The 57,671-nt window shown below is 34.6% G+C and carries 55 protein-coding genes and 1 pseudogene (2 of these 56 running past the window's edge); 11 read left to right on the forward strand and 45 right to left on the reverse strand.

Annotated features, from left to right (window positions below; translation table 11 throughout):
* The 5 genes from A3GU_RS0104840 to treP all read right to left on the reverse strand — a co-directional run.
* Positions 1–805, reverse strand: the 5' portion of a protein-coding gene (locus tag A3GU_RS0104840) for a PTS ascorbate transporter subunit IIC (protein ID WP_018366420.1). The gene continues 539 nt to the left of window position 1, outside the view; 805 of the gene's 1,344 nt are visible here — the first part of the coding sequence; the start codon lies at positions 803–805; its stop codon lies off the left edge, out of view.
* 12 nt (positions 806–817) lie between these two features.
* Entirely contained in the window at positions 818–1,105 is a 288-nt protein-coding gene (locus tag A3GU_RS0104845) for a PTS sugar transporter subunit IIB (RefSeq protein ID WP_018366421.1), read from the reverse strand.
* A gap of 1 nt (position 1,106) precedes the next feature.
* Positions 1,107–3,146, reverse strand: coding sequence for a BglG family transcription antiterminator (locus A3GU_RS0104850; protein ID WP_018366422.1), 2,040 nt, complete (start codon positions 3,144–3,146; stop codon positions 1,107–1,109).
* Positions 3,147–3,321: 175 nt separating this feature from the next.
* Positions 3,322–4,950, reverse strand: a complete 1,629-nt coding sequence (treC, locus tag A3GU_RS0104855; RefSeq protein WP_018366423.1) for an alpha,alpha-phosphotrehalase — start codon at positions 4,948–4,950, stop codon at positions 3,322–3,324.
* A 68-nt stretch (positions 4,951–5,018) separates the two neighbouring features.
* A complete protein-coding gene (treP, locus tag A3GU_RS0104860; RefSeq protein ID WP_018366424.1) occupies positions 5,019–7,058 on the reverse strand; it encodes a PTS system trehalose-specific EIIBC component in 2,040 nt (679 codons plus the stop codon).
* A gap of 215 nt (positions 7,059–7,273) precedes the next feature.
* Between treP and treR the strand changes: the two genes are divergently transcribed.
* Positions 7,274–7,987, forward strand: coding sequence for a trehalose operon repressor (treR, locus tag A3GU_RS0104865; protein WP_018366425.1), 714 nt, complete (start codon positions 7,274–7,276; stop codon positions 7,985–7,987).
* Between the two features lie 48 nt (positions 7,988–8,035).
* On the opposite strand, the gene A3GU_RS0104870 is transcribed toward treR, so the two are convergent.
* The 4 genes from A3GU_RS0104870 to nrdF are packed head-to-tail and all read right to left on the reverse strand — an operon-like array spanning position 8,036 to position 12,029.
* Entirely contained in the window at positions 8,036–8,425 is a 390-nt protein-coding gene (locus tag A3GU_RS0104870; RefSeq protein WP_018366426.1) for a pyridoxamine 5'-phosphate oxidase family protein, read from the reverse strand.
* A 13-nt stretch (positions 8,426–8,438) separates the two neighbouring features.
* Positions 8,439–10,604, reverse strand: coding sequence for a class 1b ribonucleoside-diphosphate reductase subunit alpha (gene nrdE / locus A3GU_RS0104875; protein WP_018366427.1), 2,166 nt, complete (start codon positions 10,602–10,604; stop codon positions 8,439–8,441).
* Positions 10,604–11,035, reverse strand: a complete 432-nt coding sequence (nrdI, locus tag A3GU_RS0104880; protein WP_018366428.1) for a class Ib ribonucleoside-diphosphate reductase assembly flavoprotein NrdI — start codon at positions 11,033–11,035, stop codon at positions 10,604–10,606. The genes nrdE and nrdI overlap by 1 nt, the downstream gene beginning before the upstream one ends.
* Positions 11,016–12,029 carry a class 1b ribonucleoside-diphosphate reductase subunit beta gene (nrdF, locus tag A3GU_RS0104885; RefSeq protein WP_018366429.1) on the reverse strand — a complete coding sequence of 338 codons (1,014 nt, stop codon included), beginning with the start codon at positions 12,027–12,029 and terminating at the stop codon, positions 11,016–11,018. The genes nrdI and nrdF overlap by 20 nt, the downstream gene beginning before the upstream one ends.
* Positions 12,030–12,553: 524 nt before the next feature.
* On the opposite strand from nrdF, the gene A3GU_RS0104890 reads away from it, so the two are divergent.
* Complete coding sequence (locus A3GU_RS0104890; RefSeq protein WP_018366430.1) at positions 12,554–13,414, forward strand: VOC family protein; 861 nt, start codon at positions 12,554–12,556, stop codon at positions 13,412–13,414.
* Between the two features lie 42 nt (positions 13,415–13,456).
* The gene (gene yaaA, locus A3GU_RS0104895) at positions 13,457–14,188 is read left to right on the forward strand and encodes a peroxide stress protein YaaA (RefSeq protein ID WP_018366431.1); all 732 of its coding nucleotides are present in this window, start codon (positions 13,457–13,459) and stop codon (positions 14,186–14,188) included.
* Positions 14,189–14,302: 114 nt separating this feature from the next.
* On the opposite strand, the gene nrdG is transcribed toward yaaA, so the two are convergent.
* The 22 genes and pseudogenes from nrdG to argR all read right to left on the reverse strand — a co-directional run bounded on the left by nrdG (position 14,303) and on the right by argR (position 37,067).
* Positions 14,303–14,917: an anaerobic ribonucleoside-triphosphate reductase activating protein gene (nrdG, locus tag A3GU_RS0104900; RefSeq protein ID WP_018366432.1), complete on the reverse strand. Its 615-nt coding sequence runs from the start codon at positions 14,915–14,917 to the stop codon at positions 14,303–14,305.
* Positions 14,918–14,936: 19 nt separating this feature from the next.
* Positions 14,937–15,431 (reverse strand): GNAT family N-acetyltransferase, encoded by a 495-nt coding sequence (locus tag A3GU_RS0104905; protein ID WP_018366433.1) that lies wholly within the window; start codon positions 15,429–15,431, stop codon positions 14,937–14,939.
* Positions 15,432–15,440: 9 nt separating this feature from the next.
* Positions 15,441–16,382 (reverse strand): annotated as a pseudogene (locus tag A3GU_RS09575) (Gfo/Idh/MocA family protein).
* A 23-nt stretch (positions 16,383–16,405) separates the two neighbouring features.
* The gene (locus A3GU_RS10305; RefSeq protein ID WP_018366435.1) at positions 16,406–16,549 is read right to left on the reverse strand and encodes a hypothetical protein; all 144 of its coding nucleotides are present in this window, start codon (positions 16,547–16,549) and stop codon (positions 16,406–16,408) included.
* Positions 16,550–16,653: 104 nt separating this feature from the next.
* Complete coding sequence (gene nrdD / locus A3GU_RS0104925; protein WP_018366436.1) at positions 16,654–18,849, reverse strand: anaerobic ribonucleoside-triphosphate reductase; 2,196 nt, start codon at positions 18,847–18,849, stop codon at positions 16,654–16,656.
* A 99-nt stretch (positions 18,850–18,948) separates the two neighbouring features.
* Positions 18,949–20,511, reverse strand: a complete 1,563-nt coding sequence (locus A3GU_RS0104930) for a hypothetical protein (RefSeq protein WP_018366437.1) — start codon at positions 20,509–20,511, stop codon at positions 18,949–18,951.
* 161 nt (positions 20,512–20,672) lie between these two features.
* Complete coding sequence (locus A3GU_RS0104935) at positions 20,673–20,978, reverse strand: DUF1292 domain-containing protein (protein WP_018366438.1); 306 nt, start codon at positions 20,976–20,978, stop codon at positions 20,673–20,675.
* A 9-nt stretch (positions 20,979–20,987) separates the two neighbouring features.
* On the reverse strand, positions 20,988–21,407 hold the full coding sequence (gene ruvX, locus A3GU_RS0104940; protein WP_040805417.1) for a Holliday junction resolvase RuvX: 420 nt from the start codon (positions 21,405–21,407) through the stop codon (positions 20,988–20,990).
* Positions 21,404–21,673, reverse strand: a complete 270-nt coding sequence (locus A3GU_RS0104945) for an IreB family regulatory phosphoprotein (protein WP_018366440.1) — start codon at positions 21,671–21,673, stop codon at positions 21,404–21,406. The genes ruvX and A3GU_RS0104945 overlap by 4 nt, the downstream gene beginning before the upstream one ends.
* Positions 21,674–21,787: 114 nt before the next feature.
* Positions 21,788–22,186 (reverse strand): transcriptional regulator Spx, encoded by a 399-nt coding sequence (spx, locus tag A3GU_RS0104950; RefSeq protein ID WP_018366441.1) that lies wholly within the window; start codon positions 22,184–22,186, stop codon positions 21,788–21,790.
* Between the two features lie 481 nt (positions 22,187–22,667).
* Complete coding sequence (gene recA, locus A3GU_RS0104955) at positions 22,668–23,810, reverse strand: recombinase RecA (protein ID WP_018366442.1); 1,143 nt, start codon at positions 23,808–23,810, stop codon at positions 22,668–22,670.
* A gap of 93 nt (positions 23,811–23,903) precedes the next feature.
* Positions 23,904–25,175 carry a competence/damage-inducible protein A gene (locus tag A3GU_RS0104960; protein ID WP_018366443.1) on the reverse strand — a complete coding sequence of 424 codons (1,272 nt, stop codon included), beginning with the start codon at positions 25,173–25,175 and terminating at the stop codon, positions 23,904–23,906.
* Positions 25,176–25,869: 694 nt separating this feature from the next.
* Positions 25,870–26,121 (reverse strand): hypothetical protein, encoded by a 252-nt coding sequence (locus A3GU_RS10210; protein WP_026216451.1) that lies wholly within the window; start codon positions 26,119–26,121, stop codon positions 25,870–25,872.
* 205 nt (positions 26,122–26,326) lie between these two features.
* Positions 26,327–27,463 carry a hypothetical protein gene (locus tag A3GU_RS0104970; RefSeq protein WP_018366445.1) on the reverse strand — a complete coding sequence of 379 codons (1,137 nt, stop codon included), beginning with the start codon at positions 27,461–27,463 and terminating at the stop codon, positions 26,327–26,329.
* The gene (locus tag A3GU_RS0104975; RefSeq protein WP_018366446.1) at positions 27,405–28,136 is read right to left on the reverse strand and encodes an ATP-binding cassette domain-containing protein; all 732 of its coding nucleotides are present in this window, start codon (positions 28,134–28,136) and stop codon (positions 27,405–27,407) included. The genes A3GU_RS0104970 and A3GU_RS0104975 overlap by 59 nt, the downstream gene beginning before the upstream one ends.
* 474 nt (positions 28,137–28,610) lie before the next feature.
* Positions 28,611–29,162 (reverse strand): DNA-3-methyladenine glycosylase I, encoded by a 552-nt coding sequence (locus A3GU_RS0104985; RefSeq protein ID WP_018366448.1) that lies wholly within the window; start codon positions 29,160–29,162, stop codon positions 28,611–28,613.
* A 7-nt stretch (positions 29,163–29,169) separates the two neighbouring features.
* Positions 29,170–29,763 carry a Holliday junction branch migration protein RuvA gene (gene ruvA, locus A3GU_RS0104990; protein ID WP_018366449.1) on the reverse strand — a complete coding sequence of 198 codons (594 nt, stop codon included), beginning with the start codon at positions 29,761–29,763 and terminating at the stop codon, positions 29,170–29,172.
* 1 nt (position 29,764) lies between these two features.
* Positions 29,765–30,982 (reverse strand): MFS transporter, encoded by a 1,218-nt coding sequence (locus A3GU_RS0104995; RefSeq protein WP_018366450.1) that lies wholly within the window; start codon positions 30,980–30,982, stop codon positions 29,765–29,767.
* Positions 30,983–30,992: 10 nt separating this feature from the next.
* Positions 30,993–32,966 (reverse strand): DNA mismatch repair endonuclease MutL, encoded by a 1,974-nt coding sequence (mutL, locus tag A3GU_RS0105000; RefSeq protein ID WP_018366451.1) that lies wholly within the window; start codon positions 32,964–32,966, stop codon positions 30,993–30,995.
* A gap of 778 nt (positions 32,967–33,744) precedes the next feature.
* Entirely contained in the window at positions 33,745–36,294 is a 2,550-nt protein-coding gene (mutS, locus tag A3GU_RS0105005; RefSeq protein ID WP_018366452.1) for a DNA mismatch repair protein MutS, read from the reverse strand.
* On the reverse strand, positions 36,281–36,658 hold the full coding sequence (locus A3GU_RS0105010) for a YlbF family regulator (protein ID WP_342661866.1): 378 nt from the start codon (positions 36,656–36,658) through the stop codon (positions 36,281–36,283). The genes mutS and A3GU_RS0105010 overlap by 14 nt, the downstream gene beginning before the upstream one ends.
* A complete protein-coding gene (gene argR / locus A3GU_RS0105015; RefSeq protein WP_018366454.1) occupies positions 36,621–37,067 on the reverse strand; it encodes an arginine repressor in 447 nt (148 codons plus the stop codon). The genes A3GU_RS0105010 and argR overlap by 38 nt, the downstream gene beginning before the upstream one ends.
* Positions 37,068–37,356: 289 nt before the next feature.
* On the opposite strand from argR, the gene argS reads away from it, so the two are divergent.
* Positions 37,357–39,045 (forward strand): arginine--tRNA ligase, encoded by a 1,689-nt coding sequence (gene argS / locus A3GU_RS0105020; RefSeq protein WP_018366455.1) that lies wholly within the window; start codon positions 37,357–37,359, stop codon positions 39,043–39,045.
* 79 nt (positions 39,046–39,124) lie between these two features.
* On the opposite strand, the gene A3GU_RS0105025 is transcribed toward argS, so the two are convergent.
* The 5 genes from A3GU_RS0105025 to hisS form a co-directional block, all read right to left on the reverse strand.
* Complete coding sequence (locus A3GU_RS0105025; RefSeq protein ID WP_018366456.1) at positions 39,125–40,006, reverse strand: YitT family protein; 882 nt, start codon at positions 40,004–40,006, stop codon at positions 39,125–39,127.
* A 50-nt stretch (positions 40,007–40,056) separates the two neighbouring features.
* On the reverse strand, positions 40,057–40,938 hold the full coding sequence (locus tag A3GU_RS0105030; protein WP_018366457.1) for a YitT family protein: 882 nt from the start codon (positions 40,936–40,938) through the stop codon (positions 40,057–40,059).
* An 18-nt stretch (positions 40,939–40,956) separates the two neighbouring features.
* Positions 40,957–41,898: a YitT family protein gene (locus A3GU_RS0105035; RefSeq protein WP_018366458.1), complete on the reverse strand. Its 942-nt coding sequence runs from the start codon at positions 41,896–41,898 to the stop codon at positions 40,957–40,959.
* Positions 41,891–43,639, reverse strand: a complete 1,749-nt coding sequence (gene aspS / locus A3GU_RS0105040) for an aspartate--tRNA ligase (RefSeq protein WP_018366459.1) — start codon at positions 43,637–43,639, stop codon at positions 41,891–41,893. The genes A3GU_RS0105035 and aspS overlap by 8 nt, the downstream gene beginning before the upstream one ends.
* A gap of 175 nt (positions 43,640–43,814) precedes the next feature.
* The gene (gene hisS, locus A3GU_RS0105045; protein WP_018366460.1) at positions 43,815–45,092 is read right to left on the reverse strand and encodes a histidine--tRNA ligase; all 1,278 of its coding nucleotides are present in this window, start codon (positions 45,090–45,092) and stop codon (positions 43,815–43,817) included.
* Between the two features lie 352 nt (positions 45,093–45,444).
* On the opposite strand from hisS, the gene rpmF reads away from it, so the two are divergent.
* Both rpmF and rpmG read left to right on the forward strand, forming a co-directional pair.
* Positions 45,445–45,627 carry a 50S ribosomal protein L32 gene (gene rpmF / locus A3GU_RS0105050; RefSeq protein WP_000290414.1) on the forward strand — a complete coding sequence of 61 codons (183 nt, stop codon included), beginning with the start codon at positions 45,445–45,447 and terminating at the stop codon, positions 45,625–45,627.
* Positions 45,628–45,642: 15 nt separating this feature from the next.
* Positions 45,643–45,792 (forward strand): 50S ribosomal protein L33, encoded by a 150-nt coding sequence (gene rpmG / locus A3GU_RS0105055; protein WP_002982147.1) that lies wholly within the window; start codon positions 45,643–45,645, stop codon positions 45,790–45,792.
* 251 nt (positions 45,793–46,043) lie between these two features.
* Here the strand turns inward: rpmG and A3GU_RS0105060 are convergent, their stop codons facing one another.
* The gene (locus A3GU_RS0105060; RefSeq protein WP_018366461.1) at positions 46,044–46,631 is read right to left on the reverse strand and encodes a helix-turn-helix domain-containing protein; all 588 of its coding nucleotides are present in this window, start codon (positions 46,629–46,631) and stop codon (positions 46,044–46,046) included.
* A gap of 208 nt (positions 46,632–46,839) precedes the next feature.
* On the opposite strand from A3GU_RS0105060, the gene A3GU_RS0105065 reads away from it, so the two are divergent.
* Positions 46,840–47,682 carry a DUF368 domain-containing protein gene (locus tag A3GU_RS0105065; RefSeq protein WP_018366462.1) on the forward strand — a complete coding sequence of 281 codons (843 nt, stop codon included), beginning with the start codon at positions 46,840–46,842 and terminating at the stop codon, positions 47,680–47,682.
* 72 nt (positions 47,683–47,754) lie between these two features.
* Here A3GU_RS0105065 and A3GU_RS0105075 read toward each other — a convergent pair whose 3' ends face one another.
* On the reverse strand, positions 47,755–48,378 hold the full coding sequence (locus A3GU_RS0105075) for an NUDIX hydrolase (protein ID WP_018366464.1): 624 nt from the start codon (positions 48,376–48,378) through the stop codon (positions 47,755–47,757).
* Between the two features lie 180 nt (positions 48,379–48,558).
* On the opposite strand from A3GU_RS0105075, the gene A3GU_RS0105080 reads away from it, so the two are divergent.
* From A3GU_RS0105080 to A3GU_RS0105090, 3 genes are read left to right on the forward strand one after another with little or no spacing between them, the layout of a single operon-like run.
* Positions 48,559–48,885, forward strand: coding sequence for a PadR family transcriptional regulator (locus A3GU_RS0105080; RefSeq protein WP_018366465.1), 327 nt, complete (start codon positions 48,559–48,561; stop codon positions 48,883–48,885).
* Complete coding sequence (locus A3GU_RS0105085) at positions 48,872–49,456, forward strand: DUF1700 domain-containing protein (RefSeq protein ID WP_018366466.1); 585 nt, start codon at positions 48,872–48,874, stop codon at positions 49,454–49,456. The genes A3GU_RS0105080 and A3GU_RS0105085 overlap by 14 nt, the downstream gene beginning before the upstream one ends.
* The gene (locus A3GU_RS0105090) at positions 49,453–50,361 is read left to right on the forward strand and encodes a DUF4097 family beta strand repeat-containing protein (protein WP_018366467.1); all 909 of its coding nucleotides are present in this window, start codon (positions 49,453–49,455) and stop codon (positions 50,359–50,361) included. Before A3GU_RS0105085 ends, A3GU_RS0105090 begins: the two co-directional genes overlap by 4 nt.
* Positions 50,362–50,406: 45 nt before the next feature.
* Here the strand turns inward: A3GU_RS0105090 and A3GU_RS0105095 are convergent, their stop codons facing one another.
* Together A3GU_RS0105095 and A3GU_RS0105100 are read right to left on the reverse strand one after the other, a co-directional pair.
* Positions 50,407–50,763 carry a DUF1304 domain-containing protein gene (locus A3GU_RS0105095; protein ID WP_018366468.1) on the reverse strand — a complete coding sequence of 119 codons (357 nt, stop codon included), beginning with the start codon at positions 50,761–50,763 and terminating at the stop codon, positions 50,407–50,409.
* Positions 50,764–50,778: 15 nt separating this feature from the next.
* The gene (locus tag A3GU_RS0105100) at positions 50,779–53,055 is read right to left on the reverse strand and encodes a YhgE/Pip domain-containing protein (protein ID WP_018366469.1); all 2,277 of its coding nucleotides are present in this window, start codon (positions 53,053–53,055) and stop codon (positions 50,779–50,781) included.
* Between the two features lie 132 nt (positions 53,056–53,187).
* Here A3GU_RS0105100 and A3GU_RS0105105 point away from each other — a divergent pair, with 132 nt between their 5' ends.
* The gene (locus A3GU_RS0105105) at positions 53,188–53,727 is read left to right on the forward strand and encodes a TetR/AcrR family transcriptional regulator (protein WP_018366470.1); all 540 of its coding nucleotides are present in this window, start codon (positions 53,188–53,190) and stop codon (positions 53,725–53,727) included.
* Positions 53,728–53,855: 128 nt separating this feature from the next.
* Here A3GU_RS0105105 and rpsD read toward each other — a convergent pair whose 3' ends face one another.
* The 5 genes from rpsD to A3GU_RS0105130 form a co-directional block, all read right to left on the reverse strand.
* Entirely contained in the window at positions 53,856–54,467 is a 612-nt protein-coding gene (gene rpsD, locus A3GU_RS0105110) for a 30S ribosomal protein S4 (RefSeq protein ID WP_018366471.1), read from the reverse strand.
* 307 nt (positions 54,468–54,774) lie between these two features.
* Positions 54,775–55,053 (reverse strand): Veg family protein, encoded by a 279-nt coding sequence (locus tag A3GU_RS0105115; RefSeq protein ID WP_018366472.1) that lies wholly within the window; start codon positions 55,051–55,053, stop codon positions 54,775–54,777.
* 11 nt (positions 55,054–55,064) lie between these two features.
* Positions 55,065–56,441 carry a replicative DNA helicase gene (gene dnaB, locus A3GU_RS0105120; RefSeq protein WP_211205191.1) on the reverse strand — a complete coding sequence of 459 codons (1,377 nt, stop codon included), beginning with the start codon at positions 56,439–56,441 and terminating at the stop codon, positions 55,065–55,067.
* 17 nt (positions 56,442–56,458) lie between these two features.
* Positions 56,459–56,911 (reverse strand): 50S ribosomal protein L9, encoded by a 453-nt coding sequence (gene rplI / locus A3GU_RS0105125; RefSeq protein WP_026216452.1) that lies wholly within the window; start codon positions 56,909–56,911, stop codon positions 56,459–56,461.
* Positions 56,911–57,671: the final stretch of a DHH family phosphoesterase gene (locus A3GU_RS0105130; protein ID WP_018366475.1), read on the reverse strand. 1,213 nt of this gene lie beyond the right edge of the window; the window shows 761 of its 1,974 coding nt (coding positions 1,214–1,974); the start codon falls outside the window, past its right edge; it ends in the stop codon at positions 56,911–56,913. The genes rplI and A3GU_RS0105130 overlap by 1 nt, the downstream gene beginning before the upstream one ends.

The raw sequence follows: 57,671 nt of genomic DNA on the forward strand, positions 1-57,671 counted from the left end.
CAAATACTCCCGCAGCAAACTGACCTGCTAGCTGTAGCGCATAGACAAGCCCATGTGTTCCATTACTGAGTTCCTTAGAAATGTAAGCAGGGCCAGCAAAAATAGCCACTATTAAATAAATGATAGCCATAGAAATAGTGATACTCACAGTACTATCACGTAAGAAAGATAAACTCTTTGGAAAATTAATATCCTCTGTTGACTGTGACTCATCTCCAACAAGACCACCAACAAAACCGCTAACAAAATACCCCAAAGAACTAAAATGCCCCAAGGCAACCTTATCATTTCCCGTTAATTGGATCATGTATTTTTGAACAAAAGCAGGCGATACACTCATGATCATCCCCAGAGCAAGCCCTCCAAATAAAATTAGAGAAAGTGAGGTAAAACCTGAAATAGACATAATAACTGCTATCATACAAGCCATATAAAGCGTATGATGTCCAGTTAAGAAAATATATTTAAACTTGGTAAACCGAGCAATTAAAATATTAAAAATCATTCCTGAAAACATGATTAGGGCAGTAGCTGAGCCATATTTAGTTAAGGCTAAGGCTACAATAGCTTCGTTATTGGGAACGACCCCTGATAGATGAAAAGCATGTTCAAACATGGTTCCAAAAGGTTTGAGAGAGCTCTGAACAATACCTGCACCACCTGAGACCACTAAAAAGCCTACAAAGGTTTTAATACCCCCTTTAACAATCTCTGGCAGGGCTTTTTTTTGCAGTAACAAGCCAATAATTGCAATTAAAGCAACCAGTATAGCTGGTGTACTGGCAATATCCACTAAAAATTTCATGATTTATCCCTCCTAGATGAGTCCTTTTTCCTGACAAATGCTAGTCACTAATGCTCCTAGTTCATCCATATCAATAATACTATTTAAGATCCGAACATCCCCCAAGTGACCCGCTGAATCTTCCAAATCTCGACCAACGATCCAGATATCTGCTGCATTAGGGTCGGCACCACCCAAATCATAATGCTCTACCTCAACATCTGTTACACCTAGATCTTTCAAAATAGATTCAATGTTCATTTGAACCATAAAGCTAGAACCCAATCCTGAACCACATGCTGTACCAATTCTTAACTTCATATTATGCCTCCTGTTTTATAATTTCTTTAATATCCTGATATGAGCGGGATTTAAGCAAGCAAGAAACTTTTCCTTTATCCCGTAAAATAGTTGTCAAATGAGATAAGGCTTTTAAATGCGTCTCATTATCAATAGCTGCAATACAAATAAGTAAATAAATTTCTTGTTTAGGATCATCAAGTAGGTAAATAGGTTTTTCTAAAACTAACATAGACATGCCCACTTCTAAAACCCCATCTTCTGGTCTTGCATGGGGAATGGCAATACCTTTTCCTAAATTAATAAAAGGACCAAATTCTTCTACCTTTTTAATCATTGCTTCTGGGTAATTTTCTGTTATCTGACCATTTTTCAAAAGTGGTTGAGCTGCCAAACGAATGGCCTGTTTCCAATCCAAATCTTGTGAGCTCGTCTGATAAGTAGCTTCTCTAATGAGTTCTTGTAACACGGGACGTACATCCTTTCTATTAAAATCTTGCCTTAAAAATTTTTTAAGGGCAAACTGTAGTTCTTTTTCTTGCGTAATAGTGGCATACTGACTAATAATTTTTAGTAATTGCTCCATTTCTAAATCATTAGCAATATCTGGAAAATCATGACTAACTAATTGAAAGAGCTGATAAGTTTGCTCATCAGTCATAAGCATGGGGACTAGATAAACAGGCTTTTGAGCATCAATATGAATAGTGGAAAAAATCAAATCATAGGAATGACTAGCTATTTCCCCAAGTTGATCTACTCGGGAAATTCCTTGAAAAGCTATTTTAGGGAATAAAACCCTTAGATTTTCTTTAATAATTAAGGAAGAACTAACCCCATTAGGACAAATAATAACTGCCCGGTAAGTTTTTTCTCTTTCTTGCTTACTCTTTTTTAAGTAACCACCAAAATGAAGAACAAAATAAGCTATCTCACAGTCTGGAATCTCTTTTCCTAAAGCATCAGCTAAAGGCTGAAGGGATTGTTTGACTAAGGCAAAAAGGTCCTGATAGTTTTCCTTAATACGATTTGTATAATCATTTTCATTTGTAATCCCATACTTCATCCGATAGTAGGCAGGAATGAGATGTCTTTTTAAATCTGAAATTAAATCCTCCTCTTGCTTAAAATTTAAAAGGGAAATATCTTGCATTTTAGTAATAATCTTTAAAGTCATTTCCTGAAAAAATGAATTATTAAGCGAGCCTTCGCCTTCAAAACAGGCAGCTAACAAAAGGGAAAAATAATCAAAATCCTTCTTTTCAAGTCTTAAATAACTAGCTAATTGCCTAAGAATATCTTGACTAATTACCTTGCTTAGTGCAGCTAACTGTTCTGAAAGAGGAAAATCGTCAGTTTCTACATGTTCTACAGGCCTTAAATAGCGACAATGTACAAGGATTAAACTATACAAACATTCCTGCAAGCGATCTAAAATTGGCGACATCTTAAAAGCCTGATAGTAGTCTCTAGCCTTTTGGGCACACTGTTCATAAGAAACAGGGTATTTCCAAGAAGCTAAAATATAATTTAAAGCCCAGTCACCTATTGGAGATTGTAATAGGGTAGCTATCATTTCATAGGCAAGTTGATGCTTATCAATTTCTCTGCCAACTAAGCGATAACCTACTGAGCGAGTATATTCTAGCTTGACATGAAAGGTTGCCATCTTTTTCCTTAATTCTTTAATGTCTGATAGACTTGTATTCTTACTTACCTTTAGGAAATCTTGATAATGATGGTTAGACACAAACTCTCTACGGCAAAAGGTATAGAGGTAAATCAGGTTAATTCTCTCACTTTGTGTTAGATAGACCTGGCCTGCATTTAAAAGTTCAAAAATCTTGTCCGACTCCCTTTGCACCTCCATTGGAACCGAATAGCCTTTTTCACCTAAGAGCAGTTGGGGATAATGCTTGTCTGCTAAAAAAAGATTCAGATTAGCTAAATGTTCCTTAACTTCTTTTAAGGAAAATTTAGTTTTAACAGTCAATTCATATAAGGAAATTTCTTGATAGGTCATCAAAGTGACAAATACAACTATTGCTTTATTGTCAATCATCACTGGTCCTTTCTAAAATCCATTTTATCGAAAACGTTTACAATAAACTAGACCCATTTTAGCACAATCTCTCTTGTCAAAAGACAAACTCTAATTGGGCTCAACAATAACAATAAAAACCACCCTAAAGCTGGCTTATTAAGCTCAGTTCTTAGGTGGTTATTCTTACTTATTCTTATGGCTTACTTAAAATAGCCAAGGTCTGATAGGCTTTCAAATCTACTTTATCACCCATTTTTTCTATCTCATAATTACTGATTAAAACTTGTCCTCCCTGATAAGAAGTTGGTATATCAAGGGTAAGTGTTTGGGCGTAAAAGTTATTGAGAACAAGTAATTTTTGACCCTCAAAATGACGTTCAAAGGCATAAACAGACTGACTATCTCTTAAATAAGCTTTATAATCTCCCTCAGCAATAATAGGCCATTCTTTTCGTAGCTTAATTAGTTTCTGATAAAAGGGAAAGATTTTTCCATTTTTTTCTGTTTCAACATTAATTTCCCTGTAGCTTTTAGCAACTTTTAACCAGGGTTCCCCTTTTGAAAAACCAGCATTTTGACTGGCATCCCACTGCATGGGAACTCGTGAATTATCGCGGGATTTGGCTTTGACAATGCCGAAAGCCTGCTCGGGCGTTTTACCTTCTTCAAGTAAGCTATGATAGGCATTCCAACTTTCAACGTCGACATAATCTGACATTGTGTCATATTCCGGATCAAGCATGCCAATTTCCTCTCCCATATAGATGTAAGGAGTACCACGAGACAGATGAATTGAAGCTGCTAACATAGTAGCTCCTTCATTTCGAAAATGTTCGACATCTATAAAACGATTCAAGACACGAGGTTGATCATGGTTATTATAAAAGAGAGCATTCCAACCATTACCTTGACTTATCCCTTCTCCCCAAGCATGAAAAAGATCTCGTAAAGTAGGGAAATCAAAATCCATAAGAGTCCATTTTTGGCCATCCTTGTAGTCCACCTTCAAATGATGAAAGTTAAAGGCCATGGCAAGTTCCTCACGCTCTGGAGCTGTGTAGAGAATGCAATTTTCAATAGTGGTAGCTGACATTTCCCCAACTGTCATAAAGGAGTCGTCTTGGCCAAAGCTAGCATTGTTCAGCATCTTAAGATAATCATGGGTAATTGGCTTGTCTGTATAAGCAGGTTTTCCATCATTTATTGGACAGTCCTGTAACTGTTCATCTTTACCAATTAAGTTAATCACATCAAAACGAAAGCCCTTGACCCCCTTATCACGCCAAAAATTAACCACTTTAAAAAGTTCTTTTCTAACATTTGGATTTCGCCAGTTTAAATCGGCTTGGGAGACATCAAATAAATGAAGATAATACTTACCACTATCTCCAAAGGGTGCCCAGGCACTGCCTCCAAATTTCGACTGCCAATCTGTCGGTTGGTCTCGCAAAATAAAGAAGTCCTGATAATACTTATCTCCTGCTAGAGCCTTTTGAAACCATTCATGGTCTGTTGAGCAATGATTCAATACCATATCCAACATAAACTCAATACCATTAGCCTGTCCACAAGCAATTAGGTCTTCAAAATCAGCCATTGTTCCAAAGACTGGATTAACAGCTGTATAATCTGTAATATCATAGCCATTGTCTCTTTGGGGACTAGGATAAAAAGGATTCAACCAGACCATATCAACTCCAAGCTCCTTCAAATAAGGGATTTTTTCAATAATTCCAGCTAAATCACCAATCCCATTTCCACTGGTGTCTTTATAGGACTTGGGGTAAATCTGGTAAACAACCTTACCTTTATCAATCGCCATTTTTTCTCCTTTGAAATAGCTTCAGGAACTGATATCAGTTCCTGATTTTTATTATAATCACCATTACTTTATTTCTTGCTTACTAGCATGAGGGGCTCTGTTTGAGTAACTGAACATGGTAATACATGCTTTAAAATATTCATTTCAAAATGATCTTGACTAGTGATGACAAGAGGGATTTCTGTTGAATAGCCTGCTTGTTGGAGAGCAGACATATCAAAGGAAATCAGCTTATCACCGACCTTAACCCAGTCACCCTGCTTGACATGTGCTACAAAGCCTTCACCTTTTAAGTTAACAGTATCCATACCGATATGCATTAGAATTTCAAGCCCTTGGGCTGTAGCTAGTCCAATAGCATGTTTAGTTGGAAATAGAACTGTTACCTGACCATCAACTGGGGATACCAGTTCTCCTTGGCTTGGTTGAATTAAAAGGCCTGGTCCCATAATCCCTTGGGCAAAAACAGGGTCTTTAGCCTGACTCAACTCCTTAACTTCTCCTGTAAGTGGACTCTTTAATTCAAGAACTTTATCTTTTAGATCAAGAGGTGTTTGTGTTAGATCTTGTTCTAAAGAAGCTTGACTTTCCTCTACCATTTGAGCCATAATAGCTTCATCTTCTGTCTTGGTCATGATATGTGACTTGCGGAAAAAGAAGGTTAAGGCCATTGGCACAAGAATAGCCACTGCCATACAAAGAATGAATGGAAGCATGTATTTAACATTAATTGCCATTATTCCTGGCAGGCCTCCTACACCAATTGAGTTTGCCTGAACATTAAAAGTTGTGGCTAAAAGCCCCGCACAGGATGAACCAATCATACCTGCTACAAAAGGATAAACATACTTAAGATTAACACCAAAGAGTGCTGGCTCTGTCACCCCAAGATAGGCTGAAATCGCTGCTGGAAGTGATACTTCAGCTTGACCCTTATTTTTGCGATTCATCAGGTAATAAGCAAAGACTGATGACCCTTGGGCAATATTAGATAAGGCAATCATTGGCCAAAGCCCAGTTGTATGACTTGCTGTATCAGCCATTAATTGCGTATCAATGGCATTTGTCATATGATGAAGCCCAGTAATAACCAATGGGGCATAGAGTGCTCCAAAAATAGCGCCAAATAACCATTTAACAGGACCAGTTAAACCAGCTAATACGACAAAGGAAATACCTTTACCAATTGTCCAACCTAAAGGTCCCAAAATAGTATGAGCTAAAATTAAGGCTGGAATAAGTGATAAGAAAGGAACAAAAATCATAGAAATAACTTCTGGGATACGCTTACGCCAAAATATTTCTAAATAAGCAAGGGACAGACCAGCTAATAGTGCCGGAATAACCTGTGCTTGATAACCAATACGATTAATGGTAAAGAAGCCAAAATCCCAAACCCAGCTTTTAGCAATCTCAGAAGCTGGTGTACTAGCAACAGCATAAGCATTTAAAAGCTGTGGCGAAACCAGACAAATCCCTAAAACAATACCCAAAATCTGAGTTGTTCCCATCTTTCGTGTTACCGACCAAGTAATTCCTACTGGTAAGAAATGGAAGATAGCTTCACCTGGTAACCATAAGAAATCATTTATCCCATTCCAAAATGGAGATACATTAACAATGGTATTCCAAACAGGTTGGCCTGCAGCATCAAAAACCAGTTTTCCTCTTTCTACTTGCTGCCCTAGAAATTCCAGGGGGATACCTGAGAGGATATTGCGAAAACCTAAAATTAATCCCCCAACAATAATAGCTGGAATGATGGGCGTAAAAATTTCCGCTAACATTGTCATTACACGTTGAAGAGGGTTTTGATTGGACTTGGCTGCTGATTTAGCTGCTTCCTTAGAAACTCCTTCTAATCCTGAAACAGCTGTAAAATCATTATAAAAAAGAGACACATCATTACCAATGATGACTTGAAATTGCCCAGCATTGGTGAAAGTCCCCTTAACTGCTGGGATTTTTTCAATCTCATTTACCTGAGCCTGGTCCTTATCATCCAAAACAAAACGCATACGTGTCGCACAATGGGTGACAGCCTTCACGTTATCCTTACCGCCAATAGCCTGTAAAAGACTCCTAGCATCCTTTTCAAATTTTCCCATGTCATCATCCTCTGGATTCTTTTCTTGCTGGCTGGCTTATCAAAAAGCAATAGCTTTATTCTTTAAATTCTTTTGATAGAATCTAATGTTTAGTTAAATTGTAATCGATTACAAACTTGTAGGCAAGTTGTTTGGCTAAATAATAGAAAATTTCCCTATAATATGCTATCTTGTATGTTAAAAAGAAAACAAGTTAGAAAGAATTCTATTTCTCTATGAAAAAATATGAAAAAATCTTTAGGGACCTTGAAAAGAAAATTTCTAAAGAAGATTATAAAACTGGTGATTTCCTACCCACTGAAATGGAACTATGTAAAGAATACCAAGTTAGCCGTGACACCATTCGCAAGGCCTTAGACTTACTAACAAAGGCTGGACTTATCAAGAAAAAGCAAGGTCTCGGAAGTCAAGTTATCAAACACCAGCAGATACTCTTTCCGGTTTCAGAATTAACCAGCTACCAAGAGTTAGTCACTTATTTTAATATGGATTCTAAAACCAATGTGATTGCTATTGATAAGCTCTTGGTTGATGAGACTATCGCCCAATTAACAAGCTTTCCTCTTAATACTATTGTCTGGCGCATTACTAGGCAAAGACTTGTTGATAGAATAGCCTCTGTACTTGACATTGACTATCTGAGCAAAAAAATTGTTCCTAATATGAGTAGGGAAATTGCTGAAAAATCCTTATATGCTTATTTAGAGCAGGACTTAAAGCTAGAAATTGATTATGCCTTAAAAGAAATCACCATTGACCAGATTACTGATAAGGATAAAATCCTCCTAGACTTGGGCTCAGACCAACATGTTGTATCTGTCAAATCAAAAGTTTATCTCTCAAATAAGCAACAATTCCAATTTACAGAGAGCCGCCATAAACTTGAAAAATTTAAATTTGTAGATTTTGCACGTCGCCAAACAAAATAAAGCTTAGAAAGTCTCCTTTCTAAGCTTTTATAATATGAATTAACTGACTTATTTTATTTCTTTACCAGCATTGGCACCTGATTGTAAATTAAATATCTTTTCAATATGAATAATACCAACAGCCTTAGGAATTCCCATTTTCCCTTCTGCCCAAGCCTTAGCTTCTTCATACATAGGTCCTGTTTTTTGGAGTTCTGCTTTTCCAACAAAACGGTAGCCCTTAAGCTGTTCACGATCAACAAAAGCAACTTCTATTTTTCCGTTAGCTTCAATATTTTCTTGTGTCTGTCCACCGGTATTTTCATTAAAAATTAAGGTTTCATCATCATAAAGCCTCATTGAACGTTTGGGACCAATATTAGGATTTCCTGAATGGTCAACAGTAGCCACCATAGCTAGTTGCTTCTCAATAAGTGATTTCATTTCTTCTGTTAACATAATTGTTTCCTCCTTAAATCATACAAGACTGACAGCTATCTAGGTCTTCTTGATATAAAAGCATTTCATCTTGATCATAAGTTTCACTGCCAGATAAAATTTCTTGACGCACACGAACATAATAAATAGAGGCGCACTTTTTCTTAAAGGCCTGAATATAAGCTCTATTTAAGTCCCGTGTAGTAGCTGACTCGGTCATAAAGAGTGTCATAGATATAGCTTGGTCAACATGCTTTTGAGCACTGGCTACAATATTAATAATAGGATCAGGACCTAACTCATATGCCCCTTTAAGATAGTAATCATAGTTATCATTATCAATGTTATAAGCAGGGACATAGACACGGCCTAGAGAACCTTCTTTTCGAACCTCAACAGGTGACACCACAGGCTGTAAACTAGGTGTACACGACGAAAGATAAGAAATCGACCCTGTCGGAGCAACTGCCAGTAGATGTGAATTAGCCAAACCATTTTCTCGAATCATTTCGACTAACTGCTTCCAGTCCTCTTGACTTGGTAAATAAAAATTATAGTGGGCTAAGAGTTCTTTTACCTTTTCTGTTTTTACCTCATGCTTAGCTTCAGTATATTTTTTAAAGTAAGAACCGTCAGCATAATCCGACTGGGCAAAACCAGCAAAGCTTCCCTGAGACTTAGCCAACTGACATGACGCTTTAAAGGCATGATAAGCCAAACTATAAAAGAAAGAGTCTGTAAAATCTAGGGCCTCTTTTGAATCATAAAAAATCTGATGAGTAGCCAAGAAACCATGCAAATTCATAGCTCCCAAACCAATAGCATGATTAGCATTATTGCCATATTCAACCGACGGAGCACAGCTTAAATCTGAACTACGCGATACCCTATCCAAAGCTCTCACACTATGTTCCACTAATTTATCAAAATCTTTACCAGCCTCCATAGCCTTAGCAATATTGAGCGACCCCAGATTACATGAGATATCTTGACCTAATTCCGTAAAAGATAAGTCCTCTTTAAAATAACTCGGGGTACTAAATTGCGCAATTTCTGAACAAAGGTTAGACATAATAATCCTACCCTGACGATGATGAGGGTTTTTATTATTAACCGTATCTTCAAAGAGCATATAAGGATAACCTGATTCAAATTGTAATTCAGCAACAGTTTGGAAAAATTGTCTCGCACTAATAAAGGTTTTCTTAACATTTGGATTAGCAAGTAAGTTGTCATACTCTTGACTAATGGAAATATCTGACATAGCCTTGCCATATTCGCGTTCAATATCATAAGGAGAAAAGAGGGCCATCTCCTTATTTTCCCTAGCCAACTCAAAAGTAATATCTGGAATGACTAAACCTAGAGCCAAAGACTTAATCCGTATCTTTTCATCTGCATTTTCACGCTTAGTATCTAAAAAAGTCATTACCTCTGGATGATGAGCATGAAGATAAACAGCACCCGCACCTTGTCTTTGCCCTAATTGATTAGCATAAGAAAAAGCATCCTCTAAAAGCTTCATGACAGGAACAATACCCGTCGCTTGGTTTTTGATTCCCTTAATTGGAGCACCAAACTCACGTAGATTAGTCAATGCTAGGGCAAGGCCGCCGCCACGTTTTGACAACTGTAAGCTAGTGCTTATCCCCCGGGAAATTGATTCCATATTATCTTCTACACGTAATAAATAGCAAGAAATATATTCCCCACGACGTGCCTTCCCAGCATTTAAAAAAGTAGGCGTTGCCGGCTGAAAACGTTGGTTTAGCATATCATCAAGCAAAGCCATGGCTAAATCCTCATCACCAGCTGCTAAAAAGAGAGCATTCATAACCACCCTATCCTCAAAATGTTCTAGGATTTTTTCATGGTCATCTGTTTTGAGAGCATAAGCATTATAAAATTTCAAAGCTCCCATAAAGCTCTGAAAAGGCTTTTTATCCCTTGCTGCCTTAGCAAAAATATTACTAATAAACTCTAAATCATAAGCCTCTAATAGCTTAGAATCATAGTAATTTTCTCTGACCAAGTAATCCAATTTTTCCTTTAGGGAATTAAAATTTAAGGTATTAGGATAAATTTCTTCCTCCAAATAAGCTGAAATTGCTTGTTTATCAGCATCAAAGTGATATTTACCATTATCATCCTTAAAACGTGTTAAAGCGTTATAGGAACGATAGTTCTTTTTTTGTGTCATTAATCCTTCCTTTCTTCGGGGCAAATTAAAAATTCTTTAACCCGTTTGACATCTTCTTTTGTCCCTAACAATTCAAACTGATGCAGCATAGGCACACCTAATTTTTCTGCAATAATAGGGCCTGCAAGAGCATAGGTATCTCCAAAATTTGTATTTCCTGTCCCAATAACCCCACAACAGAACTTTCTATTGTCTGGATCATTTAAGAACTGAATGACTTGCTTTGGGACAGCACCTTGTCGCTTACCACCACCACCTGCATAAGTAGGTACAATTAAGATATAAGCTTCCTTTGCCTTAATACTTGTTCCATCCATAGGGATACGCTGACTAGAGCAAGCTAATTTTTCAACAAAACGATGGGTATTATTAGATTTAGACGAAAAATAAACCACACAGCGACACATCGCTTTAAAATTCCCAGTCTTCATCCTCAGTTTCCTCCCTTATTCCCATCACATAGGATGAACCATTGCCAGAAAAGAAATCATGATTTTCATCTGCACGTGCTGACAATTGCGCAAAAATTTCTGGAGAAACACGTGTTTCTTCTTCAGTAAAGGGTGAATCATAACCAAGATTTTGTAAAAATTTTCCAGCATTGTAAAGACTAAAACAAATAGCCTCCTCAGCAAGATCAAAACCTTCATAAAGTTCATAGAGATATTCTTTTTCTAACTCAATGAGGTCATACAACAAGTCAAAAACAAAAGTCTTCATCTGCTCCTGTTTTTCAGGACTTAGCTGGGCTAACTTTTGCTGATACTTATAACCACTATAGTAATTATGGATAACCTTATCGCGTAAGATTAACCTAATAATATCTGATGTATTAGGCAATAAACCTCTAGCAGCAAGGTAAAATGGTAAATAAAAACCACCATACAGTAGAAAACCTGGCATCATAGCAGCTGCTATCTTTGATTTTAAAGGATCATCCCCTTGATAATATGGAATAAGCTTTTCTGCCCTAGCCTGTAAACTAGGTGTAGATATTACCCACTCATGAGCTTCTTCAATCTGTTGACTATTACATAAAGTCGAAAAGATACTGCCATAAGATCTGGCATGAACAGCTACCATGAAGGCAAAGTTAGTATAGATAACCTGTTCATGATCTGTTTGAGAATGTTGTATCTGAGCTACATCCCCAACAGTTGCTTGAACAGTATCTAAGAGAGTTAAACCTGTAAAGGTCCTTGTTATTAATGCTTGCCACTTATCATCCAGACTTTTCCAAGAGGCCAAATCATTTGATAAGGCAATCTTCTCAGGTAACCAAAAATTCTGGGTCACTCTATTCCATACTTCTAAATCTTTTTCATCATTTAATTTGTTCCAGTTCACAGAACGCATGGGAAGGGCTTGACCAGTTAAAGCAAAGTCTAAAGGTGACTGAGACCTATCATAATATTGTGATGACATTTTCACTCCTCTAATAATAAGATGCTAAGCATCTATTTGAATTTTTGACCAATAAAAAAACAATCCAAGCAAGAACTGATGTCAAGCACCAGCTCTTCTTGAAAAGTATTTTTATAATGTTATTCTTGACACAAAAAGAAGTCTTTCTCTGCCAACTGTGTTATTGTAAGCAAGCTTACTTTCTCCGTGATTCTGTTCTTCTTAAACAGGCTTGAATAAATATTAACACAAAATGTAGTGGTATTCAATTATTTTTGGCACAAAATATAGTGTTTAAACTAATTGTAAAGAAAGTAAAAATTAAAAAATTAAGCGTACTTAATTTTTTACGATTATAAAAGCTTTCATAACAGGCTTCTTTTACAATTTCTAAAAGAGAAGATCTTTACTCTTTCAGTAAATTAGGCTACAAGTTATTTAAAACTCATCTAAAAACAAATTTTCTAAAAATTAAGAAACACTCTACTAGCAAATAGCTACCTAAACTTATATAATAAATTAATTAATACTAATTGGAGATAAATATGATCTATGATTACAACTCAGAAATAAGATTAGGGAAGGTTTCCCTCTATGTTAATCACCTACAAACCATGACTGAATTTTACACAAATATTATTGGATTCAGTATTTTAAGCCAAGATAGTCAAAAAACGGAACTAACCATTGATGGCAAAGATGTCTTGCTGGAATTATTACAAACTGAGCAAGCCAAGGAAAAGACCTATGGTTTATACCATACTGCTATTCTAGTTCCCGATAAGAATTATCTGGGCTTAGCCCTTGAACACCTCCTTCGTTCTCAAACCCAAGTAGAAGGTGCGGCAGACCATGGTTACAGTGAAGCTATTTACCTCAGCGACCCTGAAGGAAATGGCATCGAAATTTACTATGATAAAGACACAAGCTTCTGGGATATCCGTCCAGATGGACAAATTATTGGTGTAACAGACCCAATGGATGCAAAAAGCATGCTGGATAACCTAACTAGCATTCCAGAAACCTTTAAACTTGCCCAAGGAACAAAAATTGGCCATGTTCACCTTAGTGTAAAAGATGCCCTAGCCTCCTCCAAACTTTATCAAAAAGTTTTTTCAATGCGAAATAAAATGACCATTTCAACTGCTAGTTGGATTTCTTCTGGCGATTATCACCATCACTTGGCCTTTAACAATTGGGATGGCCCTCGTTTAGCAAAACATGAACAAGGCATCCCTGGACTCAATTATATTACAATTGAATATTCTAATCCGTCTGCCTTTACTAGTAGCTTAAAAAATGCCAGCGACAATGGGATGACCCTGCTTGATCATCAAGATAAGAGTTTTACTGTACTTGATAATGATGGTATTCAGACTAAAGTGATTCTTACGAAAAGTAACTAGCCTTTCCTTGACAGGAAGGCTTTTACTTTCTACAATATCTATATGTTAACTTTTTTAATTCCAACAGCAAAGGAAATGAAGCTTCCAGATAGTTCATTTCCCGCTCAATTTCCCCCAAACAGTCAACCTATACTTGACGAATTAGCTAAACTTTCTGAAGAGCAGCTAACTTATGCCTACAAAATTAATACAAAAGCCAGTCAAAAAGAAGCTGAAAGAATCCAAGCTATTTACCAAAAAAAGGCTAAAACCTATCCTGCTTATTTACTCTTTAATGGCCTCATGTATCGTAACATTAAAAGAAATCACCTTAGTGCTCAAGAAGAACACTATCTCTTAAAGCATGTCTATATTACTTCTTCCTTATACGGTATTATACCGATGGACTATCCCATTTCTGAACATCGCCTTGATTTTCAGACAAAAGTCAAAATAAGAGGCAAATCTTTAAAAAATTTCTGGCGCCCCCATTATGATGCCTTTATTAAAAAAGACATGACAATTATCTCACTTCTATCCAGTGAATTTGAAGATGTTTTCTCTAAGGATAGGAAAAAATTGTGGATAAGTATCACCTTTCTAGAGGAAAAAGATGGTCAGCTCAAAGGGCATTCAACAATTTCTAAAAAAGCCAGAGGCTACTTTTTAAGTGCCTGTATGGAAAGGAATTGCCAGACTCTCAAAGAACTCACAAAGCTTGATTTTAAAGGCTTTTCCTACTGCCAAAAACTCTCAAGTAAAGAGAAATATGTCTATATAAAAAAAGAGGTCTAGAGCCTCTTTTTCTTATTCTATCCACACATTTAAAACTTATACACAATCTGTGGATAAGTTTGAGGATAAGAGGAGGAAAAGTCCTTCTATCCTTGTCATAAAAGCTTTTTAAGTCTAGGTCAGTTTATTACGGTTAACCTGTTCAAATGTCTGATCACCATCATTTAGCTTATCCCAAATAATAACCTTACCAGCTTGCAAAGACTTTTGCACATCAATAATTCTTTGATTAGATGAGCCTCTAAACTGAAGCATGAGATTTTTTTTACTAATATCAAAACGACCATCCACTAAAATATCAATTAGAGCTAGCATCTCTAATTTGTCTTCTGATTCAAGCATCATTTCTTCCCAAGTATAGCCTGTCCATGACCAAATATCTTTTTGAGGCAGTTCTTTCCTTATTCTCTTAATTAAAGGAATCAAAATACCTGTATTTAAAAAGGGTTCTCCACCAAGTAAGGTTAACCCTTGGACATAGGGTTTAGCTAAATCAGACATGATTTGCTCTTCTAAGTCTTGAGTATAGGGGATACCCGCTTTAAAAGACCAGGTGGCAGCATTATAGCAACCTTTGCAGTGAAACATACAACCTGATACATACAGAGAATTTCTAACTCCTTCCCCATCAACAAAATTAAAGGCCTTGTAGTCGATAATCCTACCTTGACTCAATTCCTCTGATTTCCATTCTTTAGGTTTGGGAGAATTCCAACATTTTTCTTCCATTCTAGTCTATAACCTTTCTTTACCTAATAAAATAGCGTTCTGTTTCTCCTTGAATATCTTCTAATATCCCACCATTTGCTAAGATAACCGATCGGCTAGCCTCATTATGTACCTTACAGGTAAGTAAAACTGTTTGAATATTCTTAGTCCTAGCTTCTTTTAATCCTGCTGCTAACATTTTCTTAGCAAAGCCTCTTCCCCTTTTTGAAGGACGTACAGAATAACCAATATGGCCTCCTTCTTTTTGTAAGGAAGCATTCAAAGCAAGCCTTAAATTAAGAAACCCAATAGCTCTGTCTCTAGCATCAAAGGCTACAAATTGTATGGATGGGACAAAATTCTCAGGAATTTGAAGGCCAGCTTCCATAAGTCTATTAGTTTCTAACCATTCCTCATAGAGAAAATTATCTGGGGACCAAAAGCCACCATCATGAAGAGATTGCATGTCTTGAAATTCTTGCATCATTTCCATAACAGTCTTTTTATCTGCTCTAGTAGGTCTTCTTAACTGCATAATTCCTCCTTAATCAGCTAGATCTATTTGTAAATCTCCATATGGCTTAGAAGACTGACATATCTGATGACAAAGCCAGTGACTAAGGAGACTAGTTCCATCCTTGACAGGGTTGACATTAGGCTTTACAGCCTCTAAAAAAGCATCAATTATAGACTCAAAGCCCCTTTTATACAGGCTTGTATCCCAAACAGAAAATTCATGAAGACTAGACTGACTCCCTTGCTAAACAGTCATTTTATCAAGGTTTTCCAAAGAAATAGTATTATCTGGGGTTTGAATTTCCATCACTTCTCGTCGACTTCCTGACTGAAGATTCATAGAAGCTATCACCAATGATGATGAGCTTGCTAGATTGACAATAAGTTGACGCAAGAGCCCATCTTTGTCTAAACGGTAGTGGAAATTAGCTCTAAGAGGCTTGTCATCTAGTAAAAAAAGAGCTGTATCTAAAGGGTGCATGAAGAACTCAAATACTTTAAACCTTAGTTGACCAGATCTATTGCTATCATTTTTACTTACATGAACTTGACACTTATTTGACACATTTGACATTTCCTTTACACCAGGAGCAAACCTTCTATTAAAACCAGCCATCAAAAATGTCTGATGAAGCTTAGCTATCTTATAAAGTTCTTGAGTCGTTTGAAAGTCTTCTATTAAGAGGTTTATCCATATAAACTGGAATTCCTCGCTTCAAGAAGCTTTTAGCTATATCAAAATGAACACTGGTTGCTAAATGGATAAAGACACCATCTAACTTGACCTTGTTTAGTTCTTCCATACTAGTATAAGAAAAAGAGTTGCCAAATAAAGAAAAGAGTCTACTTCTTTCAAAACAGTCTGATTTCGCGTAAACAAATGCCATTCTACCTCTTTTAGCTGTCTCATATATGGTAAATAAGCTTTTTGGCAAATATTACCAATTCCTACAATCCCAATTTTTAACATTTGTTAGCCACCTTCAAAGAAACTTATTTAGACTTTTTGGTCTTCTGTAAAAACTGCGCCTTTAATTCTTGAACACGCACTTTTTTGTCTGCTTTTTTATTAGTATTTTTCTCATGAAATTTCTCTACTTGCTGCATTCCTTTATAATCTAGTTGATATTTTCCCATTATTATTCTCTTTCTTTTTATATAGTAAAAGATTGCTTGCCTTAAGCAATCTTTTAAAAGGATACCATAGTTATGATGATTATCTAAAATGTTAAGTTTATGAATTAAATACCAGGATATTTGATGGTTGATCCATTCATATGTTTGACACGCGCAGCAATTTCCTTGTGTCGTCCATTAACCATAGGACGAGCTTGGGGATTCCCTAAATAACCACAAGTTCTTTTAACCACATCAACTGTTTTAGGATCACTATTGCCACAATTTGGACATGTAAAACCACGTTCAGTTGGTTTAAAATCACCTTCAAATTGACATTCGTAACATTTATCAATTGGAGTATTAGTTCCTAGATAGCCTACACGATCATAAGCATAATCCCAAACAGCCTCTAACGCTTTTGGATTTTGTTGTAAAACAGGGTATTCACAGTAATGAATGAAGCCTCCTGATGCTCCTGACTCTGGATAGATTTTTTCAAAATCTAGTTTCTCAAAAGGTGTTGGATTTTTTCGGACATCATAGTGGAAAGAATTAGTGTAATATTCCTTATCAGTAATATTTTCTACTACACCAAATTTCTCTGTATCCAAGCGACAAAAGCGATCAGTCAAGCTTTCTGACGGAGTAGAATATACTGAGAAATGATAGCCATATTCATTTGACCAGTCTTCACAAGCATTTTTCATAGCCTTAACAATAGCTACTGTAAAATCTTTTGCTTCTGGTGTTTTTTCCCATTCACCACCATAAAATACCGAAGCAACTTCATATAAACCAATATAGCCTAATGAAATGGTTGCACGTCTGTTTTTAAAGAGCTCATCGACATTGCCACTTTTTTCAAGACGTTTTCCAAAAGCGCCATATTGATAAAGGATTGGAGCATTGGCTGGACTTGCTTCTTTAACTCTTTCTACACGATAAACCAAGGCATCCTTACCTATAGAAAGCTTCTCAGTAAATAATTCCCAGAATTTATCCATATCACCATTTGATTCCATTGCGATACGAGGTAAATTTAAGGTTACAACACCTAAGTTCATACGACCAGAATTCACTTCAAGCCCCTGTTCATCCTTCCAGCCCTGTAAAAATGAACGACAGCCCATTGGAGCCTTAAATGAACCCGTTAATTCGATAATTTTATCATAAGACAGCATATCAGGATACATACGCTTGGTAGCACATTCTAAGGCTAATTGTTTAATATCGTAGTTAGGTGAATCTTCTTCTAGATTAAGGCCTCGCTTCAAGGTGAAGATTAATTTAGGAAAAATAGCCGTACGATGTTCACTTCCTAAACCTTTAATTCTGATTTGTAAAATAGCTTTTTGAATTTCACGTTCAAACCAAGATGTTCCTAGACCAAAACCTAAAGATGTAAAAGGTGTTTGTCCATTAGAGGTAAAAAGAGTATTAATCTCATATTCCAAGGATTGCATAGCATCATAGATATCTTTTTGAGTTTTCTCATAGGCATATTCTTCTTGTTTTTCCTCAACAACCCATTTTTTAGCGTCAGCCATATGTTTTTTATAATTTAGCTCTGCGTATGGAGCCAAAAACTCATCAATACGATCTGCTGTACAGCCTCCATACTGACTGGAGGCAACATTAGCGATAATTTGAGAAATTTGAGCAGTTGCTGTTTGAATAGATTTGGGACTTTCTACTTCAGCATTACCTATTTTAAAGCCATTCGAAAGCATTCCCTTAAAATCAATCAGACAACAGTTGGTCATTGGAGTATAGGGGCTATAATCCAAATCATGGTAATGAATATCTCCCTTTTGATGGGCATTAGCAACATGAGGAGGTAACATTTTTAAACCAATAGATTTTCCAACAATTCCTGCTGTTAAATCTCGCTGAGTATTAAAGACATCACTATCTTTATTTGCATTTTCATTAACAACTGACTGATCCTTGTTCAATAACTTATCAATAGAAAAATTGATATCCGTTGCCTGGGAGCGAGAAAAGTCACGCTGAGTACGATAGTTGATGTATTCTTTAGCAATAGCATATTCATTTGCTGCTAACAACTCATGTTCTACAATATTTTGAATCTCATAAATTTTGATATTAGTGGGGAAACGGTCACAGATTTCAGCAATGACACGTTCTGATATAGCTTCTAACTTTGCCTCAACCAATGGGGAGATCCTAGTGACTTCAACACTTGCCTTCAACAAGGCACTATAGATTTTTGTTGTGTCAAAGTTGACCATGCGTCCATCACGTTTTATTACTTTGATATCTGGCTGAACCATTATTTTTTCATTTTCGAGTGTCATCTTTACATTTCTCCTTACTGGACTATTATATCACTCGTTTTAAAAAAATCAATATCTTGTGTCAAGTTTTTTGCTCAAACACAAGATATTGATTTTTTATTATTTTTTTCTGTAAATTCGGAAGCTTGAGACGTCAATACTTCGAACAGGTTTATATTTTTTTCTAATGATCTTTTTAATTCTATCAGGTAATTTTTGGGTAGTATTAAGGACAATAAAATCTGCCTGATCCTGTAAAAGTTCATCCTCTAGTATTTTTTTATGACTATTTTTCTTAAAATTAACTGAAGGAGATGCTATTTGTGAAGCAACCTTTTTTTGGCTTTCTAAATAAATTTGCGAAGAAGTATCCCACACATAAATCTGCTGTGAATTCTTAACATTCTTAGCAAGATAAGAAGCCACTTGATGGCGACTTTGATGTAAATTGTGATTAGCAAGATAGGTGCGTCCTGACATTACAAGCGATACTATCAAGACTATCAAGGGAAGATAGCAATGTTTTGCAAAGTAAATCTTGACAATAGACCAAGTTCCTTTACTATGTTTAACTCCTCGGCGATGACTATTTGTCTGTAAACGCCTATCGTATTCCTTTCCTATTGGAATAGAGGTTAAAACAAGACCAAAAGGTAGGACATATAAAAGGACAGAAGTCGCATAATCCTGAGAAAAGATAGCAAGCACTGCATAAATACAAATCAGAGCAGAAAGAAGCCACTTGATAAAATGATCACTAGTTTCTCTATGATTTTTAAAATAATTAACCATTCCTGTTAACAATCCTAATCCAAAAACGAATGCTAATTGAACTAGAAAGGAAACAATAAGCGGTAAATCTCCAACTCTAAAATAAGAAAATTGATAACTTACTGCTTGAGATAAATAAGGACCCAAAATCTGAAGATTTAAGACAAAATAACCAGCTGTATAAAAGACTAATAACATGCCAAAAATAGCAGCTAGTAACTGATAACCCCCCCTAGCAAAATGCCTTTCTTTAATATTAAAAACAATAATAGCCACTATTGCCAAGGCCCAAAAAATAAGAGTTCTGGGTTCAACAAGCATAGATAAAGCTCCTGCAAAACCAAAGAGTACAAAAGCCTCATCTTTTACAAGATTAGCAAAATACTTTGTTAAAAACCATAAGGAAATTAAAACAAAAGGCAAGACAAATTGAAGGGGGTAGAGTCCTCCAAAACCAATTATAAGTATCATCAAATAAAATAGCAGACTAAAGGCAGATGCCACTTTTTGATGACCTGTAAAGTAATTTATTAATTTATAGAAATATAGACCTGATAAATAAAAGCAAATTCCCTCAATAAGAACTAACCACCAGCTGGTGCCCAAATAAAAACTTAATGCAATTAAGAAGAAATAGACCATACCCCCACTAGTAAAAACATCACTATAAGGAATCTGTCCCTTTGTAAGCATCATCCCGATATATAAATTCTGCGATTGCAAACCATTTGCGGCATCTAGAAAAAGAGGATTTGCAACACTAAAAAAGCTTGTAATTAAACTGAGAATAAGAATATGAATTTTATTTAAATGTGGAACTCTTGTTTCATATTTTGTGGTGTGTACAGTTGGTTCATCATCTATTTGTTGAACTTTATATCGACTTACAACTTCAGTATTTGTTTGACTCACTTGATATTCTCCTTGAAATGTCATACACCCAGTATATCATTTAACGCCTCAAAAAACTATATGAAAACAAATCAAAAAACAAGATGAGCCTCTAGCAGAATTCTTGCCAATTATAAGAAGAATGCTTATTAAATAAAAAAAATAGCCTGTGGCTATTCTCTTTATTCTTCATCCAAGAAACTGTTAAAGACTTCTTCAATCATATCCCATTCCGCATCTGAATCTTCGGGAATTGGTTGAAGATCTCCTTCAGTACCATCTTCATTTTCTGTAAATGAATAAGCTTGGATTTCAATTTCGCCTAATTCATCTTCTTCAGAACCAGCTGGAACTAAAAGAACATAGTTTTTTCCAAACTCTTCTTTTCCATCAATTGTAAGCAAAATTTCAAATAATGTTTCATTTCCTTGTTCATCAACTAGGGTAATTACTTCATGCGCGTGGTCATGTTCATGATTATGTGTCATGCTGTCTCCTTAATAGGTTTTATCTAAATAATTTTGTAAAATTAACTGAGCAGCTAATTTATCAATGACTTTTTTACGTTTTCCACGACTAATATCTGCTTGCTCAATGAGCATTCTCTCAGCTTCAACAGTCGTTAAGCGTTCATCTTGGTAAATAACAGGGATATTGAATATTTTCTCAATTTTTTCACCATAGTCTTTACTAGCTTCTACCCGTGGTCCACTGGTATTATTCATATTTTTAGGTAAACCAACGACAAATTTATCAACTTTATAATGTTCTACTAATTGTCTTAGTCTACCAAAACCAAAATCTTTCTTTTCTTCATCGATTTTTATGATTTCTAATCCCTGTGCTGTAAAACCAAGTGGATCACTTATAGCTATCCCAACTGTCTTTGAACCAACGTCAAGACCCATTATTCTCATTTAATGTTAATTCCATTTCCTTGTAAATAATAACGCACAAGCTCTTCAACGATTTCATCACGTTCATATTTACGAATCTGATTTCTTGCGTCGTTATATCTAGGTACATAAGCAGGGTCTCCACTCAGTACATAACCTACGATCTGGTTAATAGGATTATAGCCTTTTTCTTCCAGTGATTGATACACGGCCGTAAGAGTTTCACTAATGTCCTTTTTATCCCCGTCGTCTAATTTAAAGCGGACTGTTTCGTCTGTAAATCCCATACTTACACCTTCTTTCTAAACTAAGTGCTATGATTTATTATAGCTTATTTTTTAAGATTTAACAAGAAATCTAATTAAAGATAAAGAAAAAAAGCCCAAAATTTAGGCTTATTCCTATAGGGCAGCACGTAAGCGTGCTTCTGTATTTTCTATATTACGAATTGAGCGCGGTAAAAAGGCTCTGATATCATCTTCTTTATATCCTACTTGGAGGCGCTTATCATCAATCAAAATAGGACTCTTAAGAATTCGAGGATTGTCCTGAATTAAATCAATCACTTCATTGACACTTAATTCATCAATATTACAATTGAGAGCTTTAGCATAGCGGTTCTTCGACGACACAATACTTTCAACTCCATTTTCAGTTTTTGATAAAATCGCTAATATCTCTTCTTTTGAAAGTGGCTCTTTTCCTAAATTTTGTTCTTTATATGGGAGCTTATGTCCATTCAACCATGTTTTGGCTTTCTTACAACTAGTACAACTTGAAATCGTATATATCTTAATCATAGCGCTCTCACTTTCTATTTCGTGATATGTTCATTGTAACACAGTTTCACAGCATGAACATAGGTCTTTGGACCTATTTTAACCAAAAATACTCATTTTAAAGCTAAGTTTTGAATTTTTAATACAAAAATTCTAAAATAGCTGAACTTACTATATCTATTGTAGCTAGCTATCCTTATCTCAAGCTTAAAATAGAATTATCTCTAAGAACTCTCAGCAATAAAGCAAGTTAGCATCCTTCTGTGCTTATATTATTGTCGACTCCCAAACAAAAAATAATTACAATTAATTTAAGAAAGAACTCACCTACTCTTAAAAGTTGATACAGCTAACGTATATCAAGAACCCTTATTATCAGCTACATCTTCAAATGTTTTATTGCTTTTTCTATTAAGACTTTAAATCAAAAAAAGTCAAAGAAAAATAGGATTATATATCTCCTTAATCATTTTTCTTTAACCTAAGTTTATATAAAGTTATGTTAATCTTCAATTTCAATAGCATCATCCAACTCAAGAACTAGTTCATCTGAGGGTGATTTTTCTTCACTAATGGGTACTTTTACTTCACTTTCTTCATCCTCAATGAGGCCAACTTGTACACGAACCTTATGGTCAATTTCTTCAAACACTTCAGGATGATCAGCTAAGAATTTCTTAGCATTTTCTGAACCTTGTCCAATTTTTTCACCATTATAAGAGAACCAAGCACCAGCTTTTTGAATAATATCTAAATCTGAGGCAATTTTGACGAGTTCCCCTGTACGAGAAATCCCTTCTCCATACATGATTTCTACTTCAGCTACCTTGAAAGGTGGCGCAACCTTATTTTTAACAACTTTAATTTTTGTTTCTTTACCAATGCTACTATCTTTTTGGTCCCCTGTACCTTTAATTTGGGTATTTCCACGGACATCTAAACGAACAGAAGCATAGAATTTCAGAGCCCGTCCTCCAGGAGTTGTTTCTGGATTTCCAAACATAACACCAACTTTTTCACGTAATTGGTTAATAAAAATTGCAATTGTCTTGGTTTTATTAATTGATGCTGATAACTTACGCATAGCCTGGCTCATCATACGTGCTTGTAATCCCACATGACTATCACCAATATCTCCATCAATCTCCGCACGAGGAACTAAGGCAGCTACTGAGTCAATAACCACTAAATCAACTGCTCCCGAGTCAATAAGCTTACCAGCTATTTCAAGTCCCTGCTCACCAGAATCTGGTTGTGATAAAAGAAGCTCATCAATATTAACTCCCAATGCTGCTGCATAAGCAGGATCTAAGGCATGTTCAGCATCTATAAAAGCAGCAATCCCGCCTTCTTTTTGAGCTTGAGCTACAGCATGCAAAGCTACTGTTGTTTTACCTGAAGATTCTGGACCATAAATTTCAACTATGCGCCCTTTAGGATAACCACCCGCGCCTAGTGCCATGTCTAAAGCAAGACTTCCTGAACTCATTACCTGAACTTTTTGTTCTGCTCGCTCACCTAGTCGCATTACTGCGCCCTTACCAAAATCTTTCTCAATATTCTTTAAAGCATCATCAAGTGCTTTACGACGATCATCACCAAACTTTTTAGTGATGTCTTCAGTTTTTTTTATTTTTTTTGCCAATATTTTCTCCTCTATATAGGATATACTTAAGAAATAGCTCTGACCATACTTGGTGGATATTTTCTCATTATACCTAACTTACAATTATTATAATTATAGCAAATTTTCTGCTTTTAATAAAGTTTTACGAACCATATTAAAAGCATGTAAAGTAGCAATATAACGCACATCTGCCCTGCTTCGATGGCCAATTAAAACCTTTTGTGTTTCTACTTTATTTTTAGTAGCAAGACCAATGTAAACTGTCCCCACTAGCTGGTTTTCTAAAGAATTAGGACCTGCTACTCCAGTTAAACCAATAGCTATATCTGTCCCCATTAAACAACGTGCTTGACTAGCCATCTGCTCAGCAGTATAGGCACTTACAACACCATGCTCTTTTAATCCATCTAAAGAAATAGAGAGCATTTGAGCTTTATCTTCTAAACTATAAGTAACAAAACCACCTTTAAAAATCTGCGAAGCTCCTGAGAAATCTGCTAAACTTGCCTGAAACAGTCCAGCTGTTAAGCTCTCTGCAGCAGTTATGGTAAGATTATTTTTCTTTAATAATTCAAAAACAACTTGAGGTAAAGAATTTTCTTCCCCATATCCATAAAGGAAATTTCTGAGTAGTTTCCCCTCAGGCGTCTTAGTAGCAAGTAATTCTTCTTCTAGCTGTAATAGCTTCTTATCAGCCTCTTCTTTATTTTGAGCTTTTGTTGATAAGCGTAGCGTTACCTCTCCTGTTTTAGCATAGGGAGCAATGGTTGGGTCTACCTGCTTATCAATAAAATCTGCTATAAGAGTAGCTAGCTGACTTTCACCAATATCAAAAAAGCGTAAGACCTTAGAATACAATTTTGCATGTTTATTAGATAAAAGAGGAACCAATTCAGTATTCACCATGGGTTTTAATTCTCCCGGTGGCCCCGGCAAGACAACATAGGTAACATCTGCTACCGTTATCATCCCTCCTACTGCAAGTCCTGTTTTATTTGGTAAAGGAATTGACCCCTGAATCAATTGAGCTTGACGCTCATTATTTGGAGTCCTTACAAATTGTTCTCTGCTAGCAAAGAAATCATCTAATTTTTGACTAGCCTGCCTATCCAAAACTAATTCCCTACCCAAATAACTAGCCAAGGTTTGTTTGGTTAAATCATCTTCTGTTGGACCGAGCCCACCACACAGGACTACTAAATCACTTCGCCTAGTAGCAATATCAATCACTGAGAGTAAACGTTCTTTATTATCCCCAACAGCTGTTTGAAAATAAACATCAATTCCCAACTCAGCCATTTTTTCTGACAAAAATTGTGCATTAGTATTAACAATCTGTCCAGTCAAAATCTCCGTACCTACTGTAATAATTTCAGCCTTCATTTAACCACCTACTTATCTATTCGGAATCTAAATTCATTTTAACATAAAAGAAAGAGAAAACTTTTTTCTAAGTGTACATTTGAAATATACTGACCTTATAGTCGTTTTAAATTGATTTCTATAAATTCTCATCCTGATGTCATCAGCAAAATAATACAGCCCAGCTGATTTTTTATTAAAATTAGTCATAGCTTGATCAATATCTTTTTTTAATAAGAGCTGGAGCTTCTTATTAAAAGAAACTGATTATCTTTGTCTTGGTCATTATTGTTAGCTAAACAATAACCTGCTATTACCATTACAAAAATACTTACCACATAAAATAGTACTTTTTTCTCATTTTTTTCTCCTGATTATATTCATTAAAGACATTAAAATAATTTCGCCATCACTTGTAAAGGGTAACAAATTGATAAGATTGGAATAACAGAGTAGCTTGGAAAATAAGATCACAAAAGAGTCTCCTTTTAGAAAATAACCTAATGTAATCATAGATACTGGTGCTGATAAAGAGACCATTAAATTTTTTATATTAGAGTTTACGTTTTTATAATAAATAGCTGGCGAGAAGAGCTTCCACTTTATTCTTGGAGATAGATTACATAACAAAGTAACAAACAAAAAAATGTATTAACTCATGACAAAAGATAAGGGTAAAGAGCACTAGAAATAACTTTAAACTAAATACAAACACCTATTTTTTCGTCAAAAATACAGAAATTAATCCCCAGACAAGTACAAATCCTATAAAAACAGTAATAATTCTCGGTGTAAACCCAAAGACTGTGTAGAGACCTTCTCTAGTTTCTGTGCTTTTTATATATAAGCCCATTAAAGTCACCCTCTCCTCATTTTCCATTTGAAAAAGTTCAATTCCATAATCTATCAAAAATAAAAAGATCCATACCAAACTAGCATAACTAAATTGTTTTAGTAAAGTTCTCACGTAATTCCCTCTCTTTTTTATAACTAAGGCTAACAAAAATAGTAGTATAAGCAAGACCGGTACCATTAGCCAAAAAAATGATTTCAGTACAAGTAACATGGCTATAATCAGTAATACAAGTATCATAGATATTGTTTCATTGAGACTTCCTTCTGATTTAGGAAATAAAAAACCAATTATAAGTGAAGATAAAATCATCAAACAACTAAATAAAGTATTTTCTAAGCTTCCTCTTATAAAAACATCTAAACAGAATAAGGGCAATTGTAACACTAAAATAACTATTAGAAGAAGAAAAAAATTCCTTTCTAACCGTAATTCCTAAATGCTTATAAAAACACCTTACTCTTAAAGTAGAATAAGCATAAGTTAAAAATGTCAAACCCAGAAATGGTAAAAATGTAAGAAGATTACTCAATATAGTTTGAAAATCACTAATAACATAAAGATAAACTAACAAGTCTAATAGCCCACTTATAAGGAAAAGAAATAGCTTAGTCCTGTAAATTGCTGTGGTAATCATGTTACATACTGGTGGTAGATAAAGTCTTATGTAAGAACATTCTAAATAATGGTTATTATAATCTTCTTGAGGTAAGGACCACAATAGTGTACTTGATAATAAGAAAAATAAGAGGCAATAAAGACTAAGTAATTTTGGGCCATTAACAAGATGGGCTAAAAATTGTTCTATATAAAATCTTCCAAAATAAAAATAAGATATTAATAGAATAAAGTAAGGTAGAACAAAAAGGAGTGGATTTTGATAGGTACATATTTTTTTATTAAAAATATTAAATATCCAGGAACTAAGTAAATATCCCGTAAAAAAGGATAAATGACAAGATATAAATAAACTAATACCAATCTCTAAAGAGCCAATAACCTGTAAACCAGGAAGCATAACGATAAAAAATAACTCATGTAAGAAAGCTGCAATCCCTAGCTTAAAAAGCTTGATAGCTAGTTTTAAATCAGAAGTTTCATAAGGCAAAAGTTTAGCAATAAATAAGGAGCTCTTTTTGACTACTGAAACTGAAGCTAACAATATAAAAATCAATGCTCCTATAATTAAAGAAAGGTTATTATAACTAAGTACTGATAATTTAATAATTGATTGTAATTCAATTTCCGAGAAATAATTTCTTGAATGGTGTAATTTAGCAAATTCAACCGCATTAAGATAAAAGTAACCACCATAGCCAAGTAGGAAAAAAATAATTATTAGTTTTCTCAACCATCTGTTCTGAAAGATAGGTCTTTTTAAAATACCATGAAGAGAGTCATTCAGAAAAAGCTTGATGAGTTCCAAAATAACTTCGTAACTTTTCGAGTTTTGCATACGTTTCTCCTATCTCTTTAACCATTGAATAGATACCTTCAACCTTGCCTTCATAAGGAAGCAATCTTCCCTTTGACATAATGAAAATGTGATTTGGAAAACGAACTAGAGTATTAAAATCATGTGAAATAACAATAATACTTCTCTGATGCTTTTGATGATCAAATACCTCTTGTAACAATAAAACTGTATCAAAATCCAAACCACTAAAAACTTCATCTGCTAATATATATTTTGTATTTGAAGCTAAAGCAGCTATAATCTGAATCTTCTTTTTCAGTCCAAAAGAATAGGTTTCTAAAAGGTCAGTTATCATTTCTTTTAAATCAAACATATCCAACAAAATATCAATTAAATCGAAATTGCTTTGCTGATAGTGCTTCAAAATAAAGTCTAGATACTCTTTACCTGTCATATATTCAGGCAAGTAAAAATCTGACGGAATATAAAATACTTGCTGTTTATACTCTTTACTTCCTATCACATTGCCATCACAAGAAATTTCTCCACTTGTAAATGATAGCATATGAGCTAGAATATTCATTAGGGTCGTTTTCCCACATCCATTTGTTCCTACAATAACAGACACTCCACTATCTTTAAAAGATACATCTATTTTTGATAAAACTTTTTTATTTCCAAACGATTTTTCTAATCTATTAATATTAAGCATAGTATCTCTTTTTTATCGGTAAAGAAGATATTCTTAAGTAATTCTCTCCATAACTATTTACATGCAATTCTCATTTGACCTGAACGGGGCCAGTTATATTTGATATTAAAGGCAAAAGAATATCCACGACTAGTACAATACCATGCGTACAGGCCTATAGCTGCTAAAAATACTAATGCAACAACAACCCAAACCCATCTGTTCTCTATATTAACTTTATATTTTTTATTCAACCAAGAGTTATAGTCCCAGACAAATAAATATAAATGCTTTTGCAACTTTTCTCTTTAATTGCATAACATCACTTTCTCCATTCATTTTTCTTTCGGACTAGCTTGTAGTCTCCATTTGACATTTCCATTTTTAGTCCTTAATTATTTATTCGTAAAAATTTTTAAAAATAAGCTAAGCTGTTATTTTTTTGATTACATCTAAAAAAGCCATCGTCACCTTACGATAGCTTCTCTTTTGATTTTATTTAAAGTCACACTCTTCTTCATGATCATTGACTAGTCCCGCAGCTTGCATAAAAGAGTATAGGGTTACTGGCCCTAAAAATTGAAATCCTCGTTTTTTTAGGTCCTTTGATAATTTTAGAGATAAATCCGTTTGAGCTGGTGCAGGTTGTTCCGCGTTGACAAGGTTATCAATAGGTTTACTTCCTACAAATCCCCACAAATAAGCAGAAAAACTGCCAAACTCTTTTTGAATTTTTTGAACTGCTTTTGCGTTGTTGACAGTTGCTGTCAACTTCAACTTATGGCGGATAATGGATGAATTCTGTAAAGCAAAAGCCATTTCCTGATTGGTAAAATGGGCTACAGAGTCAATATCATAGTTATGAAATACTTGCTTAAAAGCTTTGCGTTTCTTCAAAACGGTTAGCCAAGATAAGCCAGATTGATAGCTTTCAAGGCAAAATAATTCAAACAAATCCCTGTCATCATAGATGGGTTTTCCCCATTCAAAATCATGGTATTCACAATAAAGTTTATTTTCTTCAGGTACCCAACCACAACGTTTCATGTGAAACCTACCCTTTCATTAACATTTTAAGAGCTAATTTAATATATTGTTCAGCTGTTTCATCTGTTCCTTCAAAAAATGTTCGTATTTTTTTAAGTTCATTGGCTTTATAACCTAATGCTAAGAGGGCTTCAATAGCTTCATCAAGTTGTTTGTTTAGACTACTATTTGTCTTTTTAACTTTTGTACCTTCTTGTGGAGCTTCAGCAAATTTACCTGCTAAATCAAGAATCATTTGTTGAGCTGTTTTTTTACCTATTTTAGGGAATTTCATCAAATACTTAATATCACTGTTATCAATAGCATTAACTAAGCCCTGATTGTCATCCACAGCTACGATAGCTAAAGCTGTTGTTGGACCAATCCCTGACACAGAAATTAGCTTTAAAAAAATAGTTTTCTCATCCTCGTTATGAAAACCAAATAAGAGATGGGCGTCCTCTCTTATGACCTGATGCAGATAAATTTTTACATCTTGCTTGACACTAACTGTAAAGCTGTAAGGATTTGCTACATAGATAATATAGCCCAAGCCGTTCGTCTCTACTACTATGTATTTGGCAGTAATTTTCCTTAACTGCCCTTTAATATAATCGTACATGTTAAACCTTTTCTTTCATTTTAGCAGACAAAACAATTAGAGTTATGCCTATAAAAGCAAATACTAAAAACACTATTTGAACTCCAATTTTACCTGTAAAGTAACTCACTGAAACTAGTAAACCAGCAAAAATAGCTCCTAATGGTTGCACCATAGAAATAAAGCCAGTATAGGAACCAATCTTTGACTGCTTCATCATCTTAACTCTTAGCAACTGATTTGCTGGAACATTTATCATTTCACCCACTGTAAATATAATGACGGCTAACCAAATCATTAAAAGATGTGTAAAGGTAAAGGACAAGAATATTCCTATAGTAAATATCAATGATCCGATAATTATCTGAGTCAGCAATGGCCAATTCTCTGTTACTTTACTAAGTATAGTCATAAAAATTACAATTAATAAAGTATTTGTAAAAACCATCAAAGATAACATTTTAGAACTAGTAATCTGAAAGCCAAAGAGGTTTGTTTGCACAAAATGCAACTTTAGATGAACAGGGATGTAATTATGCATCCAGATACTAGCCATAAAAATCGACCCTATAGTAAACATAACAAAGGCTCTGTCTTTAAGCACCTGACTATAGTTTTTAAGACTAGCAAACATTCCTGATCCATGTTCAAAGTCATGATTTTCCAGTTTTGTTTCATCAAAGTAGTAATAAGCCACAAAAAAGCAACCTAGTGCTACTAAAAAAAGTGCTATTAAGAGCTCTAAAAAATAGTGATCATAAAATAGGCCCGAAATCCCTGCACCAAACATAACTGCAATGTTAATAAACCAGTAATTAATGGTATAAACAAAGCGACGATTTTTGTCTTCTGTTAAGTCAATTAACATGGCTTCATAGGCTGGTGCATAAAAGCTAGAGAATATTTCAACTAATAAGATACCTACAAAAGTGAGCCAAGGTAATATTAAATTAGGAAGATTAGCTAAAATAGCTATAAACCAGCCAGTTATGCAACCAATGGAACCTATTATTATGACATATTTTCTTCCAATTGCATCTGATAAATGACCTTCATATAAAGTTGCTATAAAACCTGCCAAACTAGTCAGCATCATTAAAATACCCGTCCAAAGAGTACCGAAAAAGCTCGTGTAATACATGGCCATAAACGGAAAGACACTACTTCCAAGAGTAATTGTGACAAATCTGACTAGCTGTCGTATTTGTATCTGTTTTGGTAATGTAAAAAATTCTTGCATCTGACTCCTTTTAGTATTTTCCCAATTCCCTTAAACTTGTATGATTCTCTTGAATTCTACGAAACATTTTTTCCATATCAGCCTTACTAAAGTTAATTAATACAGGACGTCCATGAGGACAATTATAGGGATTTTTACATTGTGCTAACTGCTGGATTAACTGTCTTGCTGAATAATCATCTAAGGTATGATTTGCTTTAATTGATCGTTTACAACTCATCATAATAGCCAACTCAGCTCGATAAGTTTTTATAGAAACTTGATTGGTTAATAAAAGCATATCACACATTTCATAGACACCGGTCTCAATTTCTTGCTCCTTCATCCAAATAGGGTGTTCACGTAAAATAAAGGTATTAGAGCCATAGGGTTCTAAATAAATTCCTACTTCATTTAATAGAGACATTTTTTCTTGTAAGTTAAGATAGTCTGAGCCCGAAAATTCAAACAAATAGGGAACGAGGAGTTGTTGTAAACTATTGTCAACTTCTCCTATTTTTTCTCTATAATACTCATACTTGACCCGCTCTTGAGCTGCATGTTGATCTATAATGAACAAGCCATCCCTACCTTGAGCAAATAGATAAGTACCGTGCATTTGACCAAAGTAATCTAACTCAGGAAAGCTAGACGCTTCTTCATTTTCTAATTGGTGAAGTAGTCGCGATAACTTTTGTTTGTTTTTGTAATCAAAATCAGGATGATTACCATCACTGTCAACTTCTTGTTGACGTTCAGCGTGTTTTACGCCAATTTGTTTCTTGCTTTCTTGAGTTTCATCCTCTAACTTATTATCATCTCTACTTTCAGCAATAAGAGTCGTATTTGAAAAAGGAAGGTTTTCTTCTGAAATTACATTCTCTTTACTAAAAAAATCATTTTTCTGAGGATCATAATAAAGTTTACTAGATTGTAAAGGTAGACTAGTTTGTTCTACCTTATTGAAAGAACGCGTTGTTGATTTGGCAAGGTTCTCAAGTGCATCAGGAATTAAGTCTTGAGCTTTTAAGCTTTCTGCAATCGCATAACTAATTAAAGACATTAATTCTTTTTCTTTTGAAATACGGACCTCTTGTTTAGTTGGATGAACATTGACATCTGCTAAATAGGGATCTATCTGTATATCTATAACAGCTATGGGAAAACGACCTACCATTAATTTAGAGCCATAACCATCTAAAATAGCCCTGTTTAATAGGAAATTCTTAATATACCTTCCATTAATAAGGATAGTAATATAGTTGCGATTAGCTCTTGTTAATTCGGGTAAGCTAACATAGCCTCCAATCTCAAAATCCAAGTCTGCATTAGAAATTTCAATCATCTTCTTAGCAGTGTGCAAGCCATATACACCTGCAATAGCCTGCTTCAAATCACCTGTACCTGAAGTCTTTGTCATTTCTTTTCCATCACAAATAAGTGTAAAAGCTACTTGAGGATGACCCAAGCTTAGGCGATTAACTACGTCTACAATGTGAGCTAGCTCTGCTTGTAAGCTTTTCATGTACTTTAAACGGGCTGGTGTATTATAGAATAGATTTTCTACTATTATTTTTGTTCCTACCGGACTGGAAATAATTTCTTGACTAAGAATATTTCCTCCCTTTGTAAGCAGCTTGCAACCATGACTAGCCTGACTAGTAGCTGATTCTATAGTTAATTGGCTAATTGATACTATAGAAGGGAGAGCCTCCCCCCGAAAACCCAGAGTTCTAATTCGAAATAAATCAGCTTGATCCTTTATTTTACTTGTTGCATGGCGAAGGATACTAAGAGGAAGGTCCTCAGCAGACATTCCTTCTCCATTATCAGTAACTTTTATATATTTTAATCCAGATTCTTCAACTTCAATAGTAATCTGTGTACTTTGGGCATCTATGGCATTTTCTACTAATTCTTTAACAACACTTGCTGGTCGCTCAATAACTTCCCCAGCAGCTATTTGATTGGCTAAAAGTTCTGGTAATTCAATAATTTTTGTCATATCTTATGATAACCTCTTCTAAACTTATCTACCTTAAGCAAGTTCCCATTAAAAAGCTTGAGATGTAGAAGTAGAATTCTATAAGTCACCTCCATCATTTCTTAAAGAACTTTTTAATTATTTACATTTGAGTATTGAGACTAATTCAAGGCCTTCAGTAATTCTTATTGTACCACTTTTTACTTAAAAGTCATGGCTTTACAATGAGTCTTCCTTCTATAACTTTTAAAAATTATTATTAAGAAATAGTAATTAAAAATGAAATTAACAGCTTACCAAGACATATGCAAGTAGTTATATAATTATCAAAATGTATATAGCTATTAGAATTAATATAGACAATCAATAATCACAAAAAGAACCAGCTTTATTGTAATAGCTAGAGACATAATTGTTAATAATTTCAATCCCTTTTTATTAACAGAATAAGAGATAGTACTTGTAACTATCATAGTACTTAACAACAACATTGCAAAGTTATCTAAAACGACGGTAAACCATTGATATACTAAAAATATTATTCCTAAAATAATACTAATAACTGAAAAGAAATCCCTCTCTCCCAAAACATAGCCTCTCTAACTATTCATTCTTTACTGGTAAGTAATAAACTTGCTCCAGCTAATTTTTCATAAAAAGATTCAAAATTTTCTGCAAAAGATAATTTTAACATATTTCAAATAAAAAGGCATTATTTTTTAATATAATATTTATTTTACTTATAAACCATAGTTACTATGGAATGTCCTAAAACTAAAAACAATCTTAGCGATTGTTTTTAGAGTTTATTCTTAAATTCTGCTAAAAGAGACATGGCTTGCATAGGAGTAATATTTAGAAGGTCACAATTTTTTATTGCTTCAAGAATTTCTTCACCTTGACTTAGGGAAAAAAGACTTAGTTGGTCTTGTTTTACTGCCTTTTCATTCCTTGTTTGTGCCTGACTATCACACCTTAAGCTCTTAGAATGGCTCTCAAGGTCTTCTAAGATATGACTTGCTCGCTTGAGTAAACCCTGTGGTAAACCAGCTATTTTAGCAACATGAATACCATAGGATTTATCGGCAGGACCTTCTGAAATTTTGTGAAGAAAGGTCACTTCACCATCTTTTTCCAAGGTTGCTACGTGGACATTTTTTAAGCGTTTCAAGGAAGTTGACAGCTCTGTCAACTCATGATAATGAGTAGCAAAAAGTGTTTTAGCTCCGACATTTTCATGGATGTATTCAATAATTGACTGTGCTAGAGCCATTCCATCATAGGTTGCTGTTCCTCGTCCTAATTCATCAAATAAGATAAGGGAGTTCTTTCCAGCTCGTTTAATCGCATGATTGGCCTCCATCATCTCCACCATAAAAGTTGACTGGCCAGAAATGAGATCATCTGCTGCACCAATTCGAGTAAAGATAGCATCAAATATTGGAAGGTCAACCTTTTCTGAAGGCACATAGGAGCCCAGTTGTGCCATAATTACTGTCAAAGCAAGCTGCCTCATATAAGTAGATTTACCACTCATATTAGGTCCAGTTATTAATTGGATATCTGTATTACCATCAAATTGGATGGTATTTGGAATATACTCTTGTATCCCCATGACTTTTTCAACTACAGCATGTCGACCCTGGATAATGTTAACACGACTATCCTCATTAAACTCAGGCCTTACATAATGATTTTGCTCAGCTACTGTTGATAGGCCTTGTAAAACGTCTACTGTCGCAATGGCCTTGGCTAGGATTTGTAATCTATCAATATAAGTCTCAACTTTTTCCCTAATCCGTAGGAAAATATCATATTCCAAACTTGATGATTCTTCTCTTGCTTCTAGCATTTGGCCTTCAATTTTAGCAAGCTCTGCCGTTCCATACCGTTCAGAATTTTTTAAGGTAGCTTTTCTAAAGAAATGATCTGGTACCATTGCTAAATTGGAATTCGTAACATGAAAATAGTAGCCATCTTTTTTGTTATAATCTATTTTTAAATTATTGATTCCACTTGCTTGACGCTCTTTTACTTCAATATCTGCAATCCATCCCGTACCTTCTTTCATGACCTTTCGATAATGGTCTAGTCGCTGATCAAATCCTGTTCGAATGATATTGCCTTCACTAATTGTAGCTGGAGCATCTGGGTCAATAGCGGAGCGAATCAAACTTTCTAATTCTGGCAAAGTATCAATTTGTTTTATCAACTTTGCTAGATACGGGCTATTCATACTTTCTAAAATGGCTTTAATCCGGGGGGCTTGTGCTAAGGTATTACCTAATTGTAAAAGATCCTTGGGATTTACCTTACCAAAGGAAACCCGACTTGATAAGCGTTCAATATCATAGACTCCCTTTAAACTCTCACTAAGATCTGATTTTTCTATAAAAGAATCTAAAAAAACCTGAATAATATTTTGTCTTTCTAAAATAGCAGCTTTACTAATGAGAGGTCGATCTATCCAATTACGTAATAAGCGCATTCCCATAGCTGTTTTAGTTCCATCCAAAAGCCAGTAAAGACTACCATGTTTTTTATGGGTTCTTGCATTTTCAAGTAAATCTAGACTATTTTTCGTTGCAAATGACATTTGGAGGTAATCTTTTATCTCATAATGAACAAGCTTTTGTAAATGAGATAGCTCTCGCATCTGTGTAGAATAGATATATTGTAATAGTTTCCCTGACACAGCTAGCTCAAGAGCTGTCAACCTATTGTCAAGTAAAGACTTATCCTCAAAAACTGAATATTCATAGGAAAGCAAGAGATTGTGCTGCTTGACAAGTTGGTTCTCTTGCGCAGAAGTTAAGTCAAAACCAACTAGAACTTCTCGAGCTTTTAAATTTAATATCTCACTACATACACTTGAAAAATCTGAAAGTTCTGTAACATAGAACTCACCAGTAGCTACATCCATATAAGATAGGCCATAAGATTTGCCATCATAATCTATTGCAACTAGAAAATTATTAGAGCTATTTGGTTTAGTAGAATCAACAACTGTGCCTGGTGTAATAACCTGAACAACTTCACGTTTTACGACACCAACAGCCTTTTTGGGATCCTCCATCTGCTCTGCAATAGCTACCTTATAACCAAGTTCTATTAAGGTATCAATATATTGTTGCGCAGAGTGATGAGGGACACCCGCCATAGGGATTGGATTTTCTGCATTTTTATTACGGCTAGTCAGTCCTATTTCTAAGATTTGAGCCGCCTTTACAGCATCCTCATAAAATAATTCATAAAAATCTCCCATTCTAAAAAGCAAAAAAGCATCTGGATAATTTTTCTTAATGTCCAGATACTGTTGCATTCCAGGAGAAATCTTAAGATTTGTCATTTCTTAACTCCTCATTCATCTTATACTCTATTGTTTTGGTAATATATTGAATTAAATCACTAGCATCTTGCATTTTACTTCGGAAGTCATTAATAATAGGTTCTTTATTTAAACCTTCTTCTGTCTCTATTGCCAAATTTCTAGACTGTTTAGCTGCTTCTGGCTTCGAAATTTGCTGGAAAAGCACTGCATTTTGTTGATTTTTTTTCATGACATAGACTTCTTTTTTAAAAGTTTTTATATGATTAATTTCTTTTTCTATTTTTTTATAAGAAATAACACTTTCATGGCTTTTAATAAGCCTAGTTAACCTTTTAAGAGAATCATTATATACTGTCATAGTAAAATGCCAAATCTTTCTCATATCTCATAGCAATATCCTCACTGCGACATATAACTAAAAGTGTGTCTGCACCCGCAATTGTACCTACAATATCTTGTATCTTATCACTGTCAATCAAATTAGCAAGAACATCTGCCTCACCTAAATTAGTATGCAAAACAAGCATAAAACCAGCACGGTCAACTTTTGAGATGTAATATCTTACATCTGGGCTAAACGGGGAGACCGTTGTCTCTGATAAGCTATAATACAATTTTCCTCTTTCATCTCGTAACTTTAAGAGACCTATTTCTCTTAAATCACGTGAAAGGGTGGCTTGAGTTACTCTAATCCCTTTTTTATGAAGGTAATTTTTAATTTCTTCTTGGGTACCGATGTGTTCAGATTGAATAATCTGCTTAATGTGTTCTTGACGCTCTATTTTATTCATAACATTCCATCCCAATTGTATAATTATCCCTTCAAATTATAACAAAAAAATATCTTTTTTTCATCTTCTTTGTTATGATTTGTCTAAATTAATCTCAGTTCAGCTCAAGAAAACCCTTAAAAATTAAATATTCTATAGAAGTTATACTTTCTATTCTTCCTTGCGCCATAACTGAGATAATGGCAGCCCCTTAAATGGAAATATTTTAGTATAATTTCTCACTGCTCCTCTCGTTTATTTGAAAGAAATATGTTAGAATAAATTGACAAACTATTTTAGGAGAAACATGATGAATACTAAAACATTAATTGCAGGCGAGATTGCAAAAGTTGTTCCTGATTTGGAACTAGATGCAATCTATAACTTGCTTGAAACACCCAAAAATTCTGAAATGGGAGATATTGCCTTTCCCGCGTTTAGTTTAGCTAAGGTACTTCGTAAAGCTCCTCAAATGATTGCGGCTGATATTGCAGAACAAATCAAAACTGATCACTTCGAAAAAGTTGTTGCTACAGGGCCATATGTTAATTTTTTCCTTGATAAATCAGCTATTTCTGGGCAAGTGTTACATACTATTATCGACCAGAAAGACAATTATGGGCAAGGGCACATAGGAGATGGGCAAAATATTACTCTTGATATGTCTAGCCCAAATATCGCTAAACCATTCTCAGTAGGACATTTACGCTCAACTGTTATTGGAGATGCAATTGCTAACCTTTATTCAAAATTAGGTTATAAGCTTTTTAGAATTAATCACTTGGGAGATTGGGGCAAACAATTTGGTATGCTTATCGTTGCCTATAAACTATGGGGAGATCAAGCTGCCGTTGAAGCTAATCCTATTGCTGAACTCCTTAAGTTATATGTCCGAATTAATGCAGAAGCTGAAGAAAAACCTGAGTTAGATGAAGAAGCCCGTCAGTGGTTTAAAAAATTGGAAGATGGTGATAAGGAAGCTTGGGATTTATGGAAATGGTTCCGAGATGAAAGTTTGGTAGAATTCAATCGTATCTATGAAAAACTAAATATTAATTTTGATTACTACCATGGCGAAGCTTTTTACAATGATAAAATGGATGAAGGTTTAGACATCTTAGAAGCTAAACACCTTTTAAAAGACTCTAAAGGTGCTAAAATTGTTGACCTTGAAAAATATGACCTCCCTCCAGCATTAATTAAGAAGTCTGATGGTGCAACTCTTTATATTACACGCGACATGGCAACAGCTATGTATCGTCACCGTACCTTCAACTTTGTTAAAAATATCTATGTTGTTGGTCAGGAGCAATCTAACCACTTTAAACAGTTAAAAGCTGTTTTGAAAGAAATGGGCTTTGATTGGTCAGATGATATGATTCATGTCTCATTTGGATTAGTAACCAAAAATAAGAAAAAATTATCTACTCGTAAAGGTAATATTATTCTTCTTGAACCAACTTTGGATGAAGCTGTATCACGTGCATTGGCACAAATTGAAGCTAAAAATCCAAATCTAAAAAATAAAGAAGAAGTGGCAAAACAAGTTGGTATTGGTGCCATTAAGTTCTACGATTTAAAAACTGACCGTGACAATGGATATGATTTTGACCTTGAAGCAATGGTTTCATTTGAAGGGGAAACAGGTCCTTATGTCCAATACGCTTATGCCCGTATCCAATCAATCCTTCGAAAAGCTAATTTTACGCCTGATACAGGTGCTAACTATGCTCTTAACGATAGTGAAAGTTGGGAGATTATTAAACTTGTTCAAAACTTTGCAGCAAATATTGAGCGTGCTGCTGAAAAATATGATCCATCTATCATTGCTAAATACGCTATTCAACTTGCACAAGCATTTAACAAATACTACGCTCATACGCATATTCTAGATCAATCAGATGAGCGTGACAGTCGCCTAGCCTTATGTTATGCAACTGCAACTGTACTTAAAGAATCACTTAACCTCCTAGGGGTAGAAACTCCTGAAAAAATGTAGTTCCCTACAAATATTTCTTAAAAAAAGCAGCCAGACTTACTAATCTGGCTGCTTTTTTATAGCTTGATAAGCTTGTGATTTAAACAGGCTTATCATAATTTTTTCGTCTAATTTTAAAGTCAGAACTAATAACCTCATCAACATCAACAATTGAAATAAAGGCATCTGGGTCTAAGTCAGCAAGGATACGTTTAACTTCCCTCACTTCATGAGGACTCAACGTCACGTACATGACATTATATTCGTTTCCAGAATAAGCACCTTCTCCTTTTAGATAGGTCACTCCCCGATTAATCTCTGTTAAGATGGCTGACGCTGCTGCTTTGGAGTGCTTGGTAATAATAATCATACCCCGAATGGTATAGCCACCATTTTGAACTACTGTTAACACCTGACTAAATACAAAACTAGCTACTAAAGTATAAAGCATGTGCTTCAAGTCAATATAAGACAAAGAAGCAACCAATATTAAGGCATCAACAAATAATAAGGTTTGACCTAATTTTATACCCAGCTTTTCTTCTGCAATACGACCAATTATATCAGTACCTCCAGTGGTAGCCCCGTAACGAAATACCAATCCACTGCCCACACCAGAAAAAATACCTGCTACAACAGCTACTAGCATTGTATCCTGCTCTAAGCCTAATTCAATGGGCACCTTTTGCCAAAGACCAATAAAGAAAGACATAGTAACTGTCCCATAGATGGTTAGAGCTAGCGACTTTTTCCCAAATATCTTGGCCCCTAAAATAAATAAGGGAATATTTAAAACTAAAGAAGATATAGCCGGGTTGACCCCCATCAGTGCATGTATAATCAGTGTTAATCCAGCTACCCCGCCTTCAGCAAGTTTGTTAGCCATATTAAAATTGACAAAACCAAAGCCATAAATAGCTACCCCAATGGTGATTAATACTAATTCTCTTAATTTACTAAAACCTTGCTCAATAATTTTCATATTAGTTCCTCATACTTCTATAAAAAACTAGCCGCTTCCGAGGAGGCAAACTAGCTATTTCTTTTTTGTTTATTCTTCTTTTTTGGAAGAAAGAAATCTGGACTATTAATCTCATCCATATCAAAGATTGAAAGGAAGGCTCGTGGATCCACCTCATTAATAATTGCTTTGACTGCTCGCACATCTGTACGGCTTAAAGCTACATAGATTACCTTTTTTTCTTTAGCAGAATAGGCTCCTTCACCATTTAAAAAAGTAACCCCTCTTCCAAGTTCCTCCATGATAAACTTGGATATTTGATCCGAATAATCCGAGACAATTATAGTCCCTCTTACAGAATAACCACCATTTTGAACCAAATGAACAATTTTTCCATACATAAAACTAGCTATTAGGGCATACATCATCTGAGGAAGGGAAATATAGGTTAAAGAGACAATCATAACAAAGATATCTATTCCTAGCAGGGCCTGATTTATCTGCAAACCAAACTTGTCTTCAATAAGCTTAGCAACAATATCTGCACCACCAATCGTGCCCCCATTCCTAAAGACGATTCCTCCACCTAGTCCACCAATAATTCCAGCCATTAACGATACAACTAAATTATCATGTTTAAGATCTATTATCAGGTCATATTGTTGAAAGACCCACACAAAAAAGTAAAGAGAAACAATTCCTGTAACAGTATAAATCATCGATCGTTTTCCAAAAAACCTGACTCCTATAAAAACCAAGGGGAGATTAATGAGATAACCTGTTATAGTAGGATTAATATTAAAGAGGGCTTTTCCAACTAAGGTTAAACCTGCTAAACCATTGGCTGCAATCCTATTTGCCATATAAAAATATACAAAAGCGAAAGCATATAGGGCCGCTCCAAAAATAATAAAGCAAAAATTCTTGATATTTAAATTTTTGTCAACTGTCATAGAGGCCCTCCTGTTTTTCTAATCATCTTCAGCAAATCGACCTATAATTCTAACATTTTCTGCAACAGATATAAAAGCTGAAGGGTCTGTTTTTAACATTAGCCATTTAAAATCATTATACTCTTCTAATGTAATGATTGTAATTAAAACAGTTTTATGAACATGTTTAAAGGTTCCTTCGGCATCATTAATGCAGGTAACCCCTCGATGGAGTTTTTTATGAATGGCCGTAATAATCTTATCGGGATTCTCAGTTACAATCATCGCTTGCATTTTTTTCTGCTTTGTAAAGACTGCATCTGTTACACGACTAGAAACAAAAATTGCAACCATCGAATAAAGGGCATACTTCCAACCAAATAATAATCCAGCAAAAATCATAATCACTGCATTAACAGCCAAAGAGATGCTTCCAACATCCTTACCTATTTTTTGACGTAGCGTCAAACTAACAATATCTGTCCCTCCACTAGAAATACGTGACTTCAACCCCAAGCCAATCCCCATTCCTAAAATTAAACCACCAAAAACAGCATTAATCAAAGGATCTGTGGTTAAGGTCACTTGAGGCATTACCTGAATAAACAATGAACTCATAGTAACAGTGATAAATGTAAAGATAGTAAACTTATGACCAATCTTATACCAAGCCAATAACAATAAAGGGATGTTGATGACATAAAAAGCCAAAGAGATTGGGATATCTATATTGAAAAAACGGTGACCAATAGCTGAAACTACTTGAGCAAGCCCAGTAGCTCCACTAGAATATACCTGTCCTGGTTGAAAGAAAAAATTGACAGCAACACTAGAGAGGATTCCATAAAGTATGGAAGCTGATATTTTTTCACCATACTTTTCACGTGAGATGCTTCTTAATGCATGTAATAGCCCAACTTTTCTAGCTCCTTGACTAATAACATATTTAGCTTTTTTCTTGTAAGTTGTTTTTCTAATCATGACTTTCTACTTGAAGACATAGTTCTTCTAATTGTTTTTCTGATACAAGACTCGGTGCTTGTGTCATCGGATCACTTGCTTTATTGTTTTTAGGAAAGGCAATAACTTCACGGATATTTTCTTTTCCTGCTAGTAGCATGACAAACCTGTCAAGTCCAATAGCAAGCCCACCATGTGGAGGAAAACCAAAATCCATAGCCTCTAATAAGAAACCAAATTGCTCCTTAGCCTGTTCACTACTAAAGCCAAGAGCTTTAAACATACGTTCTTGCATATCTCTTTGATTAATACGAAGGCTTCCGCCCCCTAGTTCATAACCATTTAAAACAATATCATAGGCAAGAGCACGAACCTTAGTTAAATCACCTTCTAATTCATGAGCAGACTCATTAGTAGGAAGTGTGAATGGGTGGTGGGCTGACATAAAGCGATTTTCTTCTTCTGACCACTCAAACATCGGCCAATCAATTACCCAAAGAAAATTAAACTTGGTTTCGTCAATTAAACCTAGTTCCTTAGCTAATCTCCCACGTAAGGCACCTAGTGCTGCATTAGCCACATCCAATTGATCTGCCACAAATAAAACCATATCATTGTCAAGGAGATGTAAAGTTTCTGTTAAGTCATTTTCTATAGGTGTCATGAATTTGGCAATCGGACCTGTCAAGTTGCCATCTGCAACTTTAAGCCACGCTAAACCTTTTGCCCCAAATTGTTTGACATATTCTGTTAATTTATCAATATCTTTACGAGACAACTTATCAGCCTTGTTTTTAATAACAATAGCCTTAACTGCTGCAGCTTCTGAGAAGACTTTAAAGTCAACAGCTTTTACAGTATCTGTTAAATCCTCAAGAAGCATATCATAACGCATATCTGGTTTATCAGAACCATATTTATTCATAGCATGTTCATAAGGCATTCTTGGGAATGGTAGTGTGACTTCAATTCCTTTTGTTTCTCTCATGACTTTAGCAATCATTCCTTCAACGATATCCTGGATTTCTTGCTCTGATAAAAATGATGTCTCTAAGTCAACTTGTGTAAACTCAGGTTGACGGTCTCCACGTAAATCTTCATCACGGAAACATTTAACAATCTGATAATACCTATCAAAACCAGCATTCATCAAAAGCTGTTTTGTAATCTGCGGACTTTGAGGTAGAGCGTAAAAGTGACCTTGACTAACACGACTCGGAACCAAGTAATCACGCGCACCTTCAGGTGTTGATTTGGTTAAAATGGGAGTCTCCACATCAATAAACTCTAAATCATCTAAGTAATTACGAATAGAGTGAGTTACTTTAGCTCGTAACTTAAAGTTCTCTAACATTTCTGGTCGACGTAGGTCTAAGTAACGGTAACGTAAGCGTGTTTCGTCACTTACTTCCACACCATCTTTAATTTCAAAAGGTGTGGTTTTAGAACTACTTAAAATGCTTAAGTGACTAACCTTTAGCTCAACAGCTCCAGTGGCTAAATTCTTATTTTCCTGCTGGCGTGCTTCTACTACTCCTTTTACTTCAATAACAAATTCACTTCGCAAGCTTTCTGCTACTTCCATAACATCCTTTGAAACATCTGCTGGATTAATGACAAGTTGCATGATTCCTTCACGATCTCGTAAATCAATAAAAATAAGGCCACCTAAATCTCTACGACGTCCAACCCATCCTTTTAAAGTTAACTCTTGACCAATGTGTTCTGTTCGGACACGTCCTGAATACATGCTACGTTTCATACAATTTTTCTCCGTTACTTTTTATTTCCTATCTATTATAACAAAAAGGCACTAAAAACCCCACCCATTTAAAAGAAGACTTTCCAAAAGGCCGAAAATCTATCTCACTAGCCTAACATGCAAAAAATAAAAAGATAAAGAAAACTTCTTCACCTTTTTACATACTTAATAAGCCTTAATTTATTTTTCCTAACAAGCCTTCAAAATCTGTTTCCAGATCTTCAAAACTCACTTCAATTTCTTGTCTTGTCTTATTGTTTTTAAGTTTTACTTTGCCAGTTTCTAATTCACTATCACCCAAGGTAATAATGGTTTTGGCCTTAAAGACATCTGCTGTCTTTAACTGTGCCTTAATTTTACGATCAAGATAATCACGTTCTGCTGTAAAACCTTGGCGACGAATAGCTTGTACTAATTCTAAAGCTTTGCTGTTAGCAGCTTGCCCCAATACAGCAATATAAATATCCAATTTCTCTTCAATTGGAAGTGTGATGCCCTGCTTTTCCAAAATGAGTAAAAGACGCTCCAAGCCTAGTCCAAATCCAAATCCTGCTGTTTCTGGTCCATCAAAATATTCCACTAAACCATCATAGCGACCACCCGCACAAATAGTTAAATCGTTTTGATCAATTCTTGTAATAAACTCAAATATTGTATGATTATAGTAGTCCAGACCACGCACCATCTTGGTATCGATAATATACGGAATCTTTAATACTTCAAGCATCTCCTTTACAGCATCAAAATGAGCCTGACTCTCTGCATCTAAATAATCTAAAATAGAAGGCGCCTTTTCTACTGCAAGGATGTCTTCTTTTTCTTTTGAATCAAGCACACGTAGAGGATTTTCCTCCAAACGACGTTGACTATCCTTTGATAAAGACTCACGTAAAGGCGTCAAGTAGTCAATAAGGGCTTGACGATAAGCCAAGCGACTCTCAGGACTTCCTAAAGTATTGAGATGTAAAATAATATCTTTGATCCCAAGCTTTTCAAATAAATGATAAGCCATGGCAATAGTCTCTACGTCTGTTGACGGATTAGCTGAACCAAAGCATTCAACCCCAATCTGATGAAATTCTCGTAAACGTCCAGCTTGCGGGCGTTCATAACGGAACATAGAACCAATATAATACATTTTTACTGGTTTCTGAACCTCTGGTGCAAATAGCTTGTTTTCTACATAAGAACGAACAACTGGAGCAGTACCTTCTGGACGTAGGGTAATATGACGCTCTCCCTTATCATAAAAATCATACATTTCCTTGGTAACAATATCAGTAGTATCTCCTACAGAACGACTAATTACCTCATAATGTTCAAACATTGGAGTACGAATCTCACCATAACGATATTGTTTAAAGGTTTCACGCGCAAGATTTTCAACATACTGCCATTTTGCTGCTTGTGCTGGAAGTATATCTTGTGTTCCCTTAGGTTTTTGAAGTTTCATAACATCAGATACAAAGAGCCCTAATAAAAAATGGGAGAAAAAATTTTACATAAAATAAAAATCTCTGTTTTTCAGTAGTTTTTAGCTAATGTTCAATTATAAACATTCTCTCAACGGCTCTTATCCTTTCTTCAATATTATTTTATATCATTTTAACATAAAATAAGTCTCTTTAGTACTTGTATGTATGATATGTTTTCCCATAATACAACTTTCTAAGTTAAAAATAACTAGAAGACCTTTCTTGATTAGGAAAATTTTTGTCAAGTAACTTTACTTTACAAAAAAGTTGTGATATGATGTTAAAGTTGATGAAAATCAAGAATAATAACTTAATCGGAGGAAAGAAAAAATGGCAGTACCTGCACGTCACACGTCTAAAGCTAAAAAAAATAAACGTCGTACACATTACAAATTGACAGCTCCATCTGTACAATTCGACGAAACTACTGGAGATTACTCACGTTCTCACCGTGTATCACTTAAAGGATACTACAAAGGACGTAAAATCGCCAAAGCTAACGAAGCTAAATAATAGAAGGGAGATACCATGCGCGTAAATATTACACTTGAACATAAAGAATCTGGTGAACGCTTGTACCTTACTTCAAAAAACAAACGTAATACTCCAGACCGCCTTCAGTTGAAAAAATACTCACCAAAATTACGTAAACACGTAACCTTTACTGAAGTTAAATAATAAAAAAATATACCCAATGAAACTCTGTTTTCATTGGGTTTTATCTTGCTCTTTTTAATTATATCTGACTTTGTCTAAATATAACTAGAAGTATAAGATATCAACAATTCTTACTCCTTTTACTGCTATTATTCTAGAAGGTCTAGGTCATTATAAAATCACTATTAAAAATGTCCAAATTCTCTTGGCTATACGCTTATTAAAGAGTTGGTCAGCTAGACTTTTTGGACATTTTCTTTAGTCTAAAATAATTAATGGTTAAAACTATCAATAAACAAGGCTACTGCAAAAACAATTAATGTAAAAATTATAGTAAAGCCTATGACAATCACTGGCTTTTGATAAGGATACTTAGCTTTTTCTTCTATTTCTTGGATCTTATCCAAAGTCTTACCATTAGAAAATGCTACTATATGCCGATAGGTTTTCAGATTATATTCTTTTTTTACTTTCTTAATTTTTAATGCCAAAAACATAGTCAGCAACCATTCTAAAAACCAGATACCTACACCTATCCAACTTAGAAAATAAAACAAGGGATAGACAGATATTGCTAAAATGATAAAAGCAATTGTTAACTTTATACCATCCTTATTAAATCTATTGATATCTTCTTTATTGAGCAGAATTTTCATTTCTTCAAGATCTCCCTCTATTAGTTGGTTAATGGTTAGTCCAAAAAGCTTTGCTAAGCGCAGTAAGCTTTGAATATCTGGATAAGATTTCTCTGTTTCCCAATTTGAAATTGTCTGCCTAGAGACATAAATGAGCTGAGCCAAATCCTCTTGAGATAAGTTAGCCTCTTTACGATAATTGATAAGGTTTTTTCCTAGCTTCATAATTTCTCCTTTCCCTTTCAGTCTAACCTCAAGAGCCTCTTAAAGCTAGCAAATATTTTTGACAAACAAGTTTATCTAGTTTATTTGTCATATATCCAACCAATAACTTTACAATAGTGTCATCTCCCTGTCAACCTATGTAAGAGGCTTGTTTTATTAAAGCTCTCTTTTATGGTACAATAGATAAACAATTATTGAGGAGAATAGAATGTTAACATTTTTTAGTCGTATCTTAAAAGGGATGATTATTGCACTAGGCTTTATATTACCTGGTATTTCTGGAGGTGTCTTAGCTGCCATACTTGGTATTTACGAACGCTTAATTCGTTTTTTAGCCCATATTCGTGAAAATTTTCGTGAAAACTTTCTCTACTTTTTACCTGTGGGTATAGGTGGAATATTAGGAATTGCTCTTTTTTCCTTTCCTGTTGAATTCCTTCTAAAACACTTCCAAGTTCCTGTACTATGGGGATTTGCTGGAGCTATTGTAGGAACTATTCCAAGTTTAGTAAAAGAGTCAACAAAAAAATCAAATAGAGATTTAGCTGACTGGGCTTGGGGAATTATTACATTTATTATTTCTGGACTGTTATTATACTTCCTATACGACCTTATTGGCCCTATTCCTGTTAACTTCTTGAGTTTTGTATTAGCTGGAATCTTAATAGCTTTAGGTGTATTAATTCCAGGTCTTAGTCCTTCTAATCTCTTATTGATACTAGGACTTTATTCTCCAATGTTAATAGGCTTCAAGTCCCTTGATTTGATTGGCACTTTCCTTCCAATTGCTGTCGGTGGAATACTAGCCATGCTTGCCTTTTCTAAGGCCATGGATCATGCCTTAACTTACTATCACTCACGCGTTTATCACTTTATTGTTGGCATTGTTTTGTCCAGTACCCTACTTATTCTAATCCCAAATTCAAGTAGCAAGGAAGCTATATCCTATGCTGGAACAGGTTTTCTAACTTGGCTAATAGCAATTATTCTTTTTGCCTTAGGCATCTGGTTAGGCCTTTGGATGAGTAAGCTTGAAGAAAAATATAAATAAAAATCTTCAGCAAAAACTCCCTCTTCTTGATCAAGAAGAGGGAGTTTTTGCTTATTTTTTCATTATAAGCAATTATTTAAATTTAAAATAAGTAGACTCTTTTAAAATTCTTGTAAAGCAATCTGTAAACTGAGCAGTCATTCCCCATATCAGGTAGTCAAAATTTTCATAAAAAGGAATACTTTGTTTTTGACTCTCAAAACTATACTTATCACCATTGCGAATTTTATCAAATGGAAAATTAGATTCTTTCGTTATTGTCGAAGGCAAATCATAATAATTAGGATTATCAGTCATTAAAGATTGTAAAGGAACTGTAAAAATGTTGTCAACCTCTTCATTTGCTTTTATTTCTCTCCAATCAGAAACCATTAGTTGTCCTACAAAGCAATGAATACTTCTTTTATTTTGAACGATATAGTCAATTTCACCCCATATTTTTATCTGTTGATCTTTTATATTCAATTCTTCAATTGTCTCTCTAATAGCCGCTTCTTGATAGCTCTCTCCCTCTTCAAGTCGCCCTCCAGGAAAGGATACCTCCCCAGGCTGAGAAATATGCTGACTTCTAATTTCATAGAGAACCTGCCAGTCGTTATCTTGCCAAATAAGTGGTAATAAGACAGCATATTGTTTTGTTACTCCCAGCGGTTTGGGAGGATATTCTTTAATAATATTTTCTATTTGGCTGGTCATTGTCTTTTCCTTTTTAAATAATCTTATGTTAAGAGTACAAAACTTTTCTTTTTTTGGTCAACTAATTGCCTCGAATAAGTGATTTATATATGTATTTTTTTTATATATAAAAACTTGACATATCATTAAAATTAACCTATACTTAATATATAAAAATTTTATACATATAAGGAGCACGATATGTATTATCCACTATCCGCTACTTTGATTGAATTCTTGATTTTATCTATTGTTGAAAAAAACGATTCCTATGGCTATGGTATCAGTCAAACCATTAAGCTTGTTACTAACATCAACGAATCTACACTTTATCCCATCCTAAAAAAACTGGAAAAAGAAGACTTTTTAACAACCTATAGTCAAGAACATCAAGGACGAAAACGTAAATATTATTCTATTACCTCTTCTGGTAAAGAACAGCTTATTTTTTTAAAGTCAGAATGGCAAAGCTATAAGTTTGCCCTAGACGGCATTATTGAGGGGAGTTTAAGACATGACAAGGACTGATTACCTAGCTGAGCTAGATAAATACTTACAAAAATTGCCAAAAGAAGATTACCAAGAGGCTATGGACTATTACATTGAATATTTTAACGAAGCAGGTCCTGAAAAAGAAAAAGAGGTCATTAAAGAACTTGGAAGTCCCAAAGAAGCTGCCCAAGAAATCTTAGCCCGCTTATTAGATGAAAGCTTAGAGCAAGAAACTGATAATTCAAAACATCTGGGAAAGATTATTTGGCTTACAATTTTATCCATTCTCGCTGCCCCAGTAACAATTCCTTTAGTCATAGCTTTATTGAGTACTATAGTAGTTATTATCGGGACAAGTGTTCTCTTTATCTTTACCTTAATACTCTTAGGGCTGTTCCTTCTAGCAAATGGCATTTATATGGTTTTTGAGAGCTTTACATATCTGTCAACTTCTTTAGCTTCTACTTCTTTGAGCTTAGGGATAGGAATAATAATGGCCTCTCTTTCTATCATAACCATTATTATATGTATTCAAGTATGTTCTATCTTAATTAGAATTTGTGGAAGACTTGTTCATAAATTTTTACGCAAAGGGAGAAAAGCATGAAATATTGGAAAAAAACGGTATTCAAAGGGGCAATTTTATTCTTATTTATTGGAATAGTTCTAACTTTTTTAGGATACATCAACAATGGTTTAGACGATTATAATCTTTCTTCTAAAGCACAAACATCTCGCCATCTTGTAAACCAAGACCTATCTTTTTTTGAAAATATTGACTTAAACTGTAACATATCTGATATTACTATTAAAACTAGTCCACAAAAGAAGGCTAGTATTACTTATTATCAAGATAAAAACTATCCTCTTACTATTAAAATGGAAAATAAAACCTTATATGTAGACGAAAAAGCTAAGTTATCTCAAAATTCCCTTAATGTAAAGTTCCTAACCTTACAAGACTTGAGTCATTTAAATCAAAATCTCCATTTCGGAATTGAGACAGGATACTCTATTTTAATTACCTTGCCAAAAGATACTCAGGTTAAGCAATTAAAGGCAAAACTTAAGGCTGGCCAATTATCTCTGGAAAATAATAAGGTTGAGCATTTAGATGTTAATCTTTCTGCGGGTGATATTGACATTGATAACACTTCAATTGACAAAGGTAATCTTCAGTTATTAGCTGGTAACCTTAATTTTCTAGATAGTAAGATTAATAATTCTAAAATAAAACTCTCTACTGGAGATTTCGAACTTGAAAATAGTAGAGTACAAGATAGCCAACTAATTCTTAATACAGGTGACTTTACAAGTAGAGAAGCCGTCTTCCTAGGGAAAAACAGTATTTTTAATAAAATTGGTTCTACTGATATCTACTTAAAAAGTTATGACTTATCACTTTCTTCAAAAAAAGATTTAGATACTAGTTCTATTGATTCTTACTTAAATAAGACTTCTAAAAACACCTTAAACATAAACAGTGAACTTGGTGATATCAATATTAAATAATACTTAAAAAGCTCTAGAAACAAATCTAGAGCTTTTTAAGTATTGTTACAACCATAAACTAAGTAAGGTTAAAATAGCTATACCACCTTGTTTAAAAATAATTTTTTTATCTACTGTAAGTGAGCTATAAATGGCTGCAGCAACCACAAAGAACAAGAAAACAGTTACAATTTCACTACTTTGTGACACAAATAAACCATATAATTCAAAAACAGCAATCAGTCCATTATAGATTCCTTGATTTTTTAACAAATTAACAATCGTTTTATCCATAACTTGTTCAGGATCTAATCTAAATACTTTCTGAGTTATGGAAGACTGTGTAGCAAAGGTTTCTAGATACATAATATATAGTTGCTCTATCGCAACCATAGTCGCTAAAACAAGCGTTAAAATAGACAAACAATCACCCCCTAATTAAAGTGTTTTTTTAGGTCGATAAATTACCAAGGCCATTATCATAAATGCCAATAAGAAAGCTGTCAAAATAGTTATTTCCGGATTTATTTGTCCTTTTAATGAAATAGTTTGACGTAAACCAGAAACAACATAAGTCATTGGTAAATAAGGATGTAGCGTGCGGAAAAACTTGTCACTTAGTTCAATAGGATAGGATCCTCCTGCGGAACCCACTTGCAGTAATAGCATAACTAAGGAAGCAAATGAGCCATATCTATCATCCCAACCTACTAGAGCTGTTACAAGAGCCATTAAAGTCCAACCACTCAAAAAGATAAAACCTAGTGTCTTCATTTCATAATTAGCTTCAAATCCTAAAAAGTGAATGGCAACATATAAAAGTATTGAGCCTAATGTTGAAATAAACCCATTAATAACAAATTTTTGTTTAGCCCATTCCCATCTATTTTTTACAGGACGACCAGAAAGAGAAGTAGCAAAAATAACATTTGTTGACAAAGCTACAACCATCAGTGAAACAGATACCATGTATGGTGTCATAGCAATCCCATTATTCTTAACCTGATCCTTATCTTTAGCTTTCAACTTAACAGGATTAGCAATTGCTTTAGCATTACTATCCTTTACAGATACGAGGGATAATTGACTAGATGCTGCTCTGAGAGATTCTTGCAAAGTTGTCAAACCTGTTGACAATTCTGTCAAGCCCCCTGTCAGGGTGTTACTTCCCATTGTTAATTTACCTGCACCTGAAGAGATTTTTTCTGCACCTGAGGATATTTGAGAACTGCCATCTAAAAGTTGTCCTGATTTACTATCTAGCTGGCTAGAACCACTATAAAGTTTTGATATTCCTGAATTTATACTTTGATTTTTAGTACTTAACTGAGCTAAACCAGCTGAAAGTTGAGAACTACCTGGTACCACTTCATTAGTCAAAGCTGAATTCACTGTATTAAGCCCCATTGAAAGTTTCGTTAGAGCTGTTGTCGCTCCAGGCAAGGCTATATTAGATTTTGTCGTAAGCTCATTAACACCTGCTTTTAATTGCTCAATCTGACTAAGTTCACCTGGTTTTGGTAGAGCTAGACTAGCTAAAGTTGTTTGCATCTCTTTTACATTTGCTAAGATCATTTTTGCATTTTCAACAGAAGAAGATGGGGTAGTAGTAATAGCTGATGTTAACTCGGCTTGCTGTTCTGGACTTAAGCTTTTGTAAGTTGCTGTCGCCTCTAGGGCTGCTACTTGATTGGCCTTAGTTTGACTCTCTGATGCAATAATTCCCTGAGCTGCGCTTGCTATACTAGTAAGGGCTATTACAATCTTGCTTCCATCCACATTTGGAACAGAGATGCTCTGAACCTTGTCATTTAATTCATTGATTCCAGCATTTAACTTTGGTAATCCCACGATCAGAGTTTGAATATTCGCTGCATCCTCTTTAGAAGTTGTAGTCCCATTAGCCAATTTAGTCAAACCTAGATTTAACTTATTAGCACCTTCAGCTAATTGTGAAACACCATTTAGGTATACTGGCATCTGGGAGGACATTTGATAAAGCCCTGTATTTAATTGTGTAACACCACCTGTATAAGTTGTTAACCCTGAATTTAAACGATTAGCTCCTTGAGTAAATGCTTGAGTAGATTGTGACAAAGTATTAAGATTATCTGAAAGTTTTTGACTGCCATCTTTTGCCTGATTTGCACCTGAGGCTAATTTATTACTTCCCTCAGATGCTTCTTGAAGACCACTTTGTAGCTTATTTATACTCTTAAAAACTGCATTTGTATAAGTTCTAGTAATATTTTCTGAAACCTTATCCCTTAATTTATCAATAGCTGTCTCGCTTATTTTAGAAGCAACCATACTATGCCCTCTTGAGGTTTGATAAGTAATTGCTAGTTTTTCAGGCTTTTCTTCTAATAAAGTAGTTGCTTTTTGTGATAGATTTTCTGGTAAGGTAATAATCATATAATAATTACCTTCATCCAAACCTTTATTTGCTTTCTTTTCAGAAACAAAATGGTAGTCTAATGCCTTATTTTTAGACATTGTGTCTACCATATCATCTCCTATAGTTAATTTTTTATTATCTAATTGTGCTGACTTATCTTTATTTACAACAGCAATTGGTAAATCCTTAGCATTCCCATAAGGATTCCACATAGAACCAAGAAAAGAAAGATTATATAGGGCTGGAACCAGCGCCACTCCAATCATTGTAATAATTAATTTTGGGCTCTTTAAAAGTGCTTTAAATTCTTCTAACATTTTTCCTCCCAGAATAGACATTCTGTATATAATTTGTGATAAAATATATTATACAAGTAAGCTATGAAAACTCAAGAAAAAGAATTGGTTTTTAGACATAATGTCTATATGTGTTCAAAAAGAGAGAAATTTATGCAAAATAATCGAAAAGAATTAACAAAAAAAGCACTCTTAGATGCTATGGTACGGTTATTAGGTACTGAAAGTTTTGATGATATCACTACAAAAGAACTTGCTAGTACCGCTGGAATCAGTCGCTCAAGCTTTTATACTCACTATAGGGATAAGTATGAAATGATTGATACCTATCAACAAAGACTTTTTCATAAATTAGAATATATCTTTGAAAAAGAATATGAAAATAACGATCAAGCTTTCTTGGAAGTTTTCAATTTTCTGTCTCGGGAAAAACTCTTATCAGCCCTGCTTTCTTCAAATGGAACCAAGGAATTACAAAATTTTATTATTCATAAAGTTAGAATCTTAATTAGTTCTGAATTAAAAGAAAGAGTCGCAGCAGAAAATATGTCACCCACGGAACTAGAATATCAAAGTATCTATCTTGCCTATGCATTTTTTGGAACTTGTCAAACCTGGATTGCACGTGGAAAAAAAGAAACACCCCAACAAATGACGAATTTTGTTTTAAAAATGCTAGCAAAATCACGCTAATATTGCTTATTAATAGTCCTAAAGTAACCTTATTTCCCACTTTCATCTTTCAAGTAAAACTCACATTACACATTCACATACCAAAAAAAGCCTGTAGCAACAGGCTTTTAAAGTGTTTAATGTAAGAATTAAAGCATTTTGTTGTAGAATTCAACGACAAGTGCTTCGTTGATTTCTGGATTGATTTCATCGCGTTCTGGAAGGCGAGTTAATGAACCTTCAAGTTTTTCAGTATCAAATGACACAAAAGCTGGACGTCCAAGAGTTGCTTCAACAGCTTCAACGATTGCTGGTACTTTCATTGATTTTTCACGAACTGAGATTACTTGACCAACTTCAACACGGTATGAAGGAATATCAACGCGTTTTCCGTCAACAAGGATATGACCGTGGTTAACGAATTGACGTGCTTGACGACGAGTAGTTGCAAGACCTAGGCGGTAAACAACATTGTCAAGACGACGCTCTAGAAGTACCATAAAGTTGAAACCAAGAGTTCCTTCTTTAACTTTTGTAGCTTGTACGAACAAGTTACGGAATTGTTTTTCACCTAAACCATATGAAAAACGAAGTTTTTGTTTTTCAGCTAATTGCAAACCATATTCTGAAAGTTTGCTACGGTTGTTAGGACCGTGTTGACCAGGTACGTAGTTACGACGTGCCAATTCTTTACCTGTGCCTGTAAGTGACAAGCCAAGGCGACGTGATTGTTTCCATGATGGACCAGTATAACGTGACATCTATAATGTCCTCCTCTAAAATATTATGAGGAAATAACTGTTTGAAAAATCCTGATTCGTGCAGGAGATTTTCACCTAAACAGCAAAGGTTACTAAATTTAGATAACCTCCTGTTGACGAGCTTCATATTTTTCTGCTGTTATTTCACACAAAGATTATTATAGCATTTAAAAACTCGTATTACAAGTCATATTGATAATCTTTGTTCTCTTAAACTACTCTTTTATTATTAGGATATCAAGAAAACTTTACATTAATTGACATGCATGTCAATTAATGTAAAGAAAAAGCCCTCTTGGGCCAAAATTTATTCTTTATTTAAGTAACGAATCAAGGTTTTTTCTGTTAGTATATCTGAGTAAGTATAGGATTCTACATAAGTATTATTATAAGAACCGGATTGTGCCACATTATCATTGTACTCAATAATAAAAAGTGATGTGTAAACCTCAATCAGTCTACCAATTTTGTTTTTTTCTCTTTTTCTGCCATTTTCTAAAGTCAATTCAACCAATTGACCTTCATGGGCTTTAATCTCTTCTTTAATTTTTTTCATCTTAGCAACGTCTGCAAATGCATCGCTCATATTATCTCCTTTTATCTCTCTTCAAATTGTGCAATACTTGAGAATTTATTGTATTCTTTTTGGAACATTAATTTTACTGTTCCACGTGCTCCTGCACGATTCTTTTCTAATATGACTTCAATTGTATTGTCTTCAAGCATATTTTCAGCATCTTCACCTTCTTTACGGTAATAATCATCACGATAAAGAAAAGCTACAATATCGGCATCTTGTTCAATAGAACCTGACTCACGTATATCTGAAAGTACTGGGCGTTTATCTTGTCTTTGTTCAACTCCACGCGATAACTGACTAAGAGCAATAACAGGAACTTTTAACTCTTTTGCTAGAATTTTTAGTTGTCGTGAAATATCAGAAACCTCTTGTTGACGATTTTCCAGTTTTGTCCCTGTAATTAACTGTAAATAGTCAATAACAATTAAACCTAGTCCACCATCAACTTCTTTTGCAAGTTTTCGAGATCTAGCTCTAATCTCAGTTATCTTTATCCCTGGTGTATCATCAATGTAAATCGGTGATTCTGCCAAGGCACCTTGAGCAATTGTGACATTGTTCCAATCTTGCTCTGTTAACTGACCAGTTCTTAAACTATGAGAATCAACCATTCCTTCTGCGGCTAGCATTCTGTCAACTAAGCTTTCTGCTCCCATCTCTAGAGAAAAAATAGCTACTGCACGCTTTTGTTTAGTTCCAACATTCTGAGCAATATTTAAAACAAATGCTGTCTTACCAACTGCTGGTCTAGCTGCTAATATGATAAGTTGATCTGGGTGTAAACCTGTTGTAATCTTATCCAAATCTCTAAATCCTGTAGGTAGACCTGTAACATCACTCGTTTGTTTTGAACGTATTTCTAGATTCTCGTAATTTACCTTTAAAACATCTGAAATCTTCCGAAAACCACTTTGATTGCTATGTTCATTAATTTCAATTAAGGCTTTTTCCGCACCTACTATAATATTTTTTGATTCGGTAGCTCCTTCATAAGCTAAGTTTACAGTCTCTGTCAACCTAGATATTATATTACGAAGCATGGCCTTTTCTGCAACAATTTTTGCATAGTATTCAGCATTGGCACTAGTTGGTACACTATTGACAAGTTCAACAATATAAGACAAACCTCCAATATTTTGGAGATCACCTTGATCGTCAAGAATCGTACGAACGGTTGTTGCATCAATAGCATCATTACGCTCACTAAGTGCTATCATTGCCCGAAAGATAATTTTATGAGAATATTTATAAAAATCGTCAGGGCTAATAAATTCTCTAACTATTATTAGTTTATCAGGCGATATAAATATTGACCCAATAACAGATTGTTCTGCTAATAAATCTTGGGGTTGAACTCTTAATTCTGGTACTTCAGGCAACCTCAACACCTCCACATCTTGTAAACTCTTTACTAGGCTTCAATGATTTGTAACTTAATTTCAGCCATAACTTCTTTATGTAACCTTACTGGAACTTCAATAAGTCCAATTGCTCTTATTGGATGGTCTAACTCAATATGACGTTTATCAATCTTAATCTCAAACTGATTTTTTAACTCTTCAGAAATCTTTTTAGCCGTAATTGAACCAAAGGTTCTGCCATCTGGTCCTACTTTTTCAGTAAATTGTACTAAGGTATTTTTATCCTCTAGGATCTTTTTAATAGCTTTTGCTTCCGCTAATATCTCTGCTTGCTGCTTTTCTTCTGCTTTTTGCTTACCCTTTAATTCACCAATTGTTTGGCTAGTTGCCTCTTTAGCAAGATTTTTTTTCAACAAAAAATTTTGTGCATAGCCTGTTGGAACTTCTTTAATCTCACCTTTTTTACCTTTACCTTTTACATCTTGTAAAAAAATAACTTTCATCATTCTACCTCATTTATTTCTTTTAACGTGTTTTCAATAGTTTCAACTAATAATTGGTTTACTTTTTCAAAGTCATCATTATCAATTTGACAAGCTGCCAGATTGAAATGGCCTCCTCCTCCAAGTTTTTCCATAATTCGTTGGACATTTATTTTACTACGACTTCTTGCAGAGATTACAATTTTATTTTGCTTGGTTCTTACCATAGCAAAACTAGCCTCAATCCCTGCCATTGATAACATTGAATCTGCTGCTTTACTTGCAATTACATTTGAATAAAAGTGATTTTGAAACCCTGTGGCTACCATAATATTATCAAATATAATTTGGCCACGAAGGATAATTTCGTTAATTTGTTTATATTCATCAAAATCGGTTGCAGCTATTTGTTGAATTTCAACACTATCACTACCTCTATTTCTCAAATAGCTGGCCACATCAAAGGTTCTACTTGTTACTCTTGTAGAAAAATTTTTAGTATCCAACATAATCCCAGCCATCAAAATACTTGCTTGAATTTTACTTAAACGCTTTTTAGAATTTTGAAACTGAATTAACTCTGTTACCAGTTCTGCAGCACTACTTGCGCCACTTTCGATAAAGGTTAAAATCGCATTTTCAGGAAAATCATCATCTCTTCTATGGTGGTCTACAACTATAATATCTTTAAACATATTATAAAAATCTTGAGACAAGGTTAATGAGACTTTTGAATGATCAACCATAACTAATAGAGAGTTAGGTGTTACTAATCTGGTTG

It is taken from the genome of Streptococcus didelphis DSM 15616, from assembly GCF_000380005.1.
GTDB classification, from domain to species: Bacteria; Bacillota; Bacilli; order Lactobacillales; family Streptococcaceae; genus Streptococcus; species Streptococcus didelphis.

Coding starts and splice junctions, on each gene's coding strand:
- A3GU_RS0104845 (WP_018366421.1), bottom strand. CDS start 1,105: ATGAAGTTAAGAATTGGTACAGCATGTGGTTCAGGATTGGGTTCTAGC.
- A3GU_RS0104850 (WP_018366422.1), bottom strand. CDS start 3,146: ATGATTGACAATAAAGCAATAGTTGTATTTGTCACTTTGATGACCTAT.
- treC (WP_018366423.1), bottom strand. CDS start 4,950: ATGGCGATTGATAAAGGTAAGGTTGTTTACCAGATTTACCCCAAGTCC.
- treP (WP_018366424.1), bottom strand. CDS start 7,058: ATGGGAAAATTTGAAAAGGATGCTAGGAGTCTTTTACAGGCTATTGGC.
- treR (WP_018366425.1), top strand. CDS start 7,274: ATGAAAAAATATGAAAAAATCTTTAGGGACCTTGAAAAGAAAATTTCT.
- A3GU_RS0104870 (WP_018366426.1), bottom strand. CDS start 8,425: ATGTTAACAGAAGAAATGAAATCACTTATTGAGAAGCAACTAGCTATG.
- nrdE (WP_018366427.1), bottom strand. CDS start 10,604: ATGACACAAAAAAAGAACTATCGTTCCTATAACGCTTTAACACGTTTT.
- nrdI (WP_018366428.1), bottom strand. CDS start 11,035: ATGAAGACTGGGAATTTTAAAGCGATGTGTCGCTGTGTGGTTTATTTT.
- nrdF (WP_018366429.1), bottom strand. CDS start 12,029: ATGTCATCACAATATTATGATAGGTCTCAGTCACCTTTAGACTTTGCT.
- A3GU_RS0104890 (WP_018366430.1), top strand. CDS start 12,554: ATGATCTATGATTACAACTCAGAAATAAGATTAGGGAAGGTTTCCCTC.
- yaaA (WP_018366431.1), top strand. CDS start 13,457: ATGTTAACTTTTTTAATTCCAACAGCAAAGGAAATGAAGCTTCCAGAT.
- nrdG (WP_018366432.1), bottom strand. CDS start 14,917: ATGGAAGAAAAATGTTGGAATTCTCCCAAACCTAAAGAATGGAAATCA.
- A3GU_RS0104905 (WP_018366433.1), bottom strand. CDS start 15,431: ATGCAGTTAAGAAGACCTACTAGAGCAGATAAAAAGACTGTTATGGAA.
- A3GU_RS10305 (WP_018366435.1), bottom strand. CDS start 16,549: ATGGGAAAATATCAACTAGATTATAAAGGAATGCAGCAAGTAGAGAAA.
- nrdD (WP_018366436.1), bottom strand. CDS start 18,849: ATGACACTCGAAAATGAAAAAATAATGGTTCAGCCAGATATCAAAGTA.
- A3GU_RS0104935 (WP_018366438.1), bottom strand. CDS start 20,978: ATGACACATAATCATGAACATGACCACGCGCATGAAGTAATTACCCTA.
- ruvX (WP_040805417.1), bottom strand. CDS start 21,407: ATGAGAATAATGGGTCTTGACGTTGGTTCAAAGACAGTTGGGATAGCT.
- A3GU_RS0104945 (WP_018366440.1), bottom strand. CDS start 21,673: ATGGGATTTACAGACGAAACAGTCCGCTTTAAATTAGACGACGGGGAT.
- spx (WP_018366441.1), bottom strand. CDS start 22,186: ATGATTAAGATATATACGATTTCAAGTTGTACTAGTTGTAAGAAAGCC.
- A3GU_RS0104960 (WP_018366443.1), bottom strand. CDS start 25,175: ATGAAGGCTGAAATTATTACAGTAGGTACGGAGATTTTGACTGGACAG.
- A3GU_RS0104970 (WP_018366445.1), bottom strand. CDS start 27,463: ATGCAAAACTCGAAAAGTTACGAAGTTATTTTGGAACTCATCAAGCTT.
- A3GU_RS0104975 (WP_018366446.1), bottom strand. CDS start 28,136: ATGCTTAATATTAATAGATTAGAAAAATCGTTTGGAAATAAAAAAGTT.
- A3GU_RS0104985 (WP_018366448.1), bottom strand. CDS start 29,162: ATGAAACGTTGTGGTTGGGTACCTGAAGAAAATAAACTTTATTGTGAA.
- ruvA (WP_018366449.1), bottom strand. CDS start 29,763: ATGTACGATTATATTAAAGGGCAGTTAAGGAAAATTACTGCCAAATAC.
- A3GU_RS0104995 (WP_018366450.1), bottom strand. CDS start 30,982: ATGCAAGAATTTTTTACATTACCAAAACAGATACAAATACGACAGCTA.
- mutL (WP_018366451.1), bottom strand. CDS start 32,966: ATGACAAAAATTATTGAATTACCAGAACTTTTAGCCAATCAAATAGCT.
- mutS (WP_018366452.1), bottom strand. CDS start 36,294: ATGACAAATCTTAAGATTTCTCCTGGAATGCAACAGTATCTGGACATT.
- A3GU_RS0105010 (WP_342661866.1), bottom strand. CDS start 36,658: ATGAGAAAGATTTGGCATTTTACTATGACAGTATATAATGATTCTCTT.
- argR (WP_018366454.1), bottom strand. CDS start 37,067: ATGAATAAAATAGAGCGTCAAGAACACATTAAGCAGATTATTCAATCT.
- argS (WP_018366455.1), top strand. CDS start 37,357: ATGAATACTAAAACATTAATTGCAGGCGAGATTGCAAAAGTTGTTCCT.
- A3GU_RS0105025 (WP_018366456.1), bottom strand. CDS start 40,006: ATGAAAATTATTGAGCAAGGTTTTAGTAAATTAAGAGAATTAGTATTA.
- A3GU_RS0105030 (WP_018366457.1), bottom strand. CDS start 40,938: ATGACAGTTGACAAAAATTTAAATATCAAGAATTTTTGCTTTATTATT.
- A3GU_RS0105035 (WP_018366458.1), bottom strand. CDS start 41,898: ATGATTAGAAAAACAACTTACAAGAAAAAAGCTAAATATGTTATTAGT.
- aspS (WP_018366459.1), bottom strand. CDS start 43,639: ATGAAACGTAGCATGTATTCAGGACGTGTCCGAACAGAACACATTGGT.
- hisS (WP_018366460.1), bottom strand. CDS start 45,092: ATGAAACTTCAAAAACCTAAGGGAACACAAGATATACTTCCAGCACAA.
- rpmF (WP_000290414.1), top strand. CDS start 45,445: ATGGCAGTACCTGCACGTCACACGTCTAAAGCTAAAAAAAATAAACGT.
- rpmG (WP_002982147.1), top strand. CDS start 45,643: ATGCGCGTAAATATTACACTTGAACATAAAGAATCTGGTGAACGCTTG.
- A3GU_RS0105060 (WP_018366461.1), bottom strand. CDS start 46,631: ATGAAGCTAGGAAAAAACCTTATCAATTATCGTAAAGAGGCTAACTTA.
- A3GU_RS0105065 (WP_018366462.1), top strand. CDS start 46,840: ATGTTAACATTTTTTAGTCGTATCTTAAAAGGGATGATTATTGCACTA.
- A3GU_RS0105075 (WP_018366464.1), bottom strand. CDS start 48,378: ATGACCAGCCAAATAGAAAATATTATTAAAGAATATCCTCCCAAACCG.
- A3GU_RS0105080 (WP_018366465.1), top strand. CDS start 48,559: ATGTATTATCCACTATCCGCTACTTTGATTGAATTCTTGATTTTATCT.
- A3GU_RS0105085 (WP_018366466.1), top strand. CDS start 48,872: ATGACAAGGACTGATTACCTAGCTGAGCTAGATAAATACTTACAAAAA.
- A3GU_RS0105090 (WP_018366467.1), top strand. CDS start 49,453: ATGAAATATTGGAAAAAAACGGTATTCAAAGGGGCAATTTTATTCTTA.
- A3GU_RS0105100 (WP_018366469.1), bottom strand. CDS start 53,055: ATGTTAGAAGAATTTAAAGCACTTTTAAAGAGCCCAAAATTAATTATT.
- A3GU_RS0105105 (WP_018366470.1), top strand. CDS start 53,188: ATGCAAAATAATCGAAAAGAATTAACAAAAAAAGCACTCTTAGATGCT.
- rpsD (WP_018366471.1), bottom strand. CDS start 54,467: ATGTCACGTTATACTGGTCCATCATGGAAACAATCACGTCGCCTTGGC.
- A3GU_RS0105115 (WP_018366472.1), bottom strand. CDS start 55,053: ATGAGCGATGCATTTGCAGACGTTGCTAAGATGAAAAAAATTAAAGAA.
- rplI (WP_026216452.1), bottom strand. CDS start 56,911: ATGAAAGTTATTTTTTTACAAGATGTAAAAGGTAAAGGTAAAAAAGGT.